This is a genomic window from Pseudomonas sp. AC016 (assembly GCF_979253365.1).
The window spans coordinates 1038089-1095171 of the sequence record NZ_CEEDCC010000001.1 but is presented as its reverse complement, the minus strand read 5'-3'; the positions used below and the strand labels follow the sequence as shown (position 1 = coordinate 1095171).

The 57083-nt window shown below is 59.4% G+C and carries 51 protein-coding genes and 4 tRNA genes (2 of these 55 running past the window's edge); 45 read left to right on the top strand and 10 right to left on the bottom strand.

Annotated features, from left to right (window positions below):
* From uvrB to AC0IXS_RS04765, 9 genes are all read left to right on the top strand, one after another.
* On the top strand, nt 1–847 hold the final stretch of the coding sequence (gene uvrB, locus AC0IXS_RS04805) for an excinuclease ABC subunit UvrB (protein ID WP_029241568.1). It extends 1169 nt beyond the left edge of the window; the window shows 847 of its 2016 coding nt (coding positions 1170–2016); the start codon falls outside the window, past its left edge; it ends in the stop codon at nt 845–847.
* Nucleotides 848–1471: 624 nt separating this feature from the next.
* Nucleotides 1472–2953 carry a glutamate--tRNA ligase gene (gene gltX / locus AC0IXS_RS04800; protein WP_057408167.1) on the top strand — a complete coding sequence of 494 codons (1482 nt, stop codon included), beginning with the start codon at nt 1472–1474 and terminating at the stop codon, nt 2951–2953.
* Between the two features lie 187 nt (nt 2954–3140).
* Nucleotides 3141–3216, top strand: a tRNA-Ala gene (locus AC0IXS_RS04795).
* A 76-nt stretch (nt 3217–3292) separates the two neighbouring features.
* Nucleotides 3293–3368, top strand: a tRNA-Glu gene (locus AC0IXS_RS04790).
* 52 nt (nt 3369–3420) lie between these two features.
* A tRNA-Ala gene (locus AC0IXS_RS04785) sits at nt 3421–3496 on the top strand.
* A gap of 45 nt (nt 3497–3541) precedes the next feature.
* Nucleotides 3542–3617: transfer RNA gene (locus AC0IXS_RS04780), tRNA-Glu, on the top strand.
* A 177-nt stretch (nt 3618–3794) separates the two neighbouring features.
* A complete protein-coding gene (locus AC0IXS_RS04775) occupies nt 3795–4256 on the top strand; it encodes an acyl-CoA thioesterase (protein WP_029242538.1) in 462 nt (153 codons plus the stop codon).
* Between the two features lie 29 nt (nt 4257–4285).
* Complete coding sequence (locus AC0IXS_RS04770; RefSeq protein ID WP_122668702.1) at nt 4286–5266, top strand: tRNA dihydrouridine synthase; 981 nt, start codon at nt 4286–4288, stop codon at nt 5264–5266.
* A gap of 101 nt (nt 5267–5367) precedes the next feature.
* Nucleotides 5368–5811 carry an Hsp20 family protein gene (locus AC0IXS_RS04765; RefSeq protein ID WP_471823984.1) on the top strand — a complete coding sequence of 148 codons (444 nt, stop codon included), beginning with the start codon at nt 5368–5370 and terminating at the stop codon, nt 5809–5811.
* Between the two features lie 43 nt (nt 5812–5854).
* Here AC0IXS_RS04765 and AC0IXS_RS04760 read toward each other — a convergent pair whose 3' ends face one another.
* Nucleotides 5855–8053 carry a putative bifunctional diguanylate cyclase/phosphodiesterase gene (locus AC0IXS_RS04760; protein WP_137202588.1) on the bottom strand — a complete coding sequence of 733 codons (2199 nt, stop codon included), beginning with the start codon at nt 8051–8053 and terminating at the stop codon, nt 5855–5857.
* Nucleotides 8054–8145: 92 nt separating this feature from the next.
* Nucleotides 8146–9003, bottom strand: coding sequence for a LysR family transcriptional regulator (locus AC0IXS_RS04755; RefSeq protein WP_025996402.1), 858 nt, complete (start codon nt 9001–9003; stop codon nt 8146–8148).
* Nucleotides 9004–9147: 144 nt separating this feature from the next.
* Here AC0IXS_RS04755 and leuC point away from each other — a divergent pair, with 144 nt between their 5' ends.
* The 10 genes from leuC (at nt 9148) to AC0IXS_RS04705 (ending at nt 19867) form a co-directional block, all read left to right on the top strand.
* On the top strand, nt 9148–10572 hold the full coding sequence (gene leuC / locus AC0IXS_RS04750) for a 3-isopropylmalate dehydratase large subunit (RefSeq protein ID WP_057408163.1): 1425 nt from the start codon (nt 9148–9150) through the stop codon (nt 10570–10572).
* Between the two features lie 10 nt (nt 10573–10582).
* Nucleotides 10583–11224, top strand: a complete 642-nt coding sequence (gene leuD / locus AC0IXS_RS04745; RefSeq protein WP_122668700.1) for a 3-isopropylmalate dehydratase small subunit — start codon at nt 10583–10585, stop codon at nt 11222–11224.
* 220 nt (nt 11225–11444) lie between these two features.
* Nucleotides 11445–12209 carry a class I SAM-dependent methyltransferase gene (locus AC0IXS_RS04740; RefSeq protein ID WP_122668699.1) on the top strand — a complete coding sequence of 255 codons (765 nt, stop codon included), beginning with the start codon at nt 11445–11447 and terminating at the stop codon, nt 12207–12209.
* Between the two features lie 68 nt (nt 12210–12277).
* A complete protein-coding gene (gene leuB / locus AC0IXS_RS04735) occupies nt 12278–13360 on the top strand; it encodes a 3-isopropylmalate dehydrogenase (protein ID WP_057408160.1) in 1083 nt (360 codons plus the stop codon).
* 70 nt (nt 13361–13430) lie between these two features.
* Nucleotides 13431–14543 (top strand): aspartate-semialdehyde dehydrogenase, encoded by a 1113-nt coding sequence (gene asd / locus AC0IXS_RS04730; RefSeq protein ID WP_029241467.1) that lies wholly within the window; start codon nt 13431–13433, stop codon nt 14541–14543.
* Nucleotides 14544–14721: 178 nt separating this feature from the next.
* Nucleotides 14722–15726 carry a 2-dehydro-3-deoxygalactonokinase gene (locus AC0IXS_RS04725; protein ID WP_057408159.1) on the top strand — a complete coding sequence of 335 codons (1005 nt, stop codon included), beginning with the start codon at nt 14722–14724 and terminating at the stop codon, nt 15724–15726.
* Between the two features lies 1 nt (nt 15727).
* On the top strand, nt 15728–16357 hold the full coding sequence (locus AC0IXS_RS04720; RefSeq protein WP_057408158.1) for a 2-dehydro-3-deoxy-6-phosphogalactonate aldolase: 630 nt from the start codon (nt 15728–15730) through the stop codon (nt 16355–16357).
* A gap of 61 nt (nt 16358–16418) precedes the next feature.
* Entirely contained in the window at nt 16419–17567 is a 1149-nt protein-coding gene (gene dgoD / locus AC0IXS_RS04715) for a galactonate dehydratase (protein WP_004882597.1), read from the top strand.
* 111 nt (nt 17568–17678) lie between these two features.
* On the top strand, nt 17679–18989 hold the full coding sequence (locus AC0IXS_RS04710; protein WP_471823978.1) for an MFS transporter: 1311 nt from the start codon (nt 17679–17681) through the stop codon (nt 18987–18989).
* 65 nt (nt 18990–19054) lie between these two features.
* Entirely contained in the window at nt 19055–19867 is an 813-nt protein-coding gene (locus AC0IXS_RS04705) for an IclR family transcriptional regulator (RefSeq protein ID WP_137202584.1), read from the top strand.
* Between the two features lies 1 nt (nt 19868).
* Here the strand turns inward: AC0IXS_RS04705 and AC0IXS_RS04700 are convergent, their stop codons facing one another.
* A complete protein-coding gene (locus AC0IXS_RS04700) occupies nt 19869–20921 on the bottom strand; it encodes an NAD(P)-dependent alcohol dehydrogenase (RefSeq protein WP_004882594.1) in 1053 nt (350 codons plus the stop codon).
* Between the two features lie 180 nt (nt 20922–21101).
* Here AC0IXS_RS04700 and AC0IXS_RS04695 point away from each other — a divergent pair, with 180 nt between their 5' ends.
* Nucleotides 21102–22007: an AraC family transcriptional regulator gene (locus AC0IXS_RS04695; protein ID WP_025996411.1), complete on the top strand. Its 906-nt coding sequence runs from the start codon at nt 21102–21104 to the stop codon at nt 22005–22007.
* A gap of 62 nt (nt 22008–22069) precedes the next feature.
* Here AC0IXS_RS04695 and AC0IXS_RS04690 read toward each other — a convergent pair whose 3' ends face one another.
* The gene (locus AC0IXS_RS04690; protein ID WP_057410396.1) at nt 22070–23725 is read right to left on the bottom strand and encodes an electron transfer flavoprotein-ubiquinone oxidoreductase; all 1656 of its coding nucleotides are present in this window, start codon (nt 23723–23725) and stop codon (nt 22070–22072) included.
* 538 nt (nt 23726–24263) lie between these two features.
* Between AC0IXS_RS04690 and AC0IXS_RS04685 the strand changes: the two genes are divergently transcribed.
* The 9 genes from AC0IXS_RS04685 to AC0IXS_RS04645 all read left to right on the top strand — a co-directional run bounded on the left by AC0IXS_RS04685 (nt 24264) and on the right by AC0IXS_RS04645 (nt 31619).
* Nucleotides 24264–25013, top strand: a complete 750-nt coding sequence (locus tag AC0IXS_RS04685) for an electron transfer flavoprotein subunit beta/FixA family protein (protein WP_029241471.1) — start codon at nt 24264–24266, stop codon at nt 25011–25013.
* Nucleotides 25014–25943 (top strand): electron transfer flavoprotein subunit alpha/FixB family protein, encoded by a 930-nt coding sequence (locus AC0IXS_RS04680; protein WP_029241472.1) that lies wholly within the window; start codon nt 25014–25016, stop codon nt 25941–25943.
* A 113-nt stretch (nt 25944–26056) separates the two neighbouring features.
* Nucleotides 26057–26899: a substrate-binding periplasmic protein gene (locus AC0IXS_RS04675; RefSeq protein ID WP_191954644.1), complete on the top strand. Its 843-nt coding sequence runs from the start codon at nt 26057–26059 to the stop codon at nt 26897–26899.
* A 12-nt stretch (nt 26900–26911) separates the two neighbouring features.
* On the top strand, nt 26912–27262 hold the full coding sequence (locus AC0IXS_RS04670) for a DUF4398 domain-containing protein (RefSeq protein ID WP_057410398.1): 351 nt from the start codon (nt 26912–26914) through the stop codon (nt 27260–27262).
* Nucleotides 27259–28074, top strand: coding sequence for an OmpA family protein (locus tag AC0IXS_RS04665; protein ID WP_004882587.1), 816 nt, complete (start codon nt 27259–27261; stop codon nt 28072–28074). The genes AC0IXS_RS04670 and AC0IXS_RS04665 overlap by 4 nt, the downstream gene beginning before the upstream one ends.
* Nucleotides 28075–28401: 327 nt before the next feature.
* Nucleotides 28402–29841, top strand: a complete 1440-nt coding sequence (locus AC0IXS_RS04660; RefSeq protein WP_029241474.1) for an aminotransferase-like domain-containing protein — start codon at nt 28402–28404, stop codon at nt 29839–29841.
* Nucleotides 29842–29952: 111 nt separating this feature from the next.
* Nucleotides 29953–30609, top strand: coding sequence for a translation initiation factor 2 (locus tag AC0IXS_RS04655; RefSeq protein WP_081021836.1), 657 nt, complete (start codon nt 29953–29955; stop codon nt 30607–30609).
* Nucleotides 30610–30700: 91 nt separating this feature from the next.
* The gene (locus AC0IXS_RS04650) at nt 30701–30958 is read left to right on the top strand and encodes a YkgJ family cysteine cluster protein (RefSeq protein ID WP_029241476.1); all 258 of its coding nucleotides are present in this window, start codon (nt 30701–30703) and stop codon (nt 30956–30958) included.
* A 55-nt stretch (nt 30959–31013) separates the two neighbouring features.
* A complete protein-coding gene (locus AC0IXS_RS04645; RefSeq protein ID WP_004882583.1) occupies nt 31014–31619 on the top strand; it encodes an START domain-containing protein in 606 nt (201 codons plus the stop codon).
* 69 nt (nt 31620–31688) lie between these two features.
* Here the strand turns inward: AC0IXS_RS04645 and gltA are convergent, their stop codons facing one another.
* Entirely contained in the window at nt 31689–32978 is a 1290-nt protein-coding gene (gene gltA / locus AC0IXS_RS04640) for a citrate synthase (RefSeq protein ID WP_004882582.1), read from the bottom strand.
* Between the two features lie 350 nt (nt 32979–33328).
* Between gltA and sdhC the strand changes: the two genes are divergently transcribed.
* The 10 genes from sdhC to brnQ all read left to right on the top strand — a co-directional run bounded on the left by sdhC (nt 33329) and on the right by brnQ (nt 46480).
* Nucleotides 33329–33715, top strand: coding sequence for a succinate dehydrogenase, cytochrome b556 subunit (gene sdhC, locus AC0IXS_RS04635; RefSeq protein WP_004882581.1), 387 nt, complete (start codon nt 33329–33331; stop codon nt 33713–33715).
* Nucleotides 33709–34077: a succinate dehydrogenase, hydrophobic membrane anchor protein gene (gene sdhD / locus AC0IXS_RS04630; RefSeq protein WP_004882580.1), complete on the top strand. Its 369-nt coding sequence runs from the start codon at nt 33709–33711 to the stop codon at nt 34075–34077. Before sdhC ends, sdhD begins: the two co-directional genes overlap by 7 nt.
* Before the next feature lie 3 nt (nt 34078–34080).
* Entirely contained in the window at nt 34081–35853 is a 1773-nt protein-coding gene (sdhA, locus tag AC0IXS_RS04625) for a succinate dehydrogenase flavoprotein subunit (protein WP_004882579.1), read from the top strand.
* A 12-nt stretch (nt 35854–35865) separates the two neighbouring features.
* On the top strand, nt 35866–36570 hold the full coding sequence (locus tag AC0IXS_RS04620) for a succinate dehydrogenase iron-sulfur subunit (protein WP_004882578.1): 705 nt from the start codon (nt 35866–35868) through the stop codon (nt 36568–36570).
* Nucleotides 36571–36830: 260 nt separating this feature from the next.
* Nucleotides 36831–39662, top strand: a complete 2832-nt coding sequence (locus tag AC0IXS_RS04615) for a 2-oxoglutarate dehydrogenase E1 component (RefSeq protein WP_004882577.1) — start codon at nt 36831–36833, stop codon at nt 39660–39662.
* Between the two features lie 41 nt (nt 39663–39703).
* The gene (gene odhB, locus AC0IXS_RS04610; protein ID WP_057410401.1) at nt 39704–40924 is read left to right on the top strand and encodes a 2-oxoglutarate dehydrogenase complex dihydrolipoyllysine-residue succinyltransferase; all 1221 of its coding nucleotides are present in this window, start codon (nt 39704–39706) and stop codon (nt 40922–40924) included.
* 168 nt (nt 40925–41092) lie between these two features.
* On the top strand, nt 41093–42529 hold the full coding sequence (gene lpdA, locus AC0IXS_RS04605; protein WP_043306336.1) for a dihydrolipoyl dehydrogenase: 1437 nt from the start codon (nt 41093–41095) through the stop codon (nt 42527–42529).
* 206 nt (nt 42530–42735) lie between these two features.
* Nucleotides 42736–43902 carry an ADP-forming succinate--CoA ligase subunit beta gene (gene sucC, locus AC0IXS_RS04600; RefSeq protein WP_004882574.1) on the top strand — a complete coding sequence of 389 codons (1167 nt, stop codon included), beginning with the start codon at nt 42736–42738 and terminating at the stop codon, nt 43900–43902.
* Nucleotides 43902–44783: a succinate--CoA ligase subunit alpha gene (gene sucD, locus AC0IXS_RS04595; protein ID WP_004882573.1), complete on the top strand. Its 882-nt coding sequence runs from the start codon at nt 43902–43904 to the stop codon at nt 44781–44783. The genes sucC and sucD overlap by 1 nt, the downstream gene beginning before the upstream one ends.
* 383 nt (nt 44784–45166) lie before the next feature.
* Nucleotides 45167–46480, top strand: a complete 1314-nt coding sequence (gene brnQ / locus AC0IXS_RS04590) for a branched-chain amino acid transport system II carrier protein (RefSeq protein WP_471823967.1) — start codon at nt 45167–45169, stop codon at nt 46478–46480.
* Nucleotides 46481–46561: 81 nt separating this feature from the next.
* Here the strand turns inward: brnQ and AC0IXS_RS04585 are convergent, their stop codons facing one another.
* The gene (locus AC0IXS_RS04585) at nt 46562–46834 is read right to left on the bottom strand and encodes a hypothetical protein (RefSeq protein ID WP_004882571.1); all 273 of its coding nucleotides are present in this window, start codon (nt 46832–46834) and stop codon (nt 46562–46564) included.
* A 335-nt stretch (nt 46835–47169) separates the two neighbouring features.
* Here AC0IXS_RS04585 and htpG point away from each other — a divergent pair, with 335 nt between their 5' ends.
* Together htpG and AC0IXS_RS04575 are read left to right on the top strand one after the other, a co-directional pair.
* Entirely contained in the window at nt 47170–49077 is a 1908-nt protein-coding gene (gene htpG, locus AC0IXS_RS04580) for a molecular chaperone HtpG (protein WP_471823965.1), read from the top strand.
* 90 nt (nt 49078–49167) lie between these two features.
* Complete coding sequence (locus tag AC0IXS_RS04575) at nt 49168–49902, top strand: dienelactone hydrolase family protein (protein WP_057410403.1); 735 nt, start codon at nt 49168–49170, stop codon at nt 49900–49902.
* Between the two features lie 21 nt (nt 49903–49923).
* Here the strand turns inward: AC0IXS_RS04575 and AC0IXS_RS04570 are convergent, their stop codons facing one another.
* From AC0IXS_RS04570 to AC0IXS_RS04555, 4 genes are all read right to left on the bottom strand, one after another.
* Nucleotides 49924–50775, bottom strand: a complete 852-nt coding sequence (locus tag AC0IXS_RS04570) for a pirin family protein (protein ID WP_471823963.1) — start codon at nt 50773–50775, stop codon at nt 49924–49926.
* Nucleotides 50776–50959: 184 nt separating this feature from the next.
* Nucleotides 50960–52177 (bottom strand): beta-ketoacyl-ACP synthase I, encoded by a 1218-nt coding sequence (gene fabB, locus AC0IXS_RS04565; RefSeq protein WP_029243906.1) that lies wholly within the window; start codon nt 52175–52177, stop codon nt 50960–50962.
* A 10-nt stretch (nt 52178–52187) separates the two neighbouring features.
* A complete protein-coding gene (gene fabA, locus AC0IXS_RS04560) occupies nt 52188–52703 on the bottom strand; it encodes a 3-hydroxyacyl-[acyl-carrier-protein] dehydratase FabA (RefSeq protein WP_024686114.1) in 516 nt (171 codons plus the stop codon).
* Nucleotides 52704–52923: 220 nt separating this feature from the next.
* Complete coding sequence (locus AC0IXS_RS04555) at nt 52924–54849, bottom strand: response regulator (RefSeq protein WP_057410405.1); 1926 nt, start codon at nt 54847–54849, stop codon at nt 52924–52926.
* A gap of 286 nt (nt 54850–55135) precedes the next feature.
* On the opposite strand from AC0IXS_RS04555, the gene AC0IXS_RS04550 reads away from it, so the two are divergent.
* From AC0IXS_RS04550 to AC0IXS_RS04535, 4 genes are all read left to right on the top strand, one after another.
* Nucleotides 55136–56161, top strand: a complete 1026-nt coding sequence (locus AC0IXS_RS04550) for an NAD(P)H-dependent glycerol-3-phosphate dehydrogenase (protein ID WP_057410406.1) — start codon at nt 55136–55138, stop codon at nt 56159–56161.
* A 25-nt stretch (nt 56162–56186) separates the two neighbouring features.
* Complete coding sequence (locus AC0IXS_RS04545; protein ID WP_025996429.1) at nt 56187–56531, top strand: DUF4389 domain-containing protein; 345 nt, start codon at nt 56187–56189, stop codon at nt 56529–56531.
* A complete protein-coding gene (gene sixA, locus AC0IXS_RS04540; protein ID WP_057410407.1) occupies nt 56528–56983 on the top strand; it encodes a phosphohistidine phosphatase SixA in 456 nt (151 codons plus the stop codon). The genes AC0IXS_RS04545 and sixA overlap by 4 nt, the downstream gene beginning before the upstream one ends.
* 68 nt (nt 56984–57051) lie before the next feature.
* Nucleotides 57052–57083 carry the 5' portion of a hotdog fold thioesterase gene (locus AC0IXS_RS04535; protein WP_029243910.1) on the top strand. Its footprint extends 412 nt past the window's final position, so the window shows 32 of its 444 coding nt (coding positions 1–32); its start codon is at nt 57052–57054; the stop codon falls past the right edge of the window.

Below are 57083 nucleotides of genomic sequence, written 5' to 3'. Positions count from 1 at the left end.
TGTCTCGGCGACTCCGGGCAAGTACGAAGCGGAACATGCCGGGCGTGTGGTCGAGCAGGTGGTGCGGCCGACCGGTCTGGTGGACCCGCAGATCGAGATTCGCCCGGCGCTGACTCAGGTCGATGACCTGCTGTCGGAAATCAACAAGCGCGCCTCCATCGACGAGCGCGTGCTGGTGACCACGCTGACCAAGCGCATGGCCGAGGACCTGACCGATTACCTCAGCGACCACGGCGTGCGGGTGCGTTACCTGCACTCGGACATCGACACAGTGGAGCGGGTCGAGATCATACGGGACTTGCGTCTGGGCACTTTTGACGTGCTGGTGGGTATCAACCTGCTGCGCGAAGGCCTGGACATGCCGGAAGTGTCACTGGTGGCGATTCTCGATGCCGACAAGGAAGGCTTCCTGCGCTCCGACCGTTCGCTGATCCAGACCATCGGTCGGGCGGCGCGTAACCTTAACGGCCGGGCGATTCTGTATGCCGACCGGATCACCGGCTCCATGGAGCGGGCGATAAACGAGACTGAACGTCGTCGAGAGAAACAGATCGCGTTCAACCTTGAGCATGGCATCACGCCAAAAGGTGTGTTCAAGGACGTGGCCGACATCATGGAAGGCGCCACCGTGCCAGGCTCGCGCAGCAAAAAGCGCAAAGGCATGGCCAAGGCCGCCGAGGAAAACGCCAAGTACGAAAACGAACTGCGCTCGCCCAGCGAAATCACCAAGCGCATCCGTCAACTGGAAGAGAAGATGTACCAACTGGCCCGCGACCTGGAGTTCGAGGCCGCGGCACAGATGCGCGACGAAATCGGCAAACTGCGCGAGCGCTTGCTGGCGGTGTGACGCAGCGTTGGCTCGCTGCACCCTGATCGTTCCCATGCTCTGCGTGGGAATGCCTCCCAGGACGCTCCGCGTCCGCTCTCGAATGTGGCGCAGATGCGTGCCCAAGCTCCAGCGTTATCCACTTCATGCACCCGGCTTACTGAATCCGCAATCCGTGCCATTTGTGACGCGGAGCGTCACGGGCGGCATGCCCACGCGGAGCGCTCATCGTTATACATAAGTCCTCTTGGAGGAATACGATAATGATCGTTCCCACGCTCTGCGTGGTAACGCCTCTCAGGACGCTCCGCGTCCGCTTTTGAATGTGGCTTCGATGCGTGATCAAGCCCGAGCGTTATCCACGTCATGCGCTCGGCTCACTGAATCCGCAATCTGTGCCATTTGTGACGCGGAGCGTCACGGGAGGCATGCCCACGCGGAGCGATGGGCACGATCAGTGTTGAGGCGCACTTGTGTATAACGATGAGCGCGGAGCGATGGGCATGATCAGTGTCGAGGCGGACTTTTGTATAACGATGAGCGCAGAATGGTAACGATCACAGATCTGCCAGCACCCGCGCTGGAGCCCGACGCCCCGGGCCTGTTAACATTCCGCGCTTGATCGACCTTATTTCGGGATTCTCCATGACCACCGTTCGTACCCGCATCGCGCCATCGCCCACGGGCGACCCCCACGTTGGCACGGCTTACATCGCACTTTTCAACTATTGCTTTGCCAAGCAGCACGGCGGCGAGTTCATCCTGCGCATCGAAGACACCGATCAACTGCGTTCGACCCGCGAGTCCGAACAGCAGATTTTCGACGCATTGCGCTGGTTGGGCATCGAGTGGAGCGAAGGTCCGGACGTTGGCGGACCACACGGTCCGTACCGGCAGAGCGAGCGGGGCGAGATTTACCAGAAGTACGCCCGGCAACTGGTCGAAATGGGCCACGCCTTCCCGTGCTTCTGCACCGCGCAAGAGCTGGACGAAATGCGTGCCGAGCAGATGGCCCGTGGCGAAACCCCGCGTTATGACGGCCGTGCGCTGCTGCTTTCCAAAGAAGAAGTGCAGCGTCGTCTGGACGCTGGCGAGCCGCACGTCATCCGCATGAAGGTGCCGACCGAAGGCGTCTGCGTGGTACCGGACCTGCTGCGCGGCGAAGTGGAAATCCCGTGGGACCGCATGGACATGCAGGTTCTGATGAAGACCGACGGTCTGCCGACCTACTTCCTGGCCAACGTGGTCGATGACCACCTGATGGGCATCACCCACGTACTGCGCGGCGAAGAGTGGCTGCCTTCGGCTCCGAAACTGATTCTGCTGTACGAATACTTCGGCTGGGACAAGCCGCAGCTATGCTACATGCCGCTGCTGCGTAACCCGGACAAGAGCAAGCTGTCCAAGCGCAAGAACCCGACCTCGGTGACCTTCTACGAGCGCATGGGCTTCATGCCTGAAGCCATGCTCAATTACCTGGGCCGCATGGGCTGGTCGATGCCGGACGAGCGCGAGAAGTTCTCGCTGCAGGAAATGGTCGAGCATTTCGACCTGTCCCGCGTGTCGCTGGGCGGTCCGATTTTTGATATCGAGAAGCTGTCCTGGCTGAACGGTCAGTGGCTGCGTGAGTTGCCGGTCGAGGAGTTTGCCGCTCGTGTGCAGAACTGGGCGCTGAACCCCGAGTACATGATGAAGATCGCACCGCACGTGCAGGGCCGCGTCGAGACGTTCAGTCAGATCGCGCCATTGGCCAGCTTCTTCTTCGCCGGTGGTGTCACGCCGGACGTGAAACTGTTCGAGCACAAGAAGCTGTCCGGCGACCAGGTGCGCCAGTTGATGCAACTGATCCTGTGGAAGCTGGAATCGCTGCGTCAGTGGGAGAAGGACCCGATCACCGCCTGCATCCAGTCGGTGGTCGAGCACCTTGGCCTCAAGCTGCGTGACGCCATGCCGCTGATGTTCGCCTCGATCACCGGGCAGGCCAGCTCCGTTTCGGTGCTGGATGCGATGGAGATTCTCGGCCCGGACCTGACGCGTTTCCGTCTGCGTCAGGCCATCGATCTGCTGGGCGGCGTTTCGAAGAAAGAAAACAAAGAGTGGGAAAAACTGCTGGGCGCCATTGCCTGACCCATCAGTGATGTGAAGAAGCCACTGCGTGCCTGCGTGAGCAGGGCAGGCAGTGGCTGACTCGGCCTCGGATTTGCGGGCCGAAACGGTAAGTGATTGTTATGCCGACGAAAAACTTTCAAATTTCTCGAAAATAAATTTGACAGGTTAGCGACTCACGCTTAACATGCGCCCCGTCCACTGATGTGGGGCTATAGCTCAGCTGGGAGAGCGCCTGCATGGCATGCAGGAGGTCAGCGGTTCGATCCCGCTTAGCTCCACCAAATTCAAGGTTCAAGGCCTGATAAAACAGGGTGTTGAATCGATCAGAGTCCCAACTCTGATCAGGTAGAAGGTTTTGTCCCCTTCGTCTAGTGGCCTAGGACACCGCCCTTTCACGGCGGTAACAGGGGTTCGAGTCCCCTAGGGGACGCCAGTTTCACCGAGTGATGCCGGAAGGTTGAGCTCCGCCGCGAGGCGATAAATCCGGGGCTATAGCTCAGCTGGGAGAGCGCCTGCATGGCATGCAGGAGGTCAGCGGTTCGATCCCGCTTAGCTCCACCAATTTTGCCAGGGTTCATCACTGATGAACCTGACTGAAGGTTTTGCGTCCCCTTCGTCTAGTGGCCTAGGACACCGCCCTTTCACGGCGGTAACAGGGGTTCGAGTCCCCTAGGGGACGCCACGATTTCCCGCTCTGCGGGACCAAGGGTCATTCGATTATTGAATGGCCCTTTTGTTTTTTCAGGGTTCTGTTTTTTCTTCGAACCCGTCTCCTGCCTTCAAAATCTCCAGACATGCCTTGCCGGGCATGCATTCCAGCTACACTGCCGCCAACGAAATCACCCAAGCAGGAGCGAGCATGGTCTGGGATCGGGCAACGCCTTTCGTCATCGATCTGAATGTGGGTAGCGATGATATCGACGGTCTGGGGCACGCCAACAACGCGGTCTACGTTACCTGGCTGGAGCGTTGCGCCTGGCGTCATTCGCAGTATCTGGGTCTGGACCTCAGCGAGTATCGCCGACTGGACCGCGCCATGGCTGTGGTCCGGCACGAGATCGATTACCTGGCCAGTGCCTACGAGGGCGATGAGCTGCAACTCGCGACCTGGATCGTCGATTGGGATCGCCGCCTGAAAATGACGCGCTGCTTTCAGCTCAAACGTCCCGCAGACAACCTGACACTGTTGCGGGCGCAAACCACCTTCGTCTGCATCGAGCTGTCCACCGGTCGCCCGAAGCGCATGCCGTCAGAGTTCATCGAAGGCTATGGCGCTGCAATGTTGGACGGCGGCGTTCCCAATCCGGGTGACGAGCAGTAAACTGCCGGACTTTTTTTCGAGTGTGACCCATGCAAATTGCTCTGGCGCCCATGGAGGGGTTGGTCGACGACATCCTGCGTAATGTGCTGACTCGCGTCGGTGGCATCGACTGGTGTGTGACCGAATTCATCCGGGTGACCGAGCGGGTCATGCCTGCCACCTATTACTACAAGATGGCCTCCGAACTGCACACCGATGCCAAAACGGCAGCAGGCGTGCCGCTGCACTTGCAGTTGCTGGGGTCCGATCCGGTCTGTCTGGCAGAGAACGCCGCGTTTGCCTGTGAGCTGGGCGCGCCGGTCATGGACCTCAACTTCGGGTGTCCGGCCAAGACCGTCAACCGTTCCCGGGGCGGTGCGATTCTGCTCAAGGAGCCTGACCTGCTGCATTCCATTGTCAGTCAGGTGCGGCGCGCCGTGCCTCGCGAGATTCCCGTCACCGCCAAAATGCGTCTGGGCTATGAAAACACCGACGGTGCCCTGGATTGTGCCCGGGCGCTGGCCGATGGCGGTGCGGAACGCATCGTGGTTCATGCGCGCACCAAGGTCGATGGTTACAAGCCGCCTGCGCACTGGGAGTGGATCGCGCGCATTCAGGAAGTGGTTAAGGTGCCGGTTGTTGCCAACGGTGAAATCTGGACGGTCGAGGACTGGCGGCGCTGTCAGGAAATCTGTGGTGCCCGCGACATCATGATCGGTCGCGGTCTGGTAGCGCGTCCCGATCTGGCCCGGCAGATTGCTGCGGCCCATGCGGGCGAGGAGGTGGCCGAGATGACCTGGGCTGAATTGCAACCGATGCTGCGCACGTTCTGGGGCGATTGCCTGGCCAAGATGACCCTGGTGCAGGCACCGGGCCGCCTCAAGCAATGGCTGGTGCTGCTGACCAAGAGTTACCCGGAAGCGACGCTGATGTTCAACGCCTTGCGCCGCGAAACCGATTGCGACCGGATCAGTGTTCTGCTCGGTTATTCCGCCGAAACTCAGTCCGACGAACGGTTATGTTTTTCGTAAAAAATTGCTCTTGAAAAGTCAGTGACCGACCCTAGTTTGGGGATTACGCGATGCCGAATCCGGGTCGCGCAAACTACTCGCTGATTAACAGGAGAATTATCATGACGACTGCATTTTCTCTGGCTCCACTGTTTCGTCACTCAGTGGGCTTCGACCGCTTCAACGACCTTTTCGAGTCGGCGGCACGTAATGATTCGTCCAGTGGCTACCCTCCCTACAACGTGGAGCGGCATAGCGACGATCAGTACCGGATCGTGATCGCAGCGGCAGGCATGCAGGAAGAAGACCTTGATTTGCAGGTCGAGAAAGGGGTGCTGACAGTCACTGGCGGCAAGCGTGAACGCGAAGCCGAAAACGTGACCTATCTGCATCAGGGCATCGCCCGGCGCGAATTCAAGTTGTCGTTCCGTCTGGCGGACAATATCGAGGTTCGGGGTGCCGATCTGTCCCATGGCCTGCTGAACATCGATCTGGTGCGTAATGTGCCCGAAGAGACCAAGCCAAAGCGCATTCCGCTGAATACTCAGAAAGCCATCGAGCAGTGATCGCTGCTGTAACGGAAAGGCGCCTTCGGGCGCCTTTCTGCGTTTAGTGATCCGGGAGCAGGCTCGGCTGGCGAACGGGCTGCTTGAGTCGCAGCAGGGCTTCAAATTGCGAGTCGCCCAGCGGTTCGCTGAACAGATACCCCTGATACACATGGCACCCCAGTTTCTCCAGAAACGTCAGCTGCTCAACGGTTTCGACGCCCTCTGCGATGACATTGAGGCTGAGGCTCTGCGCCATCGCCACAATCGCGCGAATGATCTCGGCGTCATTGGGGTCGCTGGTGGCATCCTGCACGAACGACTGGTCGATCTTGAGCGTATCCACCGGAAGACGCTTGAGATACGTCAGTGACGAATAACCAGTGCCGAAATCATCCATGGCAAAGCTGATCCCCAGCTTTTTCAGGCTGCGCATCTTGGCAATGGTGTCTTCCAGGTTCTGGATGACGATGCCTTCGGTGATTTCCAGTTTCAGCATGGTTGCAGGCAGCTGATGCAGCTTCAGGCTGCGCTCCACCCGTGCGACAAAGTCAGTCTGCCTGAACTGGCGCGGGCTGATATTGACGCCCATCAGGAACCCGTTGTGCGCGATCAGCCCCTGTTTGAGCAGGCGACCGGCAGTCTTGCAAGCCTCGTCCAGCACCCAGCTACCCACCTCGAGAATCATGCCGCTCTCTTCAAGGATCTGCACGAACTGAGTGGGCGGCAGCACGCCATAGTCGGGATGCTGCCAGCGCAGCAGTGCCTCGGCACCGGTGAGGGCCTGGTTCCGGCAATCCACCTGGGCCTGAAAGTGCAGGTGGAATTCGTTACGGGTCAGCGCCAGGCGCAGATCGTTTTCCATGCGCAGGCGCTGGCTCACCGCTTTTTGCATGGAGCTGTGGAAGAATTGCGCGGTGTTGCGGCCTGAATCCTTGGCGCGATACAGCGCGATATCGGCGCGCTTGAGCAGGTCGGCAGGGGTTGAACCGTCGTCCGGGATCAGCACCATGCCGATGCTGGGCGTTACCTGGAGTCGATGGCCGTCGAGGAACATGGGTTCCGCCAGCAGCTCGCGCAGGTTGTCGGACAGCTCCTGAACCTGTTGGGTCACCTCGTGACGTGAGCCTTCCAGACCGCAGATCAGCACCACGAATTCGTCCCCGCCGAGGCGCGCCACGGTGTCTTCGAGGCGCACGCTGGCCTCCAGCCGAGCGGAGACGATATTCAGCACGCTATCGCCGACCGGGTGGCCGAGGGAGTCATTGATGTGCTTGAAGTGGTCGAGGTCCATGAACAGCAGCGCGCCACGCAGGCGGTGATGCTTGAGCAGCGACAGTTGCTGGCTCAGGCGGTCCATGAGCAGCGCGCGGTTGGGCAGGCCGGTCAACGGGTCGTGATAGGCCAGGTGCTGGATCTGCGCCTGAGCGCTTTTCAACTGGCCGATGTCCCGGGCGTTCATCAGCAGGCAGGCGGTCTGGTTCAGGGTGATGAATTCCACCGACACATCGAGGGTCAGCGGATCGCCATTCTTGTTGCGGCCTGCCATCTCTCGATGATGCACGCGGCCAGTGTCACGCAAATGATCGATCATGCTCTGGCGCTGATCAGGGTCGGTCCAGATGCCGATCTCCTGGACCGTCCTGCCCAGCACTTCGGGCGCGGTATAGCCGGTGAGGCGACAGAAACCGTCGTTGACCTCCACGTACCGGCCGGTGCCCAGTTCGGTGATGGTGATCGAGTCGGGGCTTGAGTGGAACGCCTTGGCGAACTTCTCTTCGCTGGCCTCCAGTGCGGCCTGGGCCTGCTGCTGAGTGATGTCGAGCAGCGTGCCGGCCAGTCTCGAAGGCGTGCCGTCAGCGTTGCGGTAAAGGATGGCGCGGCTTTCGAGCAGTCGTGACAGGCCGTTTTGCAATTGAAAGCGGTAAGTCAGCTGGAAGGTGTCCTGTTCACCGGCGACCACCGCTTTGCAGGCGCTGCGCATGCGATGACGTTCCACCGTTGGCACGCCCGCCAGAAAACGGGTGAAGTCGTAATCGAGTGACCGGGCTTCGCGGCCATGCAATTGGGCGGCTCGTGCGCAGGCGTGCAGTTGATCGGTGGCAATGTCCCATTCCCAGGTCCCCATCTGCGCGGAACTCAACGCCAGATTCAGACGATCCAGCGTTTCCCTGAGGGTCTGTTCCACAGTGCCCTGTGCCGCTGGCGCGGCTGCAGGCTGTGCGGACGCCAGCAGAATGGTCGGGTCCAGAAGGTTGGGCATTGATCACGAGCCTTTAATGAATAAAGCCAGTAAAACGATCGATCTGCATCCTGTATCGCATAAAAAAACACTATCAACCGCTGTATCGCGCATTACAACAATTTCATGAATGCCCGGGCCGCATTTGATAGAGTCCGCTCCGTGTGCAGGATGTAGCCTAGCTGGCGATTCAGTTGCACGCCTGTCAACGGAATGCGCGCAACCTGTTCATCAAGCATGGTGCGTGGCAGAACACTCCAGGCCAGCCCGATGGACACCATCATTTTTATGGTTTCAAGGTAGTTGGTGCTCATCGCAATATCAGGCTTGAGGCCGTGGGCCTCGCACAGGTTGCTGACAATCTTGTGGGTGAAGGTGTTGTCGCTGGGCAGCACTGCCGGGTAGCGTGCAATATCCTCCAGTTTCATCGGGCCGCTGTTGGCCAGCGGGTGTTCCGGTGCCGCCACGAAGTCCAGCGGGTCGTCCCAGACGGCAGTGGCGCGTACCAGTGCATGAGGTTCCGGCGCGAGGGTGATGACGGCCAATTCGGCGCGGCCGTGCAGAATTTCATCATAGGCCGCTTCGGAATCCATGAACCGGATATCCAGCGCCACGGCCGGATACGTGCGAGTGAACTCGCGCAATAAAGGTGGCAGACGATGCAGACCGATATGGTGGCTGGTGATCAGTTTCAAACGCCCGGACACCTCGCCGTTCAGGTTGGTCAGCGCCCGACGCGTGTCATCCAGCACGTTGGTGATCTGATAGGCCCGTGGCAGCAGAGCGCGGCCCGCTTCGGTCAGGCTCACCTCACGACCCAGGCGGTCGAACAGGCGCACGCCGATTTGCTGCTCAAGCACTGCGATTCGTTTGCTGATGGCCGGCTGGGTCAGGTACAGGCGTTCTCCGGCACCGGAAAAGCTCCCGGTCTCGGCGATGGCCAGAAAAGCATTCAGGTTGGCGAGATCCATCGTCACATTCCAGTTGGTTATCCAAAGCATAAAAAATATGAATTGGAGTTATTTAAGCACATTCCATAGGATGGTCACACAAGCCAAGGGCCCATGGACGTCCGTAGCCCAAGGCATAAAAAAGCTGATGAGGAAGTACGTCCAATGGCCGGTAAAACGCTCTACGACAAGCTCTGGGATTCGCATCTGGTCAAACAGCGCGACGATGGTTCGGCGCTGATCTACATTGACCGTCACATCATTCACGAAGTGACCTCGCCACAAGCCTTCGAAGGCCTGCGCCTCGCCAGGCGCAAGCCGTGGCGCATCGACTCGATCATCGCCACCCCCGACCACAACGTGCCGACCACCTCGGAACGCAAGGGCGGCATCGGTGCCATCGAGGATCAGGTGTCGCGTCTGCAGGTCCAGACCCTGGACGACAACTGCGACGAATACGGCATCACCGAATTCAAGATGAACGACCCGCGTCAGGGCATCGTCCACGTGATCGGCCCTGAGCAGGGCGCAACCCTGCCGGGCATGAGCGTGGTCTGCGGTGACTCGCACACCTCCACGCACGGCGCTTTCGGTGCACTGGCTCATGGTATCGGCACGTCCGAGGTCGAGCATGTGCTGGCTACCCAGTGCCTGGTCGCCAAGAAAATGAAGAACATGTTGGTGTCGGTCGAAGGGCAACTGCCATTCGGCGTGACCGCCAAGGACATCGTGCTCGCAGTGATCGGCAAGATCGGCACCGCAGGCGGCAACGGTTATGCCATCGAATTCGCTGGCAGTGCAATTCGTGACCTGTCCATCGAAGGCCGCATGACCATCTGCAACATGTCCATCGAAGCAGGCGCTCGCGTCGGCATGGTGGCCACCGATGAAAAAACCGTCGAGTACGTCAAGGGCCGTCCTTTTGCGCCAAAAGGTGCCGAATGGGATCTGGCGGTAGAGGCGTGGAAGGATCTGGTTTCCGACCCGGACGCGGTGTTCGACACCGTGGTCAGGCTCGACGCTGCGGAAATCAAACCGCAGGTCAGCTGGGGCACTTCGCCGGAAATGGTACTGGCTGTCGATCAGAACGTGCCCGATCCTGCGCAGGAAATGGATCTGGTCAAGCGTGGCTCCATCGAGCGTGCCTTGAAGTACATGGGCCTCAAGGCCAACCAGCCGATCACCGACATTCAGCTGGATCGCGTGTTCATCGGTTCGTGCACCAACTCGCGCATCGAAGACCTGCGTGCCGCTGCCGATATCGCCAAGGGCCGCAAGGTTGCCGCGACGATCAAGCAGGCCATCGTGGTACCGGGCTCTGGCCTGATCAAGGCTCAGGCCGAGAAGGAAGGGCTGGACAAGATCTTCATCGAAGCAGGTTTCGAATGGCGTGAACCGGGCTGCTCCATGTGTCTGGCGATGAACCCGGATCGACTGGGTTCCGGCGAACACTGCGCCTCGACGTCCAACCGTAACTTCGAAGGTCGTCAGGGCGCTGGCGGCCGGACTCACCTGGTGAGCCCGGCGATGGCAGCAGCAGCGGCCGTCAATGGCCGTTTCATCGACGTTCGCGACCTGATCCAGCACTGAGGACACCCGCATGAAAGCCTTTACCCAGCACAATGGTCTGGTCGCTCCTCTGGATCGCGCCAACGTCGACACCGACCAGATCATTCCCAAGCAGTTTCTCAAGTCGATCAAGCGCACCGGCTTTGGTCCGAACCTGTTCGACGAGTGGCGTTATCTGGATGTGGGTCAGCCGTATCAGGACAATTCCAAGCGCCCGCTGAACCATGAGTTCGTGCTCAACCACGAGCGTTATCAGGGAGCCAGCGTGTTGCTGGCCCGTGAGAACTTCGGTTGCGGCTCCAGCCGCGAGCACGCGCCATGGGCACTGGAAGAGTACGGTTTCTGCGCAATCATCGCGCCCAGCTATGCCGATATTTTCTTCAACAACAGCTTCAAGAACGGTCTGTTGCCGATCATCCTGACCGAAGCTGAAGTCGATGAGCTGTTCAAGCAGGTTGAAGCGAGCCCGGGTTATCAGCTGACCATCGATCTGCAGGCCCAGACCGTGACCCGTCCAGACGGCAAGGTGCTGAGCTTCGAGATCGACGCGTTTCGCAAGCATTGCCTGCTCAATGGCCTGGACGACATCGGCCTGACACTGATGGACGCCGATGCCATTGCGACATTCGAGCGCAAGCACCGTGCAAGCCAGCCGTGGTTGTTTCGCGACTGACAGGCGGGTAGCCGCTGTTTCCGAGAAACGCAGCACGTGTGGGAGGCGGCTTGCCGACGATGCAGTTCTACAGGCGACATCTCAGTGCCTGAAATGACGCCATCGCCGGCAAGCCGCCTCCCACAGGATATTTCGGCGTGTCAGTCAGTAGATCGCGCGTTCGCGAAAGCACGGTCAAGAGTCCCCCAATTCAACACCCTGAACCTTCGGAGAACCACCCATGACCAGCACAGCCCACTCCCAGGTCGTACAGCGTCAATTCGGCGAACAGGCTTCGGCCTATCTCAGCAGTACCGTTCACGCGCAAGGTGCCGAGTTTGCGCTGCTACAGGACGCTGTCAAAGGGCGCGGTGATGCGCGGGTGCTGGATCTGGGTTGCGGGGCGGGTCATGTCAGCTTCAATGTCGCCCCGTCAGTCGCTGAGGTAGTCGCGTACGACCTGTCGCAGCAGATGCTCGACGTGGTCGCCGCTGCGGCTGCCGACAAGGGCATGGGCAACATCCGCACGGTATGCGGTGCGGCCGAGCGCTTGCCGTTCGCTGACGGCGAGTTCGACTTCGTGTTCAGTCGCTATTCGGCTCATCATTGGAGTGACCTGGCTCTGGCGTTGCGTGAAGTGCGCCGGGTATTGAAACCGGGCGGTGTGGCGGCGTTCATCGATGTGATGTCGCCGGGCAGCCCGTTGCTGGATACTTATCTGCAAACGGTTGAAGTGCTGCGCGACACCAGCCATGTGCGCGATTATTCCGCCGCCGAATGGCTGCATCAGATCAGCGACGCGGGATTGTTTACCCGCAGCCATGCCCGCCAGCGGCTGCATCTGGAGTTTACGTCGTGGGTCGAGCGCATGCGCACCCCGCAGCCGTTGCGTGTGGCCATACGCGAGCTGCAGCAGGCGATGGGCGATGAAGTGCGTCAGTATTTCGAGATTGATGCGCAGGGTTCATTCAGTACCGATGTGCTGGTGCTGTGGGCTGAGCGTTAATCTTTTTTACGGCTTGAAACGTTATAAACGGGCGCTGTCCGAGGCGTCGATAAAAAATCGAGGAAGTTATGAGCAAGCAGATTCTGATTCTCCCAGGTGATGGCATTGGCCCGGAAATCATGACCGAAGCGGTCAAGGTGCTGGAACTGGCCAACGAGAAGTATCAGCTGGGTTTTGAATTGACTCACGACGTGATCGGTGGCGCTGCCATCGACAAGCACGGCGTTCCGCTGGCCGACGAGACTCTGGAGCGCGCCCGCAAAGCCGACGCTGTTCTGCTTGGCGCCGTGGGTGGCCCGAAGTGGGACACCATCGAACGTGACATCCGTCCTGAGCGCGGTCTGCTGAAGATCCGCGCGCAACTGGGCCTGTTCGGCAACCTGCGTCCGGCGATTCTCTATCCGCAACTGGCCGACGCCTCCAGCCTCAAGCCTGAAATCGTCGCCGGTCTGGACATCCTGATCGTGCGCGAGCTGACCGGTGGGATCTACTTCGGCGCGCCGCGTGGTGTTCGGGTGCTGGATAACGGCGAGCGCGAGGCTTATGACACGCTGCCTTACAGCGAAAGCGAGATCCGTCGCATCGCCCGCGTCGGTTTCGACATGGCCATGGTGCGCAACAAGAAGCTGTGTTCGGTGGACAAGGCCAACGTGCTGTCGTCGAGCCAGCTGTGGCGCGAAATCGTCGAGCAGGTCGCCAAGGATTACCCTGAAGTCGAGCTGAGCCACATGTACGTCGACAACGCCGCCATGCAACTGGTGCGTGCGCCCAAGCAGTTCGACGTGATCGTGACCGACAACCTGTTCGGCGACATCCTGTCCGATCAGGCGTCGATGCTGACCGGCTCCATCGGCATGCTGCCGTCCGCGTCGCTGGACACCAACAACAAGGGCATGTACGAGCCTTGCCACGGTTCGGCACCGGACATCGCTGGCAAAGGCATCGCCAACCCGCTGGCGACTATCCTCTCGGTATCGATGATGCTGCGTTACAGCTTCAACCTGACCGACGCTGCCGACGCCATCGAAAAGGCCGTCAGCGTGGTTCTGGATCAGGGTCTGCGTACCGGCGACATCTTTTCGACGGGTAACACCAAAGTCGGTACGCAAGAAATGGGCGACGCAGTAGTCGCCGCGCTGCGGAATCTGTAATCTCTCTGGCCCGCTATTCTGCTGTGCATCCGCAGAATAGCGGTCCCACTTTTTTTCTAGGTGTGTTGCGATGAAACGTGTAGGTCTGATCGGTTGGCGTGGCATGGTCGGTTCCGTGCTCATGCAGCGGATGCGGGAAGAGCAGGACTTCGATCTCATTGAGCCGGTGTTCTTCACTACCTCCAATGTCGGTGGCCAGGCGCCTTCGGTGGGCAAGGATCTTGCGCCACTGAAAGATGCGTACAGCATCGACGAGCTGAAGACCCTGGACGTGGTGCTGACCTGCCAGGGCGGCGACTACACCAACGAGGTATTCCCCAAGCTGCGCGAAGCGGGCTGGCAGGGCTACTGGATCGACGCGGCCTCCAGCCTGCGCATGCAGGATGATGCCGTCATTGTGCTGGATCCGGTCAACCGCAAGGTCATCGACCAGCAACTCGACGCCGGTACCAAGAACTACATCGGCGGCAACTGCACGGTCAGTCTGATGCTGATGGGGCTGGGTGGTCTGTTCGAAGCCGGCCTGGTCGAGTGGATGAACGTCATGACGTACCAGGCGGCTTCCGGTGCCGGTGCGCAGAACATGCGTGAGCTGATCAAGCAGATGGGCGCTGTGCACGCGTCGGTTGCCGATGAACTGGCCAACCCGGCCAGTGCCATTCTGGACATCGACCGCAAGGTCGCTGAAGCCATGCGCGGCGAAGCGTTCCCGACCGAGAACTTCGGCGTACCGCTGGCGGGCAGTCTTATTCCATGGATCGATAAGGCGCTGCCGAACGGCCAGAGCCGTGAAGAGTGGAAAGGCCAGGCCGAGACCAACAAGATTCTGGGTCGCTTCAAGAGCCCGATTCCGGTGGATGGCATCTGCGTGCGCATCGGCGCCATGCGTTGCCACAGTCAGGCACTGACCATCAAGCTGAACAAGGATGTGCCGATTGCGGACATCGAAGGCTTGATCAGCCAGCACAACCCTTGGGTCAAGCTGGTGCCGAACAACCGTGAAGCCAGCATGCAGGACCTCAGCCCGACGGCTGTGACCGGCACCATGAGCATTCCGGTGGGTCGCTTGCGCAAGCTGAACATGGGCTCGCAGTACCTGGGCGCATTCACCGTGGGTGACCAGCTGTTGTGGGGCGCGGCCGAACCGCTGCGCCGCATGCTGAGAATCCTGCTGGAACGTTGATCGAAACGCCGCTGCACCCCGAACCCGCGCCCTGACCAGGACGCGGGTTTTTTATTGCCTGTTGATAAGGTAAATTTTATCCCAATATATGGGATTGTAATTTACATATTGAGATAGTTACGATTTCGGGTTTATAGTCCGTCCTGCACTCACTTCCAAAAATACAAAAGGTGAAGCAATGCAGGCGCATTTGATCGCGCTCGACTGGGGGACGACCTCACTTCGTGCTTATCGACTTGGCGAACACGGCCAGGTACTGGAACAACGCGCCCTGAGCGCGGGCATCATGCAATTGCCGGACAACCCACGGATGATCGCGGGCGCGCTGTGCAGCGACGGGTTCGAGCTGGCCTTTGATGAAGCATGCGGCGACTGGCTCGACGCGCGGCCTGATCTGCCGGTGATCGCTTGCGGCATGGTTGGCAGCGCGCAAGGCTGGCGCGAGGCGACCTATCGTGAAGCGCCTGCCAGCGTCGATGAGCTGAGCGCCGCTTTGCAGACCGTACGCAGCGTGCGTGGCGTGACCGTTCACATCATCCCCGGTGTGTTGCAGCGTTCGACGTTGCCCAATGTCATGCGCGGTGAAGAGACTCAGGTGCTGGGCGTGCTGGCCGGACTCGACGAGCAGTCGGCCAGCCAGCCGCTGTTGATCGGCCTGCCGGGCAGCCACTCCAAGTGGGTGCAGGTGGCGCAGGATCGCATCGTTCATTTCGATACCTTCATGACCGGCGAGGTCTACGCTGCGCTGTGCGCCCATACCATTCTCGGACGCACCATGCAGCCGAGCGAAACGTTCGACAGTGCCGCGTTCGATCGCGGGCTCGCCAATGCACAGTCGGAGGAGGGCGCTGCCGGCCCGCTGTCCACCATCTTCAGTTGCCGAACGCTCGGCCTTACTGGCCAGTTACCTGCGAGCAGCCAGCCCGATTACCTGTCCGGTCTGTTGATCGGCCATGAACTGGCCTCGCTCGCCAGACTTCAATACGACGCCCACGGCCACCTGCCCGCGGTGATTCTCATCGGCAGCGAGTCGCTGTGTCAGCGCTATGCGCGTGGCCTGACCGTCTGCGGCTTTCCTCGGGTGACAGTGGCCGCCCAGGCGACCGAACGCGGCCTCTGGCAGGTCGCAGTTCAGGCTGGTCTGGTTGCGCGCCAGTCGTCCCATTACGTTCAAGAGGTGTGACATGCTCAAGCAAGCATTGAAGGAAAACGGCCTGGTCGCGATTCTGCGCGGCCTGCGTCCCGAAGAAGCTCCGGCGATTGGCGACGAGCTGTATCAGGCGGGTTTTCGGGTCATCGAAGTGCCGCTCAATTCTCCCCAGCCGTTCGACAGTATCGGCCTGCTGCGCCAGCGCCTGCCTGCCGATTGCCTGATCGGCGCCGGAACCGTGCTGACGCCTGAGCAAGTCACGCAGGTCAAGGACGCAGGCGGACAGGTCATCGTCATGCCGCACAGCGACCCCAAGGTGCTGCGGGCGGCCAAAGCGGCAAGCATGTTCCTGTCGCCGGGCGTAGCCACGCCTACCGAGGCCTTTGCCGCTCTGTCTGAGGGCGCTGATGTGCTCAAGCTGTTCCCGGCCGAGCAAATGTCGCCCGCAGTGGTCAAGGCCTGGTTGGCGGTGCTGCCCGCAGGCACGGTCCTGCTGCCGGTCGGTGGCATCACGCCGGACAACATGAAGGTATTTCTCGACGCAGGCGTCAAAGGCTTCGGTCTCGGTTCCGGGCTGTTCAAACCGGGCATGAGCGCTACCGACGTCGCCGAGCGCGCCAAGGCCTATGTGGCCGCCTGGAAAGAACATACCTCATCGCTTTGAAACGGATCGGCGGGCCAGACGCAGCCGCCTGACAAGAGAACCAATAAGAGAAGCCGTACTCATGAAAATCACCAAATTGACCACCTTCATCGTTCCGCCGCGCTGGTGCTTCCTGAAAGTCGAGACCGACGAGGGCGTCGTTGGCTGGGGTGAGCCGGTCGTCGAAGGCCGCGCGCACACCGTGGCCGCAGCAGTGGAAGAGCTTTCCGATTACCTGATCGGCAAGGACCCTCGCAACATCGAAGATATCTGGACCGTGCTGTACCGCGGCGGCTTCTACCGTGGCGGGGCGATCCACATGAGCGCGCTGGCCGGGATCGATCAGGCGCTGTGGGACATCAAGGGCAAGGCGCTGGGTGTATCGGTCAGCGATCTGTTGGGTGGTCAGGTGCGTGACAAGATTCGCGTCTATTCCTGGATCGGCGGCGACCGTCCTGCCGATACCGCACGTGCGGCACGAGAAGCGGTCGAGCGTGGTTTCACTGCGGTGAAGATGAACGGCACTGAAGAACTGCAATTCCTCGACACCTTCGACAAGGTCGATCTGGCCCTGGCCAACGTTGCGGCGGTGCGTGACGCGGTCGGTCCGAACGTCGGTATCGGCGTCGACTTCCATGGGCGCGTGCACAAGCCGATGGCCAAGGTGCTGATGAAGGAGCTGGACCCGTACAAGCTGATGTTCATCGAGGAGCCGGTGCTCAGCGAGAACTACGAAGCGTTGAAAGAGCTGGCGCCGCTGACCAGTACGCCGATTGCGCTGGGCGAGCGGTTGTTCTCGCGCTGGGACTTCAAGCGTGTGTTGAGCGAAGGCTACGTCGACATCATCCAGCCGGACGCATCGCACGCGGGTGGCATCACCGAAACGCGCAAGATCGCCAACATGGCCGAAGCCTACGACGTGGCGCTGGCGCTGCATTGCCCGCTGGGGCCGATTGCACTGGCGGCGTGCCTGCAACTGGATGCGGTCTGCTACAACGCGTTCATTCAGGAACAGAGCCTGGGCATTCACTACAACGAAAGCAACGACCTGCTGGACTACGTCAAGCACCCGGAAGTCTTCGACTACGACAAGGGCATGGTCAAGATCCCCAACGGTCCGGGCCTGGGCATTGAAATCAACGAGGAATACGTCAAGGAGCGCGCCGCCATCGGCCACCGCTGGCGCAATCCGATCTGGCGTCATGCCGATGGCAGCTTTGCCGAGTGGTGATCTGATCCAGAGCAGGCCTCCTGATCGTGCCCACGCAGAGCGTGAGGCACGATCCAAGCGATTTGCCAACAACACACATCCTCAATAAATCCAAAAAGAGGAAACATTTTCATGCGCACTCGTACGATGGAGGGCGCGGCATCACTGGTGACGCCGTCCCGCAAACGTTTCTTTATCATGGTGCTGCTGTTCATCACCGTGGTCATCAATTACCTGGACCGCAGCAACCTGTCGATTGCCGCACCGGCGCTGACGTCCGAGCTGGGCATCGATCCGGTTCATGTAGGTCTGATCTTCTCCGCGTTCGGCTGGACCTATGCTGCCATGCAGTTGCCCGGTGGCTGGCTGGTGGACCGCGTGCCGCCGCGCATTCTTTACACCGTGGCCCTGGCGTTGTGGTCGATCGCCACCATCATGCTTGGCTTTGCCGCCAGCTTCATTGCGCTGTTCGTGCTGCGCATGGCCGTCGGTGCGCTGGAAGCTCCCGCCTATCCGATCAATAGCCGCGTAGTGACCACCTGGTTTCCTGAACGCGAGCGTGCCACGGCGATTGGTTTCTATACGTCCGGGCAGTTCGTCGGTCTGGCGTTTCTGACGCCGGTGCTGGCGTGGCTGCAGGCGCACTACGGCTGGCACATGGTGTTCGTCGCGACCGGCGGCGTCGGTGTGCTCTGGGCAGCGATCTGGTACGCGGTGTACCGCGAGCCCCGTGACTTCAAGGGCGTCAACCAGCAGGAAATCGACCTGATCCGCGAAGGCGGCGGGCTGGTGGACATTCAGAAGGACGTCGAAAAACAGAAGCAGGGTTTCAGCTGGCTGGATCTGGGCATCGTCCTCAGCAGGCGCAAGCTCTGGGGTATTTACCTCGGTCAGTTCTGCCTGAACTCCACGCTCTGGTTCTTCCTGACCTGGTTTCCGACCTATCTGGTGAAATACCGGGGCATGGACTTCATCAAGTCCGGGCTGCTGGCGTCGCTGCCGTTTCTGGCTGCCTTCGTCGGCGTGCTGTGTTCGGGGTTCTTCTCTGACTGGCTGATCCGTCGCGGGCATACCGTAGGCTTCGCTCGCAAGCTGCCGATCATTGCCGGTCTGCTGATTTCCACGTCGATCATCGGCGCCAACTTCGTCGAATCCACGCCGCTGGTGATCGCGTTTCTGGCACTGGCGTTCTTTGGCAACGGTCTGGCTTCTATTACCTGGTCGCTGGTATCGACACTGGCCCCGGCGCGTCTTCTGGGGCTGACAGGCGGCACGTTCAACTTCATCGGCAATCTGGCGGCCATCGCCACGCCAATCGTGATCGGCTTCCTGGCTTCGGGCCATTCGTTTGCACCCGCCATCACCTACATCTCGGTGCTGGCACTTCTGGGGGCGCTGTCCTACATCCTGCTGGTGGGCAAAGTCGAGCGCATCGAACTCTGATATCGACGTGTCCTGACGCTGGCGACGATAATGCCGCCAGCGTCCCGATCTGATTAAGGCTTGTCATGCACAACGAACCGCTTCCCGCTGAACATCCTCCAGGCAAAGAGTCTGCACCTGCCGGAACCCAGACCCTGATGCGCGGCCTGGGTGTGGTTCAGGCCGTGGCCAGTGGTGCCCGGGATCTGAAGGAAATCGCCCGCCTGATCGGCACTACACGCAGCACCACCCATCGTCTGGCCAGTTGTCTGGTGGACGAACGCTATCTTCGGGTGGTTCCTCAGGTGGGTTATCTGTTGGGGCCGAAACTGATCGAGCTGGGCTTTCAAGCGCGAGAGGAAGTGCCGCTGGCGATTCTGGCGCGGCCGTTTCTGGACAGGCTTTCCGCATTGACCGGAGACACCGTGCATCTGGCGGTGCGTGAAGGCGATGACGTGCTGTACCTGCACAAGAATCCCGGCCGCAATGGTCCGGAGATGCGTTCGCGGGTCGGGCATCGTATGCCGTTGGTGCGCACGGGTATCGGCAAGGCGCTATTGCTGGACAGTCCTGAAGCCGAGTGGCTGCGTCTCTACGAGGTCAGCATGCCAGCGTCAGGCAAGCATCCGCTGTGGCCCAATCACGAGCAACAGACGTGGGAGCAGCTGCAGCAGCGCAGGCAGGAATATGTGGCGGGAGGTTACGCGTTCGATCTGGAGGACAACGAACCGTCGATCCGTTGTGTCGCGGCGCCGGTGCGTGATGCCAGCCAGCAGATTGTGGCTGGCATCAGCGTCGCCAGTACGGTTCCGTACATGCCCCTGGAAAAGATGGCCGAACTGGTCCCGCTGATCAGGGAGATCGCGGCGGGACTGTCGGCCGAACTCGGGGCCGCCTGAATCAGGCTTTGAGCGTGGCCATGTCGATGACAAAGCGGTACTTCACGTCACCGGCCAGCATGCGCTCGTAGGCTTCGTTGATGTTGCGGATGTCGAGCATCTCGATGTCGCAAGTGATGTCATTCTCGGCGCAAAAATCCAGCACTTCCTGGGTCTCGGCGATACCGCCGATCAGCGAACCGGCCAGTACGCGGCGGCTCATCACCAGATTGGCGGCGTGGACCGGCGGTTCAACCGGCTCGATCAGACCGACCAGGATGTGCACACCGTCGAAACGCAGGGTCTGCAGGTAGGGGTTCAGGTCGTGCTGCACCGGAATAGTGTCGAGCAGGAAGTCGAAATGACCGGCGGCCGCTTTCATCTGTTCGGCATCGGTGGAGACGATCACGTGATCGGCACCCTGGCGACGCGCTTCCTGAGCTTTCGACGCGGAGCGGGTGAAGAGGGTGACTTCAGCGCCCATCGCCTTGGCGAACTTGATGCCCATGTGGCCCAGACCACCCATGCCCAGAATGCCGACCTTGTCACCAGCCTTCACGCCGTAGTGCTTGAGCGGCGAGTAGGTGGTGATGCCTGCACACAGAATCGGTGCAGCCGCAGCCGGATCCAGCTTCTCGGGAACGCGCACGACGAAGTGTTCGCTGACCACGATGCTGTTGGAGTAGCCGCCCATGGTGTTGCTGCCGTCCACGCGGTCCGGCGTGGCGTAGGTCATGGTCGGACCTTCCAGGCAATACTGCTCCAGGTCCGACTTGCACGCCGAGCACTCGCGGCAGGAGTCGACCATGCAGCCGACGCCGACCAGATCACCGACCTTGTATTGGGTGGCATTGGCACCGGTGGCGGTGACGCGACCCACGATCTCGTGGCCCGGCATCAACGGGTAGACGGCAATGCCCCACTCGTTGCGCGCCTGGTGGATGTCGGAGTGGCAGACGCCACAGTAGAGGATTTCGATGGCAACGTCGTCGGCACGCGGAGCGCGACGTTCGAAGGTCATCGGGGCGAGGGGAGCGGTGGCTGACTGAGCGGCGTAACCGATGGCTGTGTACATAAATATGACCTCGCGAAATGATACGGAGAAGAGGCGAATCATTGTCCGCGTGATGGGCGTGTGTCGCTAGGGTGATTCCTCCGTGTTTCATGCCTATTCCTCCGGCTGACGGATCCGGGTACCGCTCAAGCGCGCAAATCTGCGATCATGGAGCTGTCTGATTCTCTGCCGGTACTCCTTATGTCGCTCCCTCATCCTGTCGATGGCAATGCTGTTCTGGTCTCGTTGATCCAGCCGCTGGCGGTGCGTCCCGGCTTTGTCGACACGCACTTGCCCGAGGTGCGTGTGCTCTCGGCGTTCAGCTATGTGGCCAGTAGCCCGCAGATGTATGAGCCGAGCCTGATGATCGTGGTGCAGGGCAGCAAGATCGCCTGCCTGGGGACGCGCACGTTCGAGTACGGCACCGGGCATTACCTGATTCAGGCACTGTCAGTGCCCTTCAAATGCGAGACTTTCGCCACGCCGGACAAGCCGTTGTATGGCGTGTCGGTGTCCATCGACCGGGTGTTGCTCGGCGAACTGGTGCAGGTGATGGGCTCGCTGTCGTTGCAGGACTGCCAGCCGCAGACGCCGGAGTCCATGACCTCGGTACTGATCGATGCCGGGATGCGTGACAGTGTCGAGCGCCTGCTGCGCTGCCTGCACGACCCGCTGGAGTGTCAGGCCATGGGTCAGGCCCGGATTCGTGATGTGCTGTACAGCGCGCTGCGCGGGCCGCAGGCGGGCGTGCTGCGGGCGCTGGTCGAACAGCAAGGGCAATTTGCACGGATCGCGTCTGCGGTGACCTACTTGCATGAGCATTACGCCGATGCTTTGAATGTCGATACGCTGGCGCGTTGCGCGAACATGAGCACCTCGACCTTTCATGAGCACTTCAAGCGCAGCACCTTATTGTCGCCCGTGCAGTACCTCAAGCGCCTGCGGCTGCTCAAGGCTCAGCAGTTGCTGGTGGCTGAAGGGCTGGGCGTCGCGCAGGTGGCGTTGCGGGTCGGCTATCAGAGTGCGTCGCAATTCAGTCGCGAGTACAAACGCTATTTCGAGCGCAGTCCGGGCGAAGAGGGCGCGTATCTGGGCGTTCCCGCCTGACCTGCTGCTGAAAAAGATAAAGGCTCCCGAGGGAGCCTTTATTGTTGTCGCGACCGGAACACTTACATGTTCGGGTAAGTCGGACCGCCAGCGCCTTCCGGTGCCACCCAAGTGATGTTCTGGGAGGGATCCTTGATGTCGCAGGTCTTGCAGTGCACGCAGTTCTGGGCGTTGATCTGGAAGCGTTTCTCGCCGTCTTCCTTGGTGATCACTTCATACACGCCCGCCGGGCAGTAGCGCTGCGCCGGTTCGTCGTACAGCGGCAGGTTCTTGCTGATCGGAATGCTCGGGTCGGTCAGCTTCAAGTGGCAAGGCTGTTCCTCTTCATGGTTGGTGCTGGAGAGGAATACCGAGCTGAGCTTGTCGAAGCTGAGCTTGCCGTCGGGTTTCGGGTAGTCGATCTTCTTGGAGTCGGCGGCCAGCTTGAGGCAGGCGTAGTCCGGCTTGGTGTCGTGCAGCGTGAACGGCAGCTTGCCACCGAAGATGTTCTGGTCGATGAAGTTGAATGCACCGCCCTTGATCGCGCCGTACTTGTGAATGGCCACGCCGAAGTTGCGGCTGGTGAACAGTTCATCATGCAGCCAGCTGGCCTTGAATGCATCGACGTAGGAAGTCAGTGTGTCGCCGCCTTCCTTGCCTGCCAGCAACGCTTCGGCAACCGAATCGGCAGCCAGCATGCCGGACTTCATGGCCGTGTGGCTGCCCTTGATCTTGGCGAAGTTCAGGGTGCCCAGGTCGCAGCCGATCAGTGCGCCGCCAGGGAAGACCATCTTCGGCAGCGAGTTCAGGCCGCCCTTGGCAATGGCGCGGGCACCGTAGCTGATGCGCTTGCCGCCTTCCAGGTATTGCTTGATGACCGGGTGATGCTTGTAACGCTGGAATTCGTCGAACGGCGACAGGTACGGGTTGGAGTAGGAAAGATCAACGATCAGACCGACCACTACCTGATTGTTTTCCAGGTGATAAAGGAAGGAGCCACCTGGATTGGCGTCGTCCAGCGGCCAGCCGGCGGTGTGGACCACCAGACCCTGCTCGTGTTTCGCCGGGTCGACTTCCCAGATTTCCTTGAGGCCAATGGCGTAATGCTGCACGTCGGCTTCATTGTCCAGATCGAAACGTTTTATCAGTTGCTTGCCGATGTGGCCACGGCAGCCTTCTGCAAACAGCGTGTACTTGGCGCGCAATTCCATGCCCGGCGTGTACAGGCCTTCTTTCGGGTTGCCTTCGCGGTCGACGCCCAGGTCGCCGGTGATGATGCCGCGCACTACACCATTTTCGTCGAACAGCGCTTCCTGAGCTGCAAAGCCGGGATAAATCTCGACGCCCAGGTTCTCGGCCTGCTGAGCCATCCAGCGGCACAGATTGCCCAGCGAGATGATGTAGTTGCCTTCGTTGTGCATGGTCCTGGGCACGAAGAAGTTCGGCACCTTGCGGGCTTTCTCTGCATCGTTCAGGACATAGATGTCGTCGCGCTTGACCGGCGTGTTGAGCGGCGCGCCCAGCGCCTGCCAGTCAGGGAACAGTTCGTTCAGGGCGCGGGGTTCGAACACCGCACCGGACAGGATGTGTGCACCGACTTCCGAGCCTTTTTCCACCACGCAGACGCTGATTTCCTGCCCGGCTTCGGCAGCCTTCTGCTTGAGGCGGCAAGCGGCTGAAAGCCCGGACGGGCCGGCTCCGACGATGACGACGTCGAATTCCATGTATTCGCGTTCCACAGGCTATCTCCTACTCTCAAGGCTCACGGTATTTTTTTATGGGTCACGGTGGACCGACATACGGACTTGGACCGCATATCTTTTTAAGGCGTGCAGTATATCTACACCACTGCGCGGGTCCAATACAAACGTTTGTTTGAATCGGCCGCAGGCCAGATAAATCAAAGACGCGCGACTCATGACTGGCCGATTTGGCGTATTGACCGGAAAAGGCGTTGCGGTCAAGATACGGGCGGTTTTGCGTTTGCCGTAGGCTGAAACGGGCTCCCACGGAAATCCCTTGCGGATATCTGCAGCGGACCCCGGAAAAAGGCATCAGGCGAATGCAGTGCAGGCAGTCACGTAAACGGCCAGTGTCGCCCGGCGCATTTTACACACCCTGCCGGTGCATGACGGGTGACGCCCTGTTTTTATCGGGCTTTTGGCGGGATTTGCATCAAGGCATGTTCGCCTGCACGAATACGATTGCTTGTTGAGGACACATATCGATCGCCTGGTATTGCCGGGCGACTTCTTTTCACCGGAGAGTGAGGAATCCATGAAGGTTCTTGTAGCTGTCAAACGAGTGGTCGACTACAACGTCAAGGTTCGCGTCAAGGCGGACAACTCCGGCGTCGATCTTGCCAACGTCAAAATGTCCATGAACCCTTTCTGCGAAATTGCCGTGGAAGAGGCTGTACGCCTGAAAGAGAAGGGCGTAGCGACCGAGATCGTGGTTGTGACCATCGGCCCGACCACTGCTCAAGAGCAGTTGCGTACTGCGTTGGCACTGGGTGCCGACCGCGCCGTGCTGGTCGAGTCCGCCGAAGAGCTGACGTCCCTGGCCGTTGCCAAGCTGCTCAAGGCCGTTGTCGACAAGGAGCAGCCGCAACTGGTTATCCTCGGCAAACAGGCCATCGACAGCGACAACAATCAGACTGGCCAGATGCTGGCTGCGCTGAGCGGCTATCCGCAGGGCACCTTCGCGTCCAAGGTCGAAGTGTCGGGCGACAAGGTCGCCGTGACCCGCGAGATCGACGGCGGTCTGCAAACCGTTTCCCTGAGCCTGCCGGCCATCGTGACCACAGACCTGCGTCTGAACGAGCCGCGTTACGCCTCGCTGCCCAACATCATGAAAGCCAAGAAGAAGCCGCTTGAAGTGCTGACACCCGACGCACTGGGCGTTTCCACGGCCTCGACCAACAAGACCCTCAAGGTCGAAGCACCGGCTGCGCGCAGCGCGGGCATCAAGGTCAAATCGGTGGCCGAACTGGTCGAGAAACTGAAAACCGAAGCGAAGGTAATCTAAATGACGATCCTGGTTATCGCTGAGCACGACAATGCAACCGTAGCCCCGGCTACGCTCAACACCCTCGCTGCGGCCCAGAAGATCGGTGGTGACATCCACCTGCTGGTGGCCGGTTCCGGCGTAAGCGCCGTGGCCGAAGCCGCTGCGAAAATCGCTGGCGTGGCAAAAGTGCTGGTGGCCGACAACGCCGCCTACGCGCATCAATTGCCGGAAAACGTCGCGCCGCTGGTCGTCGAACTGGCCGCCGGTCACAGCCACGTGCTGGCTGCCGCCACGTCCAATGGCAAGAACATCCTGCCACGCGTCGCTGCGCAACTGGATGTGGACCAGATCTCGGAAATCATCTCGGTCGAGTCGGCTGACACCTTCACCCGTCCGATCTACGCCGGTAACGCCATTGCCACCGTGCAGTCCACTGCTTCGGTCAAAGTCATCACCGTGCGTGCCACCGGCTTCGATCCGGTTGCTGCAGAAGGCGGTTCGGCGTCGGTCGAAGCGGTTTCGGCTGCTCACGACGCTGGCAAGTCGAGCTTCGTCGGCGAAGAGCTGGCCAAGTCCGACCGTCCAGAGCTGACGGCTGCCAAAATCGTCGTTTCCGGCGGTCGCGGCATGCAGAACGGTGACAACTTCAAGCACCTCTACGCGCTGGCGGACAAACTGGGCGCTGCGGTTGGTGCTTCGCGCGCTGCCGTCGATGCCGGTTTCGTGCCCAACGACATGCAGGTCGGTCAGACCGGCAAGATCGTTGCGCCACAGCTGTACATCGCGGTCGGTATCTCCGGCGCGATCCAGCATCTGGCGGGCATGAAGGACTCCAAGGTGATCGTTGCGATCAACAAGGACGAAGAAGCACCGATCTTCCAGGTGGCCGATTACGGTCTGGTAGCTGATCTGTTCGAAGCAATCCCGGAGCTGGAGAAGCTGGTCTGATTCAGGCTTATAAAGAGAACCCGTTCCATTCGGCTTCATTCACTGTCAGGCTTGCCTGCGGTGTCTGAAGTTTGATGAACGGGTTTTTTATCGACTTGTGAAAAGGGCTGTCCATGCAACGCCATTCCGTTCCTCATTCCAGACTGTTGCGCTCGCTTCTGCTGGGGCTGCTTGTGTCGCCAGCGCTGGGTTTCGCGGCGGGTAAATGTGAGCGGCTGATCGTGACCGGCAGCCCTGACGCGCCGCCGTACCTGTGGCGCGATCCTCAGGACCCAAGGCACCTGATGGGCGCCAACGCTGATCTGCTGAAACAGGCAGCCGGAGAGCTGGGGATCAATGTCGAGTTTCTGTACGCAGGCAAGCGCAGTCAGGCCCTGGAAGAGGTGCGCACCGGGCGCATGGACCTGCTGGCCGATGCGCCCATGAATGCCGCACAACTGGATGCCCTTGACTACATCCATCCAGCCATCGCGCAGAACGATATCGTGATCTGGACACGTCATGATCATGCTGTTCCGCTGACGACGCTCAGCGAACTTCATGGGCACAGCGGCGCCATCTCTGACAAAACGCGGCTGACGCCTGACTTTGACGAGGCCACCCGGCAGCATTTGACGCTGGAGCGCGTTTCCGGTCTGACCCCGGCATTCCAGAAACTGGCGCTGGGCGAGGTGGATTACGTGCTGGCCGGTCGCTATGCGGGGATGGTCATGGTGCAGACATTGGGCTTGTCGGCCGACGTGGTTGCCCAGCCTTTGCCTCTCGACAGGCCCGGTTTCTATCTGGCGCTGTCGTTCAATTCGGCTTGCAACGATCCATGGTTGCGCGGACAGCTGGCGAAAAAGATGACAGAATCGGCCGCCTCCGGCCTTGCAGGTGAAGTGATCCGACACAATCTGGAGCTCTGGAAAACCCAGCTGTTGCAGTCTGCCAGTGCCAGCGCCTCAACCAAGTAGGGATGTTTTTTTGTGAGTATTCGTTTTTCAATCGCCGCCCTGGCGATCGCCTCGCTGGTCGGTTGCGCCAGTGATCCGGTTCCGACCGAACAATTCAAACTGACCGAGCAGGCGCTTGAGCAGGCCAAGGCTGTCGGCGCTGACGAACAGCCCGAGCTGGAAACGGCCGAGGCCAAGTTCGCCGATGCCCGTGCCGACATGGCTGACAAGTCCTACAAGGAAGCGCGCATGAAGGCCGAGCAGGCCGAGCTGGATGCCCGTCTGGCAGAGGCACGCGTCCTGACGCTGAAAAGCCAGGAGCAGATCACGCAGTTGAACACCCGCCTGAATCGTTTGCGCAAGCAACTGGGAGACGCCCAATGAACCGCATTCCACGTGCGCTCAGCGTTTGCCTGTTACTGGGCTCTGCAGGCCTTTACGGTTGCGCCGGTCACCAGAACAGTGATCAGGCCCTGCAGCAGGCCAGTGCGGACTTCCAGAAGGTCAAGGAAGACACCGATGTACTGCGCAGTGCGCCGAAAGACGTGATTCGTGCCGGTGAGTCACTGGCCCGTGCCGAGCGTCTTTCCAGTTACCTGGGCAGCGGCGCCGACGTGAATCATTACGCTTATTTGAGCAGCCGCTACAGCGAAATCGCCCGTGAGCACAGCAATCTCATGCTGAGCCAGGAGCGTCTGGCAAAAATGGAGATGGAGCGTCAGCGCCTGCAGTTGGGTTTGCGTGAAGCCAAGCTGGCCAGCGCCCAGCAGCAGGGCAGGTGGCTTGAAGACCAGATCCTCAGCCTCGCCACGACCCAGACCGATCGTGGGCTGGTCATGACCCTGGGCGATGTACTGTTTGACGCGGGCCATGCCGAGCTGAAGAATTCTGCGAGTCGCACCGTGCTCAAGGTCGTGCAGTTCCTGCAGATCAACCCGCGCCGGATTGTCAGGATCGAGGGCTATACCGACAGCACCGGTGATCGTCAGGAAAACCTCAAGCTGTCCCGTGATCGGGCACAGGCCGTTGCTGACGTGCTGATGGACCTTGGGATCGATGAAAAGCGAATCAAGGTCGAGGGTTATGGTCAGGAATTCCCGGTCAACGTGAACGCAACCGAACGTGGGCGCGCTCAGAATCGTCGCGTTGAAATCGTCTTTTCCGACGAGAAGGGTCAGCTTGGCGCGGCTCGTTAAGGCTGGGTGCTGGCTCTGCTCCGTCAAAGTTGCTTAGGGTGAAAGGATGACCTGAGTCGTGCGCTCGGCTTGCAGGGTCCGTAGTCTGTGCCATTTGTGACGCGGAGCGTCACGGGCGGCATGCCCACGCTCCTGCTTGGTAACGCCGCTCAGGACGCTCCGCGTCCGTTCTCGAATGTGACTGGCTCGAGCGGGCGCTCATTAATTTTCCGCACCCCACACATTCGCTGGCCCGTTCTCAAACTGTTCCAGTACACTTCATGACAATGGTCGGCCACCACCAATCTGTTTTATAAAAAAATGGCCGACCCTCATGAGGCTGTGGTCATGACCAATCTTTTGCTCTATCAGCGCATCGCTCAGCAACTGGCTGAAGACATTCGTCGTGGTGTTTATCAGCCCGGCGAGCGTGTGCCGTCGGTGCGCAAGATGAGTTCGCAGCTCAACGTCAGTCATGCCACGGTCTTGCAGGCTTACGCGAACCTTGAAGATCAAGGGTTGATCCGCGCCAGGCCGCAGTCCGGCTATTACGTGCATCAGACGCCTGCGTTGACGGCCTCCACGCCTGACATCGCCCGCGTCGAGCGTCCGGGTCTGGTCACGCGTAGCAGCATCATTCAACAAGTGCTCGAGGAGTCGCGTCGAGAAGGGGTCTTCGCGCTGGGTGCGGCAGTGCCTCATGTGGACTATCTGCCCGTTCGCGCGCTGCATCAGCAGCTCGCCAAGGTCACGCGTTTTCACAGTCCTCGAGCATTCAGTTACATGTTCAGCCCGGGTTTCGAGCCATTGCGCAGGCAGGTGGCTATTCGAATGCGTGACGCGGGCGTGGTGGTCGATCCGTCTGAGGTGGTGATCACGCACGGTTGTGTCGATGCGCTGCAGATGGCGTTACGCGTCCTGACTCGTCCCGGCGATCTGATTGCCGCCGAGTCGCCAGCTTACTACGGCCTGCTTCAACTGGCTGACCTGCTCGGCCTGAAAGTCATCGAGATTCCAAGTGATCCGGCCACCGGCATCAGTCTTGAGGCCTTGCAACTCGCCGCCAATCAGTGGTCGATCAAGGCGCTGGTGCTGACCTCCCGGCTGAGTAATCCGCTGGGTGGCACCATGCCTGAGGAGCGGCAGAAGAATCTTCTGCGACTGGCTTCGGATTTCGACATTCAGGTCGTCGAAGATGATGTCTATGGCGAGTTGATGTTCGAGGTGGGGCGCACCAAGGCGCTCAAGGCTTTTGATCGACTGGGGCGGGTGATTTATTGCTCGAGTTTCTCCAAGACGCTGTCACCGGGCGTGCGCGTCGGCTGGATGATCGCCGGCAAGTACCAGGCCGAAATCCAGCGTCTGCAAACCTTCAGCACCCATTCGGCCTGCAGTGTGACGCAGATGGCAGTTGCCGCTTACCTGGAGAATGGCGGCTATGACCGGCATCTCAGGTTTATACGGCTGGAATATCGCAAAAATCTGAGCGCCTACCAACTTGCGGTTCAGCAATCGTTTCCCGAAGGCACGCAGATGAGCAGGCCAGCGGGCGGTTTTATTCTTTGGGTCAGCCTGCCTGGGCGTGTCAATACTCAGGAACTGCATGTCCGGGCGCTGGAGCAGGGTATCAGTATTGCGCCGGGGCTTATTTTCAGTAACACCGAGCAATTCAACCACTGTATTCGTTTGAACTGCGGAATGCCCTGGAACAGGGAGGCGGAGCGCGCGTTGATGACATTGGGGATGTTGGCCAGACAGTTGTGTCAGGAAGTGTCGCCAGCCTACTGAACACCTGTTGTTTTTCGTCAATTGTTCGGAACTCTTGGCTTGTCATGCATGCCTCAAAAGCACAGCATGTAGCTCTTTCGGCTTTGCCACTGTCTTGTCTGATTTTTGCCTATGAATATGTTTCGCTGTCTGGGGCTTTGCGTGATCGTTTTACTGAGCGCGTGTGACGCTCGGGAAACGCCGGTGCCCAAACCAAAGACCGAAAGCAGCGCGCCTGCGGCTGCGCAGGCTCCAGTCGCTGCCGAGGCGCGTTCCACGGTCGATTCGCCACGCGAGTCTGTGGTCACCGACTCGGCGTCTGACAAGGCACCCGTCACCACTCATGAGCTTATGCCCAATATTCCGGTGAAACCCGTGGTGGCTGGCAAGGAGTCCTCTCAGCCTGTGGCTCCTCGGCCGATCCATGAAGTGGCTGCCACCAAACAATCGGCTGCCAAGGCGGCAACCAAAAAGTCTGCGACTGGCAAGCGCGAGGTGGTCACCAAGGCTGACAAAGAGGTCAAGGCCAAGGATGTGCGGCTCAATCGGCCGAAGCTGGATCTGAGCCTGCCACCCGAGATGGTCAAGGCGCTCGATCCGCCTGCCAATGTCATTTCGGCCAAGCGCAAGCCAATATTGCCGCAGATGTTCGATGGCAAGGACGGTTCAGGCTCGGGCCCCTTTGAGCTGAATGGCCGGTTGTTGTCCAATGAAATGCAGTTACAGATGCGCAATGACAACCGTCGCGACGTCGAAGGTGCAGCGCTGGACTTCAAATTCAATCAATAAGGTCCCATCATCGTCCGGAACGCCATTTCCAGGCGAGCGTGTTGATGGGTACTATTCTGTGTCTTTCAATCATTCAGCAAGGGTTCGGTTCATGGACTGCCGCTCTGGTTGCGGTGCCTGCTGCATTGCGCCTTCCATCACGTCTCCCATACCGGGCATGCCGAATGGCAAGCCGGCAGGGGAGCGCTGTCTGCATCTTTCCATCGAGCTTCTTTGTGGGTTGTTCGGTAATCCCGAGCGGCCAGCGGTCTGCAGTCAGTTCAAGGCCGCGGAGGATGTGTGTGGCGTCGATCAGGCTGATGCGATCCGTCTGATCGGATGGTGGGAAAAAATGACCGCAGTTGCCTGAGCAAGCTGTTCTGCATGATGGTTTCGTCGGCATATCAACAATAAGGAATAAGACAATGGGTCCGCTGTATCGCATGGCTGTCGCTTGTGGCTTGACTGTAATGCTTGTGGGGGCTGTTCAGGCTGAAGACTGGCAGGTCGCCAAGGACGAAGACGGTATCAAGGTTTCGCTCAGTGATGTGCCGGGCTCCAAGTACAAGGCTTATCGTGGTGTGGCGATCATCAATGCCAGCGTGAGCAAGTTGCGCGCGCTGCAGGAAGATGTGGCGGGCGCCTGTGCCTGGATCCATGAGTGCCAGTTACAGAAAGTGCTCAAGCATGAAGGCAACAAGGCCTGGACGTATACGCGCTTCAATACGCCCTGGCCTGTCACGCCCCGTGATTCGGTGCTGCTGATTACTACGCAGGAGGGTGCTGACGGCAGTCTGACTCGAAATATTCAGGAGCAGCCCGACTACATCCCTGAAGAGAAGGGTTATGTACGTGTGGCGGAGGTCGAGGGTTTCTGGAAGCTGGTGCCCAAGGGTCCCAACCAGACCGAGGTAACCTATCAGGTGCATACCGAGCCTGGCGGAAGTGTACCGTCCATGCTGGCCAACAAGTTCGTGGTCGACGCGCCTTTCAACACTCTGAAGGCGTTGCGGGAAAGGGCTGCGCAATGACGTCACGGTGTTGATGCGATAACTGAAAAGGGCTGCCATTGGCAGCCCTTTTTCGTTTTGCGGTACGGCTTACTTGCGGTCTTTGAGCTCGACAATGTCGCGCTGCACGTTGCCGGTGTACAGCTGGCGTGGGCGGCCGATCTTGTAAGGGCTCGAGAGCATTTCCTTCCAGTGCGAGATCCAGCCGACGGTCCGCGCCAGGGCGAAGATCACGGTGAACATGCTGGTTGGAATGCCGATGGCTTTCAGGATGATGCCCGAGTAGAAGTCGACGTTCGGGTACAGCGAGCGCTCGATGAAGTACGGGTCGGTCAGGGCGATCTCTTCGAGACGCATGGCCAGTTCGAGTTGAGGGTCGTTGGTGATGCCCAGTTCTTTCAGCACTTCATCGCAGGTCTGCTTCATCACGGTGGCGCGTGGGTCGCGGTTCTTGTAGACACGGTGACCGAAGCCCATGAGCTTGAACGGATCGTTCTTGTCCTTGGCCTTGGCGATGAAGGTGTCGATGTTCGAGACATCGCCGATTTCATCGAGCATGGTCAGTACAGCCTCGTTGGCGCCGCCATGAGCGGGGCCCCAGAGTGCTGCAATGCCTGCGGCGATACAGGCGAACGGGTTGGCGCCCGAAGAGCCCGCCATGCGCACTGTGGACGTCGAGGCGTTCTGTTCGTGGTCGGCGTGAAGGATGAAGATCTTGTCCATCGCCTTGGCCAGCACCGGGCTGATCGGTTTGATCTCGCACGGGGTGTTGAACATCATGTGCAGGAAGTTTTCGGCGTAGCTGAGGTCATTGCGCGGGTACATCATGGGCTGACCCATGGAGTACTTGTAGACCATGGCGGCCAGGGTCGGCATCTTGGCGACCAGGCGTACGGCGGAAATCTCGCGGTGCTGCGGATTATTGATGTCCAGCGAGTCGTGGTAGAACGCTGAAAGGGCGCCGACCACGCCGCACATGACGGCCATCGGGTGGGCGTCGCGACGGAAGCCGTTGAAAAAGGTCTTGAGCTGTTCGTGGACCATCGTGTGGTTCTTGACCACGGCGACGAACTGGGCTTTCTGCTCGGCGGTCGGCAATTCGCCGTTGAGCAGCAGGTAGCAGGTCTCCAGGTAGTCGGAGTGCTGGGCCAGTTGTTCGATAGGGTAGCCGCGGTGCAGCAGGATTCCGTTGTCACCATCGATGTAGGTGATCTTCGACTCGCAAGAGGCGGTCGACATGAAGCCCGGGTCGAATGTGAAGCGGCCGGTGGCGGTGAGACCACGTACGTCGATCACGTCCGGACCCACTGTACCGGTCAGAATTGGCAGCTCGACGGGGGCAGCGCCCTCGATGATCAACTGCGCTTTTTTGTCAGCCATGTGGCCTCCTATTTATGCTTCAAATCATCAGACAGGCCCCCCACGCAGGGCCCGCATCACTATAGTGAGATAAATTCTAAAGTCAATTTGGCTAAAGTCGCGTTCCAGAAGGCCTTCCTGCATATTTTTCAAGGCCCGTTTCCTGCCGTTTACGCCTTTTACGTGACGAGCGCAATCCGCTATTGGCGGTAAGTCTGTGCGTTGTCATTAGTAACCTAACTGTCTATACTCGGCGTCCGACCGCCGGGGGCTTTTGGGCCTGTTCGAAGGGGGTCGTCACTTCCTGGGTGGTGGGTACCTGACCAGTGCACTTCCCAACAACTTGCCCTGATTGTTAGGGGCTCTTCAGTGTGAAAAAAGCCGTGAATAGCCAACGACCTGTAAATCTAGACCTAAGGACCATCAAGCTCCCAGTCACTGCTTACACGTCCATCCTTCACCGTATCTCCGGTGTCATCCTCTTTGTCGGTATTGCAATCATGCTGTACGCAATGGACAAGTCGCTGGCATCCGAAGAGGGCTTCGGTGAAGTAAAAGCGTGTCTGACCAGCCCGCTGGCCAAGCTTGTCATCTGGGGGCTGCTGTCTGCCCTGCTGTATCACCTGGTGGCCGGTATCCGTCACCTGATCATGGACACGGGAGTGGGCGAGACGCTGGAAGGCGGCAAGCTGGGCTCCAAAATCGTTATCGCGGTTTCCGTGGTACTGATTCTTCTGGCAGGAGTATGGATATGGTAACCAACGTCACCAACCTTTCACGTTCGGGCCTCTATGACTGGATGGCGCAGCGTGTTTCTGCTGTCGTGCTCGCGGCTTATTTCATCTTCCTGATCGGATACATGGTCTTTCACCCGGGTCTGAGCTACGCCCAATGGCATGATCTGTTCGCGAACAACTGGATGCGCATCTTCAGTCTGCTGGCCCTCGTTGCCCTTGGCGCTCACGCCTGGGTCGGCATGTGGACCATCGCGACCGACTACCTGACGCCGATGGCGCTGGGCAAGTCCGCGACTGCAGTCCGTTTCCTGTTTCAGGCGGTATGCGGCGTTCTGATGTTCGCCTACTTCGTCTGGGGCGTGCAGATTCTTTGGGGTATCTGATCCATGGCTAACACAAATACGCTTTCTTTCGACGCCATCATTATTGGTGGTGGCGGTGCAGGCATGCGCGCTGCGCTGCAGCTCGCTCAGGGTGGTCACAAGACTGCCGTGGTCACCAAGGTCTTCCCGACCCGCTCGCACACTGTATCCGCACAGGGTGGCATCACCTGCGCAATCGCTTCGGCCGACCCGAACGATGACTGGCGCTGGCACATGTACGATACCGTCAAGGGTTCCGACTACATCGGTGACCAGGACGCTATCGAGTACATGTGTTCCGTAGGTCCGGAAGCGGTCTTCGAGCTCGAGCACATGGGCCTGCCGTTTTCCCGTACAGAACAGGGCCGTATCTATCAGCGTCCGTTCGGTGGCCAGTCAAAGGACTTCGGCAAGGGTGGTCAGGCTGCACGTACCTGCGCCGCGGCCGACCGTACCGGTCACGCACTGTTGCACACCCTGTATCAGGCCAACCTGAAGGCCGGCACCGTATTCCTGAACGAATACTACGCAGTGGATCTGGTGAAGAACCAGGACGGCGCGTTCGTCGGCATCATCGCCATCTGTATCGAAACCGGTGAAACCTCTTACATTCGCGCCAACGCGACTGTACTGGCGACCGGTGGTGCAGGCCGTATCTACTCTTCGACCACCAACGCCCTGATCAACACTGGCGACGGTATCGGCATGGCGCTGCGCGCCGGTGTGCCGGTTCAGGACATCGAGATGTGGCAGTTCCACCCGACCGGCATTGCTGGTGCAGGTGTACTGGTTACCGAAGGCTGCCGCGGTGAAGGCGGCTACCTGATCAACAAGCATGGCGAGCGTTTCATGGAGCGTTATGCTCCGAACGCGAAAGACCTTGCCGGTCGTGATGTCGTTGCGCGTTCCATGGTCAAGGAAATCATCGCCGGTAACGGCTGTGGCCCTGACGGCGACCACGTGATGCTCAAGCTCGATCACCTGGGTGAGGAAGTGCTGCACAGCCGCCTGCCAGGCATCATGGAGCTGTCCAAGACCTTCGCACACGTTGACCCGGCTTCCGCGCCGATCCCTGTCGTACCGACCTGCCACTACATGATGGGCGGCGTTGCCACCAACATTCATGGTCAGGCGATCACTCAGGACGCCGCTGGAACGGATCAGATCATTCCTGGTCTGTTCGCTGTAGGTGAAGTGGCTTGTGTATCGGTTCACGGTGCCAACCGTCTGGGCGGCAACTCGTTGCTCGACCTGGTGGTGTTCGGTCGTGCTGCGGGTATCCACCTGGAGCAGGCCCTGCGTGAAGGCGTTGATTACGCCCGTGCTTCCCAGTCCGACATCGACGCCGCTCTGGCGCGTCTTGCCGGCCTGAACGAGCGCACCGAAGGCGAAGACGTTGCCTCGCTGCGTAAAGAGTTGCAAAGCTGCATGCAGAACTACTTCGGTGTATTCCGTACCGGCGAATACATGCAGAAGGGTATTGCACAGTTGGCCGACCTGCGTGGTCGTATCGCCAACGTCAAGATCAACGACAAGAGCCAGGCGTTCAACACTGCCCGTATCGAAGCGCTTGAACTGCAAAACCTGCTGGAAGTCGCAGAAGCTACCGCGATTGCCGCAGAGCATCGTAAAGAGTCCCGCGGCGCTCACGCCCGTGAAGACTTTGAAGATCGCGATGACGAGAACTGGTTGTGCCACACCCTGTACTTCCCGGGTGACAAGCGCGTAACCAAGCGTGCCGTGAACTTCTCGCCGAAAACTGTTCCGACTTTTGAACCTAAGATTCGGACTTATTAAGGGGTGACCGATATGTTGCAAGTCAGTGTTTATCGTTACAACCCTGAGCAGGACGCTGCGCCGTTCATGCAGGAGTTTCAGGTCGATACCGGTGGTAAGGATCTGATGGTGCTGGACGTGCTGGCCCTGGTCAAAGAACAGGATCAAGGTTTTTCGTATCGCCGCTCGTGCCGTGAAGGCGTCTGCGGTTCCGACGGCATGAACATGAACGGCAAGAACGGCCTGGCCTGCATCACGCCAGTGTCTGCCGTGGTTGCCAAGGGCAAACTGATCGTACGTCCGCTGCCGGGCCTGCCGGTCATTCGTGACCTGGTTGTCGATATGAGCATCTTCTACAAGCAGTACGAGAAGGTGAAGCCATTCCTGCAGAACGACACGCCGGCTCCGGCCATCGAACGTCTGCAGACTCCGGAAGAGCGCGAAAAGCTCGATGGCCTGTACGAGTGCATTCTGTGCGCCTGCTGCTCGACATCCTGCCCGTCCTTCTGGTGGAACCCCGACAAGTTCCTGGGCCCGGCTGCACTGCTGCAAGCCTACCGTTTCCTGGCTGACAGCCGTGACACCCGGACCAGTGAGCGTCTGGCTTCACTGGACGATCCGTTCAGCGTGTTCCGCTGCCGTGGGATCATGAACTGCGTCAACGTTTGTCCGAAAGGCCTTAACCCAACCAAGGCTATCGGTCACGTACGCAACATGCTTCTGCAGAACGGCGTCTGATTCAACGCTTTACCTGTAACACCGTTGCACTGAAATGGCCGCGGCGCAGGCTTCAACCGGCGCCGTGGTTTTAACCTGAGCAGTAGCTCGCAAGGCTGCGGCTCTTATTTTGAAGAAATGAGACCAGCAGGGGCATCCGGGCTGGTACCCGGACTATCTGCGTGATTCCCTGGTGACTTGATACAGTCGCTGCACACGACTATTTCAGGATTGCTCTGGTGTCTTCGCCGGTGGTGTCCCCTTACCGAGGGTGACCAAGCATGCAAGAAAGCGTGATGCAGCGCATGTGGAACAGTGCCCACCTATCCGGTGGTAACGCTGCCTATGTGGAAGAGCTCTATGAGCTTTACCTGCACGACCCTAACGCTGTGCCAGAAGAATGGCGCACCTACTTTCAGAAGTTGCCAGCTGATGGCAGCTCTGCCACTGATGTATCGCATTCGACCATTCGCGATCATTTCGTGTTGCTGGCCAAAAACCAGCGCCGCGCTCAACCGGTGTCCGCCGGCAGTGTGAGCAGCGAGCACGAGAAGAAGCAGGTTGAAGTACTGCGACTGATCCAGGCTTATCGTATGCGTGGCCACCAGGCCGCCCAGCTCGATCCGCTGGGTCTGTGGCAGCGTCCTGCACCCGCCGATCTGTCGATCAATCACTACGGCTTGACCAATGCCGATCTGGATACGACTTTCCGCGCCGGCGACTTGTTCATCGGCAAAGAGGAAGCGAGCCTACGCGAAATCCACGAAGCGTTGCAGCAGACATATTGTCGCACCATCGGCTCCGAGTTCACGCACATCGTGGATTCCGAGCAGCGCAACTGGTTCATGCAGCGTCTGGAAAGCGTACGCGGTCGTCCTGCCTTTTCGGCTGACATCCAGAGCCATCTGCTCGAGCGCGTAACCGCTGCTGAAGGCCTCGAAAAATACCTGGGCACCAAATACCCGGGCACCAAGCGTTTCGGCCTGGAAGGCGGCGAAAGCCTGATTCCGATGCTCGACGAGCTGATCCAGCGTTCCGGCTCCTACGGCACCAAGGAAGTCGTGATCGGCATGGCCCACCGTGGCCGTCTGAACGTACTGGTCAACACCTTCGGCAAGAACCCGCGCGACCTGTTCGACGAGTTCGAAGGCAAGAAGAAAGTGGAGCTGGGTTCCGGTGACGTCAAGTATCACCAGGGCTTCTCTTCCAACGTCATGACCGCAGGCGGTGAAGTTCACCTCGCCATGGCATTCAACCCGTCCCACCTTGAGATCGTGTCTCCGGTGGTCGAGGGGTCGGTGCGCGCGCGTCAGGATCGTCGCAACGATCCGAACGGTGACAAGGTTCTGCCGATTTCCCTTCACGGCGACGCTGCCTTCGCAGGCCAGGGCGTTGTGATGGAAACCTTCCAGATGTCGCAGACCCGCGGCTTCAAGACGGGCGGCACGATCCATATCGTCATCAACAACCAGGTAGGCTTCACCATCAGCAACCCGCTGGACTCGCGTTCCACCGAGTACGCCACCGACGTTGCGAAGATGATTCAGGCACCGATTCTCCATGTGAATGGCGATGATCCTGAAGCCGTGATGTTCGTGACCCAGCTGGCGATCGACTACCGCATGCAGTTCAAGCGTGACATCGTCATCGACCTGGTCTGCTACCGTCGTCGCGGTCACAACGAAGCTGACGAGCCGAGCGGCACCCAGCCTCTGATGTACCAGCAGATCACCAAGCAGCGCACCACCCGCGAGTTGTATGCCGAGCGCCTGATCAAGACCGGCGTTCTCGACGAGGCCCGTGTTCAGGCCAAGGTCGACGACTATCGCAGTGCGCTGGACAATGGTCTGCACGTGGTGAAAAGCCTGGTCAAGGAGCCGAACAAGGAATTGTTCGTCGACTGGCGTCCGTATCTGGGCCACGCCTGGACTGCGCGTCACGACACGCGTTTTGACCTCAAGACCCTGCAGGAACTGTCCGCCAAACTGATGGAACTGCCGGAAGGCTTTGTCGTGCAGCGTCAGGTCCAGAAGATCTACGAGGATCGCCAGAAGATGCAGGCCGGTGGCTTGCCGATCAACTGGGGCTATGCCGAAACCATGGCGTACGCCACGCTGGCGTTCGAAGGTCACCCGATCCGCATGACGGGTCAGGACATCGGTCGCGGTACGTTCTCGCACCGTCACGCTGTGTTGCACAACCAGAAGGATGCAGGCACCTACATTCCGCTGCAGAACCTGTACGCCGGTCAGCCTCGCTTTGACCTGTACGACTCGTTCCTGTCGGAAGAAGCGGTGCTGGCATTCGAGTACGGCTATTCGACCACCCAGCCCAACGCGCTGGTCATCTGGGAAGCCCAGTTCGGCGACTTCGCCAACGGTGCCCAGGTGGTTGTCGACCAGTTCATCACCAGCGGCGAGCACAAGTGGGGTCGTCTGTGCGGTCTGACCATGCTGTTGCCTCATGGTTATGAAGGGCAGGGCCCGGAGCACTCCTCCGCACGCCTTGAACGCTACCTGCAATTGTGTGCCGAGCACAACATTCAGGTATGTGTGCCGACCACGCCGGCCCAGATCTACCACTTGCTGCGCCGTCAGGTGATCCGCCCGCTGCGCAAGCCACTGATAGTGCTGACGCCCAAGTCGCTGCTTCGCCACAAGCTTGCGGTTTCGACGCTCGAAGAACTGGCCGAAGGCTCGTTCCAGACCGTGATCCCGGAAATCGATACCCTCGACCCGGCCAAGGTCACACGTCTGGTGCTGTGCAGCGGCAAGGTCTACTACGACCTGCTGGAAAAACGCCGTGCCGAAGGTCGTGAAGATATCGCCATCGTTCGTATCGAGCAGCTGTATCCGTTCCCTGAAGATGACCTGATGGAAACGATCGCGCCTTATACCAACCTGCAGCATGCAGTCTGGTGTCAGGAAGAGCCGATGAACCAGGGTGCCTGGTACAGCAGTCAGCATCATCTGCGTCGCAGTGTGGGCAACCACAAGCGCGAACTCGTTCTCGAGTATGCAGGTCGTGACGCTTCTGCCGCGCCAGCCTGTGGCTACGCTTCGATGCACGCCGAGCAGCAGGAAAAACTCCTGCAAGATGCCTTCACTGTTTAACGCCTTCGAGCATTAGAAACCGAATTAAGGAATTACAGATAATGGCTATCGAGATCAAAGCCCCCTCTTTCCCGGAATCCGTTGCCGACGGCACCATTTCCAAGTGGCACAAGCAACCGGGCGAAGCGGTAAAACGTGACGAGCTGCTGGTCGACATCGAGACTGACAAGGTTGTCCTCGAAGTTCTGGCCGAAGCCGACGGCGTGCTGGCATCGATCGTTAAAGGCGAGGGCGACACTGTCCTGTCCAATGAGCTGATTGCAACCCTGGACGCCGGTGCAACTGCATCGGCTGCTCCAGCTGCTGCTGCTGCCGCTCCTGCTGCATCGGCGCCTGCTGCATCCGCCGCTGACGATGAAGACCCGATTGCTGCGCCTGCCGCACGCCAGCTGGCTGCAGAAAACGGTATCAACCTGGCCAGCGTCAAGGGCACCGGTAAAGACGGCCGTATCACCAAGGAAGACCTGGTTGCTGCGATTGAAGCGAAGAAATCCGCTCCAGCCGCCGCACCTGCTGCCAAGCCTGCTGCTGCCGCCGCTCCTGTCGTTGCCGCTGGCGACCGCACCGAGAAGCGCGTGCCGATGACTCGTGTGCGTGCAACCGTGGCCAAGCGTCTGGTTGAAGCCCAGTCGAACATGGCCATGCTGACCACGTTCAACGAAGTGGACATGACTGAAGTCATGGCGCTGCGTTCGAAGTACAAGGACCTGTTCGAGAAGTCGCACAATGGCGTACGTCTGGGCTTCATGTCGTTCTTCGTCAAGGCGGCTACCGAAGCACTGAAGCGCTTCCCGGCTGTCAACGCGTCGATCGACGGTTCCGACATCGTTTACCACGGCTACGCTGACGTGGGTGTTGCGGTTTCCAGCGACCGTGGTCTGGTTGTACCGGTTCTGCGTAACGCCGAGCACATGAGCCTGGCTGAAATCGAAGGAGGCATCGCCACGTTCGGCAAGAAGGCGCGTGACGGCAAGCTGTCCATCGACGAGATGACCGGCGGCACGTTCACCATCACCAACGGTGGTACTTTCGGTTCGATGATGTCGACGCCGATCGTCAACCCGCCGCAGGCAGCCATCCTGGGCATGCACAACATTCTGCAGCGTCCCATGGCCGTCAACGGTCAGGTCGTGATCCGTCCAATGATGTATCTGGCGCTGTCGTACGATCACCGTTTGATCGACGGTAAAGAAGCTGTAACCTTCCTCGTTACCATCAAGAACCTGCTGGAAGATCCAGCGCGTCTTCTGCTGGATATCTGATGAAGCGGCCACAGGTTGTTGTACGTGTCGGACTTGAGCGATCGGGTCGATGTGCAGCCTGAGGCTGGTGTGTTGCATCTTATGAATTGGTCGCAAGCCAGCGACGCCGCAAGGCAGAGCGGCTTGCAGCTTGCAGCTTGAAGCTCGCAGCTAAAAAGGAATCTTTTTATGTCCCAGAAATTCGACGTGGTAGTGATTGGCGCAGGCCCTGGTGGTTATGTTGCCGCCATCAAGGCTGCGCAACTTGGTCTCAAGACTGCCTGCATCGAGAAATACCAGGACAAGGAGGGCAAACTGGCCCTCGGCGGTACCTGCCTGAACGTGGGTTGCATTCCGTCCAAGGCGCTGCTGGACAGCTCTTGGAAGTTCTACGAAGCCAAGAACGGCTTTGCGGTCCACGGTATTTCGACCTCCGAAGTGAGCATGGACGTACCGGCCATGATCGGTCGCAAGTCCACCATCGTCAAAGGCCTGACCGGCGGTGTTGCCAGCCTGTTCAAGGCCAACGGCGTGACCACTCTGCAAGGCCACGGCAAGCTGCTGGCCGGCAAGAAGGTCGAGCTGACCGGTGCTGACGGCACAGTCGAAATCATCGAAGCAGATCACGTGATCCTGGCTTCCGGTTCGCGTCCGATCGACATTCCGCCGGCTCCGGTCGACCAGAAAGTCATCGTCGACTCGACAGGTGCTCTGGAATTCCAACAGGTGCCAAAACGCCTGGGCGTAATCGGCGCAGGCGTGATCGGTCTGGAACTGGGTTCCGTATGGGCGCGTCTTGGCGCTCAGGTGACCGTTCTGGAAGCACTGGAGAAATTCATTCCAGCAGCTGACGAAGCGGTTTCCAAGGAAGCGCTGAAGACCTTCACCAAGCAGGGTCTGGACATCAAGCTGGGCGCTCGCGTAACCGGCTCGAAAGTCAACGGCGAAGAAGTTGAAGTCACCTACACCGACGCTTCCGGCGAACAGAAGATCGTTTTCGACCGCCTGATCGTGGCCGTAGGCCGTCGTCCTGTGACGACTGATCTGCTGGCAGCCGACAGCGGCGTCGACATCGACGAGCGCGGCTTCATCTTCGTCGATGACCATTGCACCACCAGCGTTCCGGGCGTCTACGCGATCGGCGACGTGGTTCGTGGTCTGATGCTGGCGCACAAGGCGTCGGAAGAGGGCATCATGGTCGTCGAGCGCATCAAGGGTCACAAGGCCCAGATGAACTACGATCTGGTTCCTTCGGTCATTTACACCCACCCGGAAATTGCATGGGTCGGCAAGACCGAGCAGACCCTGAAGGCCGAAGGCGTTGAAGTCAACGTCGGTTCCTTCCCGTTCGCAGCCAGCGGCCGTGCCATGGCAGCCAACGATACTGGCGGTTTCGTCAAGATCATCGCCGATGCCAAGACCGACCGCGTTCTGGGTGTTCACGTGATTGGCCCGAGCGCTGCCGAACTGGTACAGCAGGGTGCTATTGCAATGGAGTTCGGTACCAGCGCTGAAGACATCGGCATGATGGTCTTCTCGCACCCGACTCTGTCCGAAGCGCTGCACGAAGCGGCCCTGGCAGTGAATGGCGGCGCCATCCACATCCAGAACCGCAAGAAACGCTGAGACAACAAGAAACCACGACGCAGTGCCCGTCGTGAATCCTGCCAGCAGGAATCACCGCGGAATCTGCGTCGGACTCGACCTCTCAGGCGGCTTCAGGAAGGCCCGACGGCCTTTCCGGAGTCCACCCGGAGTAGCGGTCACAGGTGGTGCGGCACGCTGACGTGCAGCACCGAATGCGCAGTACCTAAACGAAGACGGTAATAAGCATGAATCTTCACGAGTATCAGGGTAAGCAGCTGTTCGCTGAATACGGCCTGCCAGTATCCAAAGGCTACGCAGTAGACACCCCCGAAGCAGCAGCAGAAGCCTGCGACAAGATCGGCGGAACCGAGTGGGTCGTCAAAGCCCAGGTTCACGCAGGTGGTCGCGGTAAAGCGGGCGGCGTAAAGCTGGTTCGCAGCAAGGAAGACGCTGCAGCGTTCGCACAGCAGTGGCTGGGCAAGCGTCTGGTGACTTACCAGACTGACGCCAATGGTCAGCCAGTGACCAAGATCCTGGTCGAGTCGTGCACCGATATCGCCAAAGAGCTGTACTTGGGCGCTGTTGTAGACCGTTCCAGCCGTCGTATCGTGTTCATGGCTTCCACCGAAGGTGGTGTTGACATCGAGAAGATCGCTCACGACACTCCTGAAAAGATTCTCAAGGCCACGATCGATCCACTGGTTGGCGCTCAGCCGTTCCAGGGTCGCGATCTGGCATTCCAGCTGGGTCTGGAAGGCAAGCAGGTCACTCAGTTCGCCAAGATCTTCACCGGTCTGGCCAAACTGTTCCAGGACCACGATCTGGCCCTGCTGGAAGTGAACCCGCTGGTGATCAAGGCTGACGGCGACCTGCATTGCCTCGACGCCAAGATCAACATCGACGCCAACGCCATGTACCGTCAGCCAAAGCTGAAGGCTTTCCACGATCCATCGCAAGATGACCCGCGCGAAGCCCACGCTGCCAAGTTCGAACTGAACTACGTGGCACTGGAAGGCAACATCGGCTGCATGGTCAACGGTGCCGGCCTGGCCATGGGTACCATGGACATCGTCAACCTGCATGGCGGCAAGCCTGCAAACTTCCTTGACGTTGGCGGTGGCGCTACCAAGGAACGCGTTACCGAAGCGTTCAAGATCATCCTGTCCGACACCAACGTCGCTGCAGTACTGGTCAACATCTTCGGCGGCATCGTTCGTTGCGACATGATTGCCGAAGGCATCATCGGTGCAGTGAAAGAAGTTGGCGTGAAAATCCCGGTTGTTGTTCGTCTTGAAGGCAACAACGCTGAACTGGGCGCTAAAGTACTGGCAGAAAGCGGTTTGAACATCATCGCGGCTACCAGCCTGACCGACGCTGCTCAACAAGTCGTCAAAGCTGCGGAGGGCAAATAATGAGCGTCCTGATCAATAAAGACACCAAGGTTATCTGCCAGGGCTTCACTGGCTCGCAGGGTACCTTCCACTCCGAACAAGCCATTGCCTACGGCACCAAAATGGTTGGCGGCGTGACACCAGGCAAGGGTGGCACCACTCACCTGAACCTGCCGGTGTTCAACACTGTTGCAGAAGCGGTTGCTACCACTGGCGCCGATGCTTCGGTTATCTACGTTCCGGCTCCTTTCTGCAAGGATTCGATCCTGGAAGCTGCATTCGCCGGCATCAAGCTGATCGTCTGCATCACCGAAGGCATCCCCACCATCGACATGCTGGAAGCCAAGGTCAAGTGTGACGAACTGGGCGTGGTCCTGATCGGCCCTAACTGCCCAGGCGTCATCACTCCGGGCGAATGCAAGATCGGCATCATGCCAGGCCACATTCACTTGCCAGGCAAGGTCGGTATCGTGTCGCGTTCCGGCACCCTGACCTATGAAGCTGTGAAGCAGACCACTGACGCCGGTTTCGGTCAGTCCACCTGCGTCGGTATTGGTGGTGATCCGATCCCGGGCTCCAACTTCATCGATATCCTGAAACTGTTCCAGGAAGACCCGAAGACCGAAGCGATCGTCATGATCGGTGAGATCGGCGGTTCGGCTGAAGAAGAAGCGGCTGCCTACATCAAGGCACACGTGACCAAGCCGGTTGTTTCCTACATCGCTGGTGTGACTGCTCCTCCGGGTAAGCGCATGGGCCATGCGGGCGCAATCATCTCCGGCGGTAAAGGTACTGCAGACGAGAAATTCGCTGCACTGCAGGACGCGGGCGTCAAAACCGTTCGTTCCCTGGCAGACATCGGCAAGGCCCTGGCCGAGCTGACCGGTTGGCCGGTGAAGTAAGCCTCGCTTACTTTTTCGAGCAATCAGCAAAGGCTACCTTCGGGTGGCCTTTGTGCATTATGGAGATTGAGAAATCAATCGCGGCCACGCCACTGGCAAGCTACTGAAGAACCAACATTTTTTTGTAACAGACCCGTGGTGGCACCTCCCGCAGTTGAGTGTCAGTGGCTATAAATTCCTGCGCTTATAAAGTGCGTATATCGGAAGCTCGCCCTTCAATAGTGCATTTATTGCCCGGATTCGCTACCCTGTCGACCGTTTTTGCGTCGCCCTCACAAGGGGCACGTCGCAAGGTACTGGCACGTCTTACGCTGACGGGCTGCGTTCACCTCATTCACGGGTGACGTCATTTCCCTTATCTCGATTTTGTGTGGTCCTTTGCAATGAAAGTGTTGAAAGGCCAGGACATCCTGGCACTTGGTTTCATGACGTTCGCTCTGTTCGTCGGCGCGGGCAATATCATCTTCCCGCCTATCGTGGGTCTGCAGGCAGGTCCCCATGTATGGATCGCCGCGCTGGGCTTTCTGGTCACGGCAGTGGGCTTGCCAGTGGTCACGGTAATTGCCCTGGCCAGAGTCGGTGGTGCGATGGATGCGTTGAGCAGCCCTATCGGCAAGGTCGCGGGCGGTATCCTCGCTGCGGTGTGTTACCTCGCCGTCGGCCCTTTGTTCGCCACGCCGCGCACGGCCACGGTTTCCTTCGAGGTCGGGCTTGCGCCGTTGACCGGTGACGGTCCGATGGCGCTGGCCCTCTATAGCCTCGTATATTTCCTGGTGGTGTTCTGGGTGTCGTTGTATCCGGGTCGGCTGCTCGACACGGTAGGGCGCTTTCTCGCGCCGCTGAAGATGCTTGCACTGGCGATTCTGGGTATCGCGGCCTTTGCTCTGCCAGCAGGCGACATCGGTACTGCAGAGCCTGCTTATACGGCAGCGCCGTTCTCACAGGGCTTCATCAATGGTTATCTGACCATGGACACCTTGGGAGCTCTGGTCTTCGGTATTGTCATCGTCAATGCCATTCGCTCCCGTGGCGTCGAATCGCCGCGGCTGATCACGCGTTACGCGATCATCGCCGGACTGATTGCCGGGGTAGGGCTGGCGCTGGTGTACATCAGTCTGTTTCGCCTGGGTTCCGGCAGTCACTCGGTGGCTGCGGGTGCAACCAATGGCGCGGTGGTGCTGCACGCTTATGTGCAACACACCTTTGGTTCGCTGGGCAGCGGCTTTCTGGCCGTGCTGATTTCGCTGGCGTGTCTGGTGACAGCGGTAGGTCTGACCTGCGCCTGTGCCGAATACTTTGCCAAGATCCTGCCGCTGTCCTACAGGACGCTGGTGGTGATGCTGGCTGTCTTCTCGCTGCTGGTGTCGAATCTGGGCCTGACCAAGCTGATCCTGTTCTCGATCCCGGTACTGACCGCGATCTATCCGCCCTGCATCGTTCTGGTTGCGTTGAGCTTCTGCAAGGGATTCTGGCAACGTCTGGGTCGAGTGGTGGCACCTGTCATGCTGGTGTCGCTGATCTTTGGGCTGATCGATGCTATAAAAGGCGCGGGCTTTACCGACTTTCTGCCGAAAGCGTTGGCTAACTTGCCATTGAGTGAACAGGGTCTGGCCTGGTTGATTCCGTCGGTTATAACATTGGCGGGTGCAATCATTGTCGACAGAATTAAAGGCAAACGCAGCGAAGCGTTGGCATGAAGTCGGTCATATAACTAAACGCGCAATAATAAAGCCCGCCTAAGCGGGCTTTATTATGTGTAGTTCTGCAAGCCGATGGCTTTACTTGGTTGCAGGTGCTGCTTCAGTCGCCGGGGCCGGAGCCTGGTTGGCGTTCTCGGTCGCGCGCTGTTGAGCGGCTTCAGCGTTTTTCTGAGCAGCTTCCTGGCTTTCCTTGGCCGCGTCGTTCACTTTTTCCTGAGCCTTCTCCATCGACTCCTGGGACTGTTGAGCAGCTTTGTTGGCATCTTGCTGAGTGTTCTCGGATTTTTTGTCGCAGGCAGCAAGACCCAGAGTGGCAGAAAGCATCAAGGCATAGGCTAAAGATTTACGCATGGGGTATTTCTCCTTATTGAGTATCCACGTGCCTAAGAGCATGGCCGTGTAAATTAAGTTCCAGACAGTTCGGTATATTATTTAACCTCGCTGTTTTATTCATGTTTCTTCCGGCTGAAACAGCTCGCAAGCAGTGGCCGATGCTATTACGCATACGCGGTGCCGATCCGGAACGACAAAGAAGTTCACAGCCCGGTCGACAGTCGGAATGCACCGATTGATTCCTGTGCTCTTGAAATCCCTCGCCCAGCCCCCACTTTGATGACTACGCGCTGCTACACAGGCTCATGCCTCGCTGTGGCGGCTTATGCCATCCAGATCGGAGTTTGATGACCATGAGTGTGGAAACTCAAAAGGAAACCCTGGGCTTCCAGACCGAGGTAAAGCAGCTGCTTCACCTCATGATCCATTCGCTGTATTCCAACAAGGAAATCTTCCTTCGCGAATTGATCTCGAACGCGTCTGACGCGGTCGACAAATTGCGTTTCGAGGCGCTGTCCAGGCCTGAGCTGCTGGAAGGCGGCGCAGAGCTGAAGATTCGCGTGAGCTTCGACAAGGACGCGAAGACCGTTACGCTCGAAGACAACGGCATTGGTATGAGCCGTGACGATGTGATCACCCATCTGGGGACCATCGCCAAATCCGGTACCGCTGATTTCATGAAAAACCTGTCGGGCGACCAGAAGAAGGATTCGCACCTGATCGGTCAGTTCGGCGTCGGTTTCTATTCGGCGTTCATCGTCGCCAGTCAGGTTGAAGTGTTCAGCCGTCGTGCGGGCCTGCCGGCCAGCGAAGGTGTGCACTGGTCCTCCAAGGGTGAAGGCGAGTTCGAAGTCGCGACCCTGGACAAGGCCGAGCGCGGCACCCGCATCGTCCTGCACCTGAAGGACGGCGAAGATGAGTTTGCCGACGGCTATCGTCTGCGCAACATCATCAAGAAGTACTCCGACCATATCGCTCTGCCTATCGAGCTGCCGAAAGAGCAGGCTCCAGCGGCAGAAGGCGAAGAGGCACCGGCGCTCGAGTGGGAAACCGTCAACCGCGCCAGTGCGCTGTGGACCCGTTCCCGTTCCGAAGTGAAGGACGAGGAGTATCAGGAGTTCTACAAGCACGTCGCCCATGACTACGAGAACCCGCTGAGCTGGAGCCACAACAAGGTCGAAGGCAAGCTGGAGTACACCTCGCTGCTTTATGTACCGGCCCGCGCACCGTTCGACCTGTATCAACGCGAAGCGCCGCGTGGCCTGAAGCTGTACGTGCAGCGTGTCTTTGTCATGGATCAGGCCGAGTCGTTCCTGCCGCTGTACATGCGCTTCATCAAGGGCGTGGTCGATTCCAATGACCTGTCGTTGAACGTGTCCCGCGAGATCCTGCAGAAAGACCCGATCATCGACTCGATGAAGTCGGCTCTGACCAAGCGTGTTCTCGACATGCTGGAAAAACTGGCGAAGAACGAGCCCGAGCAATACAAGGGTTTCTGGAAGAATTTCGGTCAGGTCCTCAAGGAAGGCCCGGCAGAAGACTTCGCCAACAAGGAGAAGATCGCCGGCCTGCTGCGCTTCGCTTCCACTTCCGACGAGAGCGGCGAGCAGAGCGTTTCTCTGGCCGAGTACCTGGCTCGCGCCAAGGAAGGTCAGGACAAGATCTACTACCTGACCGGCGAATCCTACGCTCAGGTCAAGAACAGCCCGCACCTTGAAGTCTTCCGCAAGAAAGGCATCGAAGTGCTGCTGTTGACCGACCGTATCGACGAGTGGCTGATGAGCTACCTGAGCGACTTCGACGGCAAGGGCTTCGTGGACGTGGCGCGTGGTGATCTGGATCTGGGCAAGCTCGACTCCGAAGAGGACAAGAAGGCTCAGGAAGAGATCGCCAAGGACAAGGAAGGCTTGATCGAGCGTATCAAGACGGCCCTGGGCGAGTCTGTCAGTGAGGTGCGTGTGTCGCATCGTCTGACCGATTCACCTGCGATTCTGGCCATCGGCGAGCAGGATATGGGTCTGCAGATGCGTCAGATTCTGGAAGCCAGCGGTCAGAAGGTTCCGGAATCCAAGCCGATCTTCGAATTCAACCCGGCTCACCCTCTGATCGGCAAGCTGGACGCCGAACAGAGCGAAGAACGCTTTGGCGACCTGTCGCACATCCTGTTCGATCAGGCTGCGCTGGCTGCCGGTGACAGCCTCAAGGATCCGGCCGCTTACGTGCGCCGTCTGAACAAGCTGTTGGTAGAACTGTCGGTTTGATGACCGAATGACAGAAAACCCGCTTCGGCGGGTTTTTTGTTTGTGCTTGTGCACTGTATTTTTACAACCTCAAATGATCAGGAGTCAGCGATGAGCAGCAAGATTACTGTCCGTTCCGTAGTACACCAGATTGATGGTCAGCCCTACGAAAGTCGTCTCGTGTACGACGCCAGCGCGACCTCGTCCCGTCCTGGCCTGTTGATGGCTCCCAACTGGATGGGCGTCAGCGAAGGTGCCGAGGACATCGCCAAGGCCGTTGCTGAGCAGGGTTATGTGGTGCTGCTGGCTGACCTTTATGGTCAGAAAATTCGCCCGGCCAATGGCGATGAAGCAGGCGCGGCAATGATGCCCCTGAAGGACGACCGTGCATTGCTGCGCAAGCGCATGCAGGCCGGGCTCGATCTGCTGCTGAGTCAGGCAGGTGTGTCACTGGACGCCAAGCGCATTGCGACGTTCGGCTTCTGCTTCGGTGGCTGCTGCTCGCTGGAGTTGGCGCGCAGCGGTGCTGATGTGAAGGCGGCGATATCCTTCCACGGCACACTGGACACGCCAAACCCTGGCGATGCCAGCAACATCAAGGGTTCTGTTCTGGTCCTGAACGGCGCATCGGACCCGATGGTGCCGAAAGAGCAGCAGTTGGCGTTCGAAGATGAAATGAACGCGGCAAATGTCGACTGGCAACTGCATAACTATGGCGGCGCGTTCCACTCGTTTACCGATCCGCACGCCAATGTTCCGGGCAAGATGATGTACGACGCCAAGGTCGCAGCGCGGGCCTTCAAGTCGATGCACGATCTGTTGAGCGAAGTGTTCAACCAAAAGTAAGTCAGTTTAACGGCCGGATCTTCAAGGCAACTCGATCCGGCCCTTTTCTCCCTGAACGGTCGGCCAGTTGCCTTCCGCCCATCGACGCCTTGCGTTTTCGATCAGTTCGGGGTCGCTGGCGACGAAATTCCAGTTCATGCGTCGCGGTCCGTCCAGGGCTGCGCCGCCTATCAGCACCGCATGGCATTCGCTTTCTGCGCACAGGTTGACGGTGGCTCCCGGTTCCAGCACGACCAGCGTGCGGGGCAGGACCGGTGTGCCGTCCAGTGCAGCTTCCCCTTCGAGCACATACAGCGCGCGCTCCTGATGTTCCGGTTCAATCGCCAGGGTCGTGGCGGTCTGCAGGCGTATTTCAGCGTACAGCGTGTCCGAGAGCACCGGTACGGGTGATTGCAGGCCAAAGCCGTTACCCGCCAGCATGCGTACGAAAATTCCCATGCTGTCGCTTTGCGGCAGGCTATGTGCCGGGTGATGGCTGTAATGACCTTCACCCTGTTCGTGGTCGCGGGGCGATGCCAGCCAGACCTGCAGGCCATGCAGGCGGGATCCGCTCATTCGCAAAGGCTCCGGCGTGCGCTCGATGTGGGCGATGGCTGCGCCTGACGTCATCCAGCTCACATCTCCCGCCTTGACGCACTGATCGCTGCCCAGGCTGTCCTTGTGCTGCAGTTCGCCTTCCAGCAGGTACGTCAGCGTCGACAGGCCGATGTGCGGATGCTGACGGATATCCATGCCGGTGCCGGGCGGGTAATCCGTCGCGAGCATATGGTCGAAGAACACGAATGGCCCCACGCTGCGGCAGCTTGCGGAGGGCAGGGGGCGCAGGATCGGCTGGCCTTCCACCGTTTCAGCGCGTGGTGTGAGGGTGAGCATGATTCGGGTCTCTATGATGAGGCAGGGAATGGCAGGAATCATAACGCGGGCTGGGTGAGGGGCGAATGTCATCGCCGGCAAGCCGCCTCCCACGAACCGTATCGTCCAGCGTCCAGCGTGCTGCATTCTAAAAACAGAAAAGGCGCCTCGAAAGGCGCCTTTTCAGTCTTGCACGGGTTCCTGCTTACGCCTGATAGCGCTGCAGAACCAGTGTTGCGTTGGTGCCACCGAAGCCGAAGCTGTTGCTCATGATGCGATCGAGCTTTGCGTCTTCCCGGGTTTCCAGCAGGATCGGCATGTCAGCGACTTTCGGGTCCAGCTCGTCGATGTTCGCGGAGCCGGCGATGAAGTTGTTCTCCATCATCAGCAGGCAGTAGATCGCCTCGTGAACGCCAGCGGCACCCAGCGAGTGGCCCGACAGGCTCTTGGTGGAGCTGATCGCCGGAGCATTGTCGCCGAAGACTGCACGTACGCCGTTCATCTCCATCTCATCACCGACCGGGGTCGATGTGCCATGGGTGTTCAGGTAGTCGATCGGGCCTTCAACGGTCGACAGGGCCATCTGCATGCAGCGGATGGCACCTTCGCCGCTCGGTGCGACCATGTCGTAGCCATCGGATGTCGCGCCGTAGCCGACGATTTCCGCGTAGATCTTCGCGCCACGTGCCAGAGCGTGTTCCAGCTCCTCGACCACGACCATGCCGCCACCGCCTGCGATGACGAAACCGTCACGCTTGGCGTCGTAGGCGCGGGAAGCCTTTTCCGGCGTCTCGTTGTACTGGGTCGACAGTGCGCCCATGGCGTCGAACAGGAACGACTGGCTCCAGTGTTCCTCTTCACCACCGCCTGCAAAGACGATGTCCTGCTTGCCCAGCTGGATCTGCTCGACAGCGTTGCCGATGCAGTGGGCGCTGGTGGCGCAGGCGGAAGAGATGGAGTAGTTCACGCCCTTGATCTTGAACGGCGTGGCCAGACAGGCGGAAACGGTGCTGCCCATGGTCCGCGTGACGCGGTAAGGGCCAACGCGCTTGACGCCTTTCTCACGCAGGATGTCCAGCGCTTCCATCTGGTTCAGTGTCGATGCGCCGCCGCTGCCAGCGATCAGGCCGGTGCGCACGTTGGACACCTGCTCGTCGGTCAGGCCGGCGTCAGCGATGGCGTCTTTCATGGCCAGGTAGGCATAGGCTGCCGCATGGCCCACGAAGCGGTAGATCTTGCGATCGATCAGTTCTTCAAGGTTGAGGTCGATGGAGCCGGCAACCTGGCTGCGCAGACCCATTTCGGCATATTCCGGCTGGAATTTGATGCCAGGGCGGTTGGCACGCAGGTTAGCGGTGACGGTGTCTTTGTCATTGCCCAAGCAGGAAACAATACCCAGACCAGTGATAACGACGCGGCGCATGCGATTACCCTTAGAAATTTTCAGTGGAAGTGAACAGGCCGACACGCAGACCTTCGGCGCTGTAGATTTCGCGACCATCAACGCTCACGGTACCGTCGGCGATAGCCAGGACCAGTTTGCCGCGCATGGTGCGTTTGATATGGATGTTATAGGTGACTTTTTTGGCAGTCGGGAGAACCTGACCGAAAAACTTCACTTCACCTGAACCCAGGGCGCGGCCGCGGCCGGGGTTGCCTTGCCAGCCGAGATAGAAACCGACCAGCTGCCACATGGCGTCAAGGCCCAGGCAGCCCGGCATCACCGGGTCACCTTCGAAGTGACAGGCAAAGAACCACAGGTCAGGATTGATATCGAGTTCGGCGACCAACTCACCCTTGCCGAACTTGCCGCCTTCTTCGCTGATGTGCGTAATGCGGTCAACCATCAGCATATTGGGGGCGGGCAGTTGCGCATTACCTGGGCCGAACAGCTCGCCACGACTGCAGCGCAGCAGGTCTTCCCGGGTAAAGGCGTGTTGTTTGGTCATGCGAGCTCCTCAATGATCTTGTGCGGCAGGTTGGGGCGCCACTGGCCCAAACGCCAGTCCTGGCGGACTAATTTGCCAGGACTATGTCCGGCAGCCTACTCATAGACTGTTGCGTTGTAATGAAAGTCACAGGACAGGAGAAATCAAAGTACACCTGTGCACTGAATTTTGTCGCTCGACCACCGTTCAGGGTCGATCAGGCTGTCAAGACTGCCGCAATTTAACATTTATCGCCAGTCGCAGGTGTCCGAAAGAATAGCCAGCGCCGCAAAACCTGCTGTAAATCAGCGTGTTTGAAGGGCTTTGCGAGATAGTCGTCCATCCCCGCCTGTAAACAGGCGTCACGATCACCCTGCAGTGCGTTGGCCGTCAACGCAATAATGGGCAGCTGTTCGAGGCCTTCCAGTTGCCTGATACGGCGCGTGGCTTCATAGCCGTCCATGACCGGCAGTCGGCAATCCATCAGAATAAGACCATATTCTCCCGCAGCGGCCATGTTCACAGCCTCGGCACCATCGACGGCGACGTCCACCCGGCACCCCAGGTTGTGCAGCATGGCCTGAACCACGGTGCGGTTCACCTGATTGTCCTCGACCAGCAGAACACTGCGCTCCTTGCCCGAAGCGTCCAGTGCCGACAGCGGTTGGCGAATGTCGACGGGCAGTTGCCGCGATATCGACAGTGGTATCTGCAGGGTGAACAGCGACCCCGCGCCTTCTTCGCTTTGCGCGCGCAACGTGCCACCCATGCGCTCGGCCAGGGTGCGCGCGATCGGCAGGCCAAGGCCGGTGCCGCCGTAGCGTCTGGAGATGGAGCTGTCAGCCTGCTGGAAGGCGTCGAACATCGATTCCAGCATGTCGGCATGAATGCCGATGCCGCTGTCCTGAACCGTGCAGGTGAATTGCAGCCGGTCGTCTTCGATCAGACTCCAGCCCGCCTTGATGCAGACGCTGCCTTGCTCGGTGAACTTCAGCGCGTTACCGATCAGGTTGACCAGAATCTGCCGGATACGTGTCGGATCGCCGATGACCGTCAGCGATTCCAGACCTGGCTGGACCTGCAGATTCAACTGCAGGTTGCGCTGCTGTGCATTGTGGTTGAAGGCATGGGTGGATGCGTTGACCAGTTCGGCCAGATTGAACGCGATTCCCTCCATCTGCAGCGCGTCGCGTTCGATGCGCGAGAAATCGAGAATGTCGTTGATGACGCGTAACAGATGCTCGGTGGACTCGGTGGCGAGCGTGGCGTATTCGCTCTGCTCGTCGGTCATGCGTGTCGTTTCCAGCAATTGCAGCATGCCCAGCACGCCGTTCATGGGCGTGCGCAACTCGTGGCTCATCATCGCCAGAAAGTCGGATTTGGCACGGTTGGCCTGTTCCGCTTCCTCGCGGGTCTGGATGAGCTGCGCCATGGAGCGTTGCTGCTCCAGGCTGGCCTTGTCCAGATTCGCTGCCAGGTTATTGATGTGCCGCGCCAGCGCCCCGAGTTCGGCATCGTCACTGACCGGCAGCGGCGTTCTGTAGTCTCCCTGCTGAATGGCCTTGAGGGCTTCACCCATGCGGCTGATCGGGCGCGACAGGCTGAGGGCAAGGCGTCTGGCCAGGAGGAACGTGAACAATAACGCGCACAGCGCCAGGATGCCGGCCTTGAGCAGGATTTCCTGCTGGCGTCGGTTGAAGGCTTCGCTGGACATGCCGACCAGTACCCGGCCCAGATAGCGCTTGGAGCCTGCCGCCGATAACGGCTCTCCCGCTGCAGGTGCCTTGTGTACGACCAGATGCTGGGCGCGTACCGGTGCCTGGAAAATTTCCATCTGGCGCGTCTGGTGTTCGTTTTCCCTTGGTTGATCGATGTAGACCAGAACGGTGTTGGAGCTGTCCTGAATCTCGACATAGCGAACGCTGGGCATGGACAGCGTGGCGCGCATCAGGCCCTTGAGGCTTTCGGTGTCGCCGACCAGCAATCCGGGCTCGGCGGCAGGCGCCAGCTGGTTGGCGATGAGTTGGCCGGTGTGGTTGAGTTCCTGACGCAGATCCTGAATCCGCACGAACGTGAAGAACCCGATCAGCAGGACGGTCAGCAGCAGGGCCGGGCCGAGACTGATCATTTGCGTGCGGGTGTTGATGTCCCAGTGACGAAACGTCATCGCCAGCCCCGTTCGGCGGCGGCCTGTTCCTGAAATTCGACTGATGCGTCCATGCTGGTGCGCTCGCGGGTTCGTATCAACGCATCAGTGGCATCGTTCCGGATGCTCAGGAAAGCCGATGTTCACGATAATGCATGCAGTGTCCGCGCATGTTAACCGAGATGGTGGCAGTTTCCAGATACCTTATTGTTTGCTGACAGGCTCTGGCGCGTTTGACGCTGGCCGATGACGCAACGCTCCGTATAATGCCGACATCGCCAGTCAATGGCCCAGGATGGATTGATTTATGACCACGCAGCAGCCTGTAGCGGTTCTTGGTGGCGGCAGCTTTGGCACCGCCATCGCAAATCTTCTGGCCGAAAACGGCCATCAGGTTCGCCAGTGGATGCGTGATCCCGAGCAGGCGGAGGCCATTCGCGTCAACCGTGAAAACCCGCGCTACCTCAAGGGCATCAAGGTCCGGCCGGAAGTGGAGCCTGTAACCGATCTGGCCGCAACGCTTGAAGGCAGCGAGCTGATCTTCGTTGCGTTGCCCTCCAGCGCCTTGCGCAGTGTGCTGTCACCTCATGTCGAATGCCTGAGCGGCAAGATGCTGGTGAGCCTGACCAAGGGTATCGAAGCGCAGACCTTCAAGCTGATGAGTCAGATTCTCGAAGAGATCGTGCCGCAGGCGCGTATCGGCGTGTTGTCCGGACCGAATCTGGCGCGGGAAATCGCCGAGCATGCGTTGACCGCCACTGTGGTCGCCAGCGAAGACGAGGCGCTGTGTCAGCAGGTGCAGGCCGTTCTGCATGGTCGTACGTTTCGGGTTTACGCCAGCGCCGATCGGTTCGGTGTCGAACTGGGTGGGGCGCTGAAGAACGTGTACGCGATCATCGCCGGTATGGCCGTGGCGCTGGACATGGGTGAAAACACCAAAAGCATGCTGATCACACGCGCCCTGGCCGAGATGACCCGTTTTGCTGTCGCTCAGGGTGCCAACCCGATGACGTTTCTGGGGCTCGCCGGCGTCGGCGACCTGATCGTCACCTGTTCTTCGCCGAAAAGCCGCAATTATCAGGTCGGTTTCGCGCTGGGTCAGGGGCTGACTCTCGACGAGGCGGTCACGCGTCTGGGCGAGGTCGCAGAAGGGGTGAACACCCTCAAGGTGCTCAAGGTCAAAGCCCAGGAAGTCCAGGTTTATATGCCACTGGTCGCGGGCCTGCATGCCATCCTTTTCGAAGGTCGTACGCTCAACCAGGTCATCGAAGCGCTGATGCGCGCCGAGCCCAAGACGGACGTCGATTTCATTTCAATCACGGGCTTCAATTGAAACCACTTCAGCCGGGAGAAGGATCTTGAACGAGTCGAATACCCAGAAGAACGAATCCATCGCGCTGCGCATCCTCTGGATGCTGCTATTTGTCATCGTCTGGCAGGTTGCAGAAGTGGTACTGGCAGGCGTGGTCATTGTGCAACTGGGCTATCGCCTGATCTACGGCGCACCCAGCGGCAGCCTCATGAACTTTGGCGACAGCCTCAGCCAGTTTCTGGCTCAGATCGGCCGTTTCGGCACCTTCCATTCGGATCAGAAGCCCTGGCCGTTCGCTGACTGGCCGACGCCACGTGCCCCGGAGGGTGAAGCTGCGCATTTTGTTGCGCCTGCGCCGCACCCGGTGCGTGACGAGGAGCCGAAGCTATGAAGGTCTGGGTGTTGCGCCACGGCGAAGCCCAGTCCCGGGCGCGCAGCGATGCCGAGCGGGAGCTGACCGCTCATGGTCGAGAAGAAGTGCTCAAGAGCGCCGTTCATCTGAGCGACAAGCCGTTGCAGAAAATACTTGCCAGCCCTTATGTGCGCGCGCAGCAGACAGCCGGGCTGGTGCACAGGTCGCTGGGCTTCGATGATGCGGTCGTGACCGTGCCATGGCTGACACCGGACAGCGATCCGCGTGAGGTTCTGGATCAACTCGCGGCGCTGACTGTCGACGAAGTCCTGCTGGTCAGCCATCAGCCTTTGGTCGGTGCCCTGATCGGGCTGCTGGTCCACGGCAGTTATCAGCACGCCGAACCGATGAGCACGGCCAGCCTTGCCGAGCTTGAAGGCGATCATGTGCTCGCAGGTGGCATGAACCTCAACAGCATTCGCCACGTGTGAGCGCACTCGCAAGTCGGCCGCTCGCCGTGTGAAAAACCAGCGTCACCCCACCATAAAAAGGACTGAACATGAGTGTATGGCGTGTCACCCCGGATATCGA

Bases quoted from the DNA above. Each gene is read 5' to 3' on its own strand.
- sucC (WP_004882574.1), top strand. From the start codon at position 42,736: ATGAATCTTCACGAGTATCAGGGTAAGCAGCTGTTCGCTGAATACGGC.
- sdhD (WP_004882580.1), top strand. From the start codon at position 33,709: ATGGTAACCAACGTCACCAACCTTTCACGTTCGGGCCTCTATGACTGG.
- AC0IXS_RS04655 (WP_081021836.1), top strand. From the start codon at position 29,953: ATGAATATGTTTCGCTGTCTGGGGCTTTGCGTGATCGTTTTACTGAGC.
- asd (WP_029241467.1), top strand. From the start codon at position 13,431: ATGAAACGTGTAGGTCTGATCGGTTGGCGTGGCATGGTCGGTTCCGTG.
- fabA (WP_024686114.1), bottom strand. From the start codon at position 52,703: ATGACCAAACAACACGCCTTTACCCGGGAAGACCTGCTGCGCTGCAGT.
- AC0IXS_RS04720 (WP_057408158.1), top strand. From the start codon at position 15,728: ATGCTCAAGCAAGCATTGAAGGAAAACGGCCTGGTCGCGATTCTGCGC.
- lpdA (WP_043306336.1), top strand. From the start codon at position 41,093: ATGTCCCAGAAATTCGACGTGGTAGTGATTGGCGCAGGCCCTGGTGGT.
- gltX (WP_057408167.1), top strand. From the start codon at position 1,472: ATGACCACCGTTCGTACCCGCATCGCGCCATCGCCCACGGGCGACCCC.
- AC0IXS_RS04660 (WP_029241474.1), top strand. From the start codon at position 28,402: ATGACCAATCTTTTGCTCTATCAGCGCATCGCTCAGCAACTGGCTGAA.
- AC0IXS_RS04725 (WP_057408159.1), top strand. From the start codon at position 14,722: ATGCAGGCGCATTTGATCGCGCTCGACTGGGGGACGACCTCACTTCGT.
- sdhA (WP_004882579.1), top strand. From the start codon at position 34,081: ATGGCTAACACAAATACGCTTTCTTTCGACGCCATCATTATTGGTGGT.
- AC0IXS_RS04685 (WP_029241471.1), top strand. From the start codon at position 24,264: ATGAAGGTTCTTGTAGCTGTCAAACGAGTGGTCGACTACAACGTCAAG.
- AC0IXS_RS04700 (WP_004882594.1), bottom strand. From the start codon at position 20,921: ATGTACACAGCCATCGGTTACGCCGCTCAGTCAGCCACCGCTCCCCTC.
- AC0IXS_RS04585 (WP_004882571.1), bottom strand. From the start codon at position 46,834: ATGCGTAAATCTTTAGCCTATGCCTTGATGCTTTCTGCCACTCTGGGT.
- AC0IXS_RS04675 (WP_191954644.1), top strand. From the start codon at position 26,057: ATGCAACGCCATTCCGTTCCTCATTCCAGACTGTTGCGCTCGCTTCTG.
- AC0IXS_RS04705 (WP_137202584.1), top strand. From the start codon at position 19,055: ATGCACAACGAACCGCTTCCCGCTGAACATCCTCCAGGCAAAGAGTCT.
- AC0IXS_RS04755 (WP_025996402.1), bottom strand. From the start codon at position 9,003: ATGGATCTCGCCAACCTGAATGCTTTTCTGGCCATCGCCGAGACCGGG.
- fabB (WP_029243906.1), bottom strand. From the start codon at position 52,177: ATGCGCCGCGTCGTTATCACTGGTCTGGGTATTGTTTCCTGCTTGGGC.
- odhB (WP_057410401.1), top strand. From the start codon at position 39,704: ATGGCTATCGAGATCAAAGCCCCCTCTTTCCCGGAATCCGTTGCCGAC.
- AC0IXS_RS04645 (WP_004882583.1), top strand. From the start codon at position 31,014: ATGGGTCCGCTGTATCGCATGGCTGTCGCTTGTGGCTTGACTGTAATG.
- AC0IXS_RS04680 (WP_029241472.1), top strand. From the start codon at position 25,014: ATGACGATCCTGGTTATCGCTGAGCACGACAATGCAACCGTAGCCCCG.
- sixA (WP_057410407.1), top strand. From the start codon at position 56,528: ATGAAGGTCTGGGTGTTGCGCCACGGCGAAGCCCAGTCCCGGGCGCGC.
- AC0IXS_RS04570 (WP_471823963.1), bottom strand. From the start codon at position 50,775: ATGCTCACCCTCACACCACGCGCTGAAACGGTGGAAGGCCAGCCGATC.
- htpG (WP_471823965.1), top strand. From the start codon at position 47,170: ATGAGTGTGGAAACTCAAAAGGAAACCCTGGGCTTCCAGACCGAGGTA.
- leuD (WP_122668700.1), top strand. From the start codon at position 10,583: ATGAAAGCCTTTACCCAGCACAATGGTCTGGTCGCTCCTCTGGATCGC.
- brnQ (WP_471823967.1), top strand. From the start codon at position 45,167: ATGAAAGTGTTGAAAGGCCAGGACATCCTGGCACTTGGTTTCATGACG.
- AC0IXS_RS04550 (WP_057410406.1), top strand. From the start codon at position 55,136: ATGACCACGCAGCAGCCTGTAGCGGTTCTTGGTGGCGGCAGCTTTGGC.
- leuC (WP_057408163.1), top strand. From the start codon at position 9,148: ATGGCCGGTAAAACGCTCTACGACAAGCTCTGGGATTCGCATCTGGTC.
- dgoD (WP_004882597.1), top strand. From the start codon at position 16,419: ATGAAAATCACCAAATTGACCACCTTCATCGTTCCGCCGCGCTGGTGC.
- AC0IXS_RS04695 (WP_025996411.1), top strand. From the start codon at position 21,102: ATGTCGCTCCCTCATCCTGTCGATGGCAATGCTGTTCTGGTCTCGTTG.
- AC0IXS_RS04740 (WP_122668699.1), top strand. From the start codon at position 11,445: ATGACCAGCACAGCCCACTCCCAGGTCGTACAGCGTCAATTCGGCGAA.
- sucD (WP_004882573.1), top strand. From the start codon at position 43,902: ATGAGCGTCCTGATCAATAAAGACACCAAGGTTATCTGCCAGGGCTTC.
- AC0IXS_RS04710 (WP_471823978.1), top strand. From the start codon at position 17,679: ATGCGCACTCGTACGATGGAGGGCGCGGCATCACTGGTGACGCCGTCC.
- AC0IXS_RS04620 (WP_004882578.1), top strand. From the start codon at position 35,866: ATGTTGCAAGTCAGTGTTTATCGTTACAACCCTGAGCAGGACGCTGCG.
- AC0IXS_RS04775 (WP_029242538.1), top strand. From the start codon at position 3,795: ATGGTCTGGGATCGGGCAACGCCTTTCGTCATCGATCTGAATGTGGGT.
- AC0IXS_RS04760 (WP_137202588.1), bottom strand. From the start codon at position 8,053: ATGCCCAACCTTCTGGACCCGACCATTCTGCTGGCGTCCGCACAGCCT.
- AC0IXS_RS04665 (WP_004882587.1), top strand. From the start codon at position 27,259: ATGAACCGCATTCCACGTGCGCTCAGCGTTTGCCTGTTACTGGGCTCT.
- AC0IXS_RS04615 (WP_004882577.1), top strand. From the start codon at position 36,831: ATGCAAGAAAGCGTGATGCAGCGCATGTGGAACAGTGCCCACCTATCC.
- AC0IXS_RS04575 (WP_057410403.1), top strand. From the start codon at position 49,168: ATGAGCAGCAAGATTACTGTCCGTTCCGTAGTACACCAGATTGATGGT.
- AC0IXS_RS04770 (WP_122668702.1), top strand. From the start codon at position 4,286: ATGCAAATTGCTCTGGCGCCCATGGAGGGGTTGGTCGACGACATCCTG.
- AC0IXS_RS04555 (WP_057410405.1), bottom strand. From the start codon at position 54,849: ATGACGTTTCGTCACTGGGACATCAACACCCGCACGCAAATGATCAGT.
- gltA (WP_004882582.1), bottom strand. From the start codon at position 32,978: ATGGCTGACAAAAAAGCGCAGTTGATCATCGAGGGCGCTGCCCCCGTC.
- leuB (WP_057408160.1), top strand. From the start codon at position 12,278: ATGAGCAAGCAGATTCTGATTCTCCCAGGTGATGGCATTGGCCCGGAA.
- AC0IXS_RS04650 (WP_029241476.1), top strand. From the start codon at position 30,701: ATGGACTGCCGCTCTGGTTGCGGTGCCTGCTGCATTGCGCCTTCCATC.
- AC0IXS_RS04765 (WP_471823984.1), top strand. From the start codon at position 5,368: ATGACGACTGCATTTTCTCTGGCTCCACTGTTTCGTCACTCAGTGGGC.